Annotated in this window: 56 protein-coding genes, 1 pseudogene and 2 riboswitches (2 of these 59 cut by a window edge); of the genes and pseudogenes, 27 read left to right on the top strand and 30 right to left on the bottom strand. The window is 68.2% G+C overall.

Annotation, left to right across the window (positions count from 1 at the left end; genetic code table 11):
* Together AB8M85_RS10240 and AB8M85_RS10235 are read left to right on the top strand one after the other, a co-directional pair.
* On the top strand, window positions 1-412 hold the final stretch of the coding sequence (locus tag AB8M85_RS10240; RefSeq protein WP_372698712.1) for a M20/M25/M40 family metallo-hydrolase. The gene continues 1,136 nt to the left of window position 1, outside the view; the window shows 412 of its 1,548 coding nt (coding positions 1,137-1,548); the start codon falls outside the window, past its left edge; it ends in the stop codon at window positions 410-412.
* Between the two features lie 29 nt (window positions 413-441).
* A pseudogene (locus AB8M85_RS10235) lies at window positions 442-672 on the top strand (GNAT family N-acetyltransferase); the annotation flags it as partial.
* 32 nt (window positions 673-704) lie between these two features.
* Here the strand turns inward: AB8M85_RS10235 and AB8M85_RS10230 are convergent.
* From AB8M85_RS10230 to AB8M85_RS10205, 6 genes are all read right to left on the bottom strand, one after another.
* Window positions 705-1,025 carry a multidrug efflux SMR transporter gene (locus AB8M85_RS10230; protein WP_372698711.1) on the bottom strand — a complete coding sequence of 107 codons (321 nt, stop codon included), beginning with the start codon at window positions 1,023-1,025 and terminating at the stop codon, window positions 705-707.
* Window positions 1,025-1,372 (bottom strand): multidrug efflux SMR transporter, encoded by a 348-nt coding sequence (locus AB8M85_RS10225; protein ID WP_372698710.1) that lies wholly within the window; start codon window positions 1,370-1,372, stop codon window positions 1,025-1,027. The genes AB8M85_RS10230 and AB8M85_RS10225 overlap by 1 nt, the downstream gene beginning before the upstream one ends.
* 296 nt (window positions 1,373-1,668) lie before the next feature.
* Window positions 1,669-2,133 (bottom strand): SRPBCC family protein, encoded by a 465-nt coding sequence (locus tag AB8M85_RS10220; protein ID WP_372698709.1) that lies wholly within the window; start codon window positions 2,131-2,133, stop codon window positions 1,669-1,671.
* Window positions 2,134-2,257: 124 nt separating this feature from the next.
* Window positions 2,258-3,508, bottom strand: coding sequence for a phosphatidylserine/phosphatidylglycerophosphate/cardiolipin synthase family protein (locus AB8M85_RS10215; protein WP_372698708.1), 1,251 nt, complete (start codon window positions 3,506-3,508; stop codon window positions 2,258-2,260).
* A gap of 115 nt (window positions 3,509-3,623) precedes the next feature.
* The gene (locus AB8M85_RS10210; protein WP_372698707.1) at window positions 3,624-4,379 is read right to left on the bottom strand and encodes a glycosidase; all 756 of its coding nucleotides are present in this window, start codon (window positions 4,377-4,379) and stop codon (window positions 3,624-3,626) included.
* Between the two features lie 186 nt (window positions 4,380-4,565).
* Window positions 4,566-5,138 (bottom strand): NADPH-dependent F420 reductase, encoded by a 573-nt coding sequence (locus tag AB8M85_RS10205; RefSeq protein ID WP_372698706.1) that lies wholly within the window; start codon window positions 5,136-5,138, stop codon window positions 4,566-4,568.
* Between the two features lie 240 nt (window positions 5,139-5,378).
* Between AB8M85_RS10205 and AB8M85_RS10200 the strand changes: the two genes are divergently transcribed.
* Entirely contained in the window at window positions 5,379-6,188 is an 810-nt protein-coding gene (locus AB8M85_RS10200) for a DUF4352 domain-containing protein (protein WP_372698705.1), read from the top strand.
* Window positions 6,189-6,288: 100 nt separating this feature from the next.
* On the opposite strand, the gene AB8M85_RS10195 is transcribed toward AB8M85_RS10200, so the two are convergent.
* The 3 genes from AB8M85_RS10195 to AB8M85_RS10185 form a co-directional block, all read right to left on the bottom strand.
* On the bottom strand, window positions 6,289-7,512 hold the full coding sequence (locus tag AB8M85_RS10195) for an MFS transporter (protein WP_372699080.1): 1,224 nt from the start codon (window positions 7,510-7,512) through the stop codon (window positions 6,289-6,291).
* Between the two features lie 43 nt (window positions 7,513-7,555).
* Window positions 7,556-8,734: an acetylornithine deacetylase gene (argE, locus tag AB8M85_RS10190; protein WP_372698704.1), complete on the bottom strand. Its 1,179-nt coding sequence runs from the start codon at window positions 8,732-8,734 to the stop codon at window positions 7,556-7,558.
* Window positions 8,735-8,838: 104 nt separating this feature from the next.
* Window positions 8,839-9,531: a glycosidase gene (locus AB8M85_RS10185; protein WP_372698703.1), complete on the bottom strand. Its 693-nt coding sequence runs from the start codon at window positions 9,529-9,531 to the stop codon at window positions 8,839-8,841.
* A 342-nt stretch (window positions 9,532-9,873) separates the two neighbouring features.
* Between AB8M85_RS10185 and AB8M85_RS10180 the strand changes: the two genes are divergently transcribed.
* Window positions 9,874-10,320, top strand: a complete 447-nt coding sequence (locus AB8M85_RS10180; RefSeq protein WP_372698702.1) for a YdeI/OmpD-associated family protein — start codon at window positions 9,874-9,876, stop codon at window positions 10,318-10,320.
* A gap of 39 nt (window positions 10,321-10,359) precedes the next feature.
* Here AB8M85_RS10180 and AB8M85_RS10175 read toward each other — a convergent pair whose 3' ends face one another.
* Both AB8M85_RS10175 and AB8M85_RS10170 read right to left on the bottom strand, forming a co-directional pair.
* Window positions 10,360-10,920 carry a peroxidase-related enzyme gene (locus AB8M85_RS10175; RefSeq protein WP_372698701.1) on the bottom strand — a complete coding sequence of 187 codons (561 nt, stop codon included), beginning with the start codon at window positions 10,918-10,920 and terminating at the stop codon, window positions 10,360-10,362.
* Between the two features lie 207 nt (window positions 10,921-11,127).
* Window positions 11,128-11,538: a hypothetical protein gene (locus tag AB8M85_RS10170; protein WP_372698700.1), complete on the bottom strand. Its 411-nt coding sequence runs from the start codon at window positions 11,536-11,538 to the stop codon at window positions 11,128-11,130.
* Window positions 11,539-11,717: 179 nt separating this feature from the next.
* Here AB8M85_RS10170 and AB8M85_RS10165 point away from each other — a divergent pair, with 179 nt between their 5' ends.
* Window positions 11,718-12,203, top strand: coding sequence for a MarR family winged helix-turn-helix transcriptional regulator (locus AB8M85_RS10165; protein WP_372698699.1), 486 nt, complete (start codon window positions 11,718-11,720; stop codon window positions 12,201-12,203).
* A 95-nt stretch (window positions 12,204-12,298) separates the two neighbouring features.
* Here the strand turns inward: AB8M85_RS10165 and AB8M85_RS10160 are convergent, their stop codons facing one another.
* The 6 genes from AB8M85_RS10160 to AB8M85_RS10135 all read right to left on the bottom strand — a co-directional run bounded on the left by AB8M85_RS10160 (window position 12,299) and on the right by AB8M85_RS10135 (window position 18,135).
* A complete protein-coding gene (locus AB8M85_RS10160) occupies window positions 12,299-12,919 on the bottom strand; it encodes a hypothetical protein (RefSeq protein ID WP_372698698.1) in 621 nt (206 codons plus the stop codon).
* 44 nt (window positions 12,920-12,963) lie between these two features.
* Complete coding sequence (locus AB8M85_RS10155; protein ID WP_372698697.1) at window positions 12,964-13,785, bottom strand: alpha/beta fold hydrolase; 822 nt, start codon at window positions 13,783-13,785, stop codon at window positions 12,964-12,966.
* A gap of 276 nt (window positions 13,786-14,061) precedes the next feature.
* Window positions 14,062-15,291: an amidohydrolase gene (locus tag AB8M85_RS10150; protein ID WP_372698696.1), complete on the bottom strand. Its 1,230-nt coding sequence runs from the start codon at window positions 15,289-15,291 to the stop codon at window positions 14,062-14,064.
* A 30-nt stretch (window positions 15,292-15,321) separates the two neighbouring features.
* A complete protein-coding gene (locus AB8M85_RS10145) occupies window positions 15,322-16,104 on the bottom strand; it encodes a hypothetical protein (protein WP_372698695.1) in 783 nt (260 codons plus the stop codon).
* A 28-nt stretch (window positions 16,105-16,132) separates the two neighbouring features.
* On the bottom strand, window positions 16,133-16,882 hold the full coding sequence (locus tag AB8M85_RS10140) for a DUF5058 family protein (protein WP_372698694.1): 750 nt from the start codon (window positions 16,880-16,882) through the stop codon (window positions 16,133-16,135).
* A gap of 73 nt (window positions 16,883-16,955) precedes the next feature.
* Window positions 16,956-17,043: riboswitch (glycine riboswitch) on the bottom strand.
* Between the two features lie 3 nt (window positions 17,044-17,046).
* Window positions 17,047-17,139, bottom strand: a riboswitch (glycine riboswitch).
* A gap of 174 nt (window positions 17,140-17,313) precedes the next feature.
* The gene (locus AB8M85_RS10135; RefSeq protein ID WP_372698693.1) at window positions 17,314-18,135 is read right to left on the bottom strand and encodes an alpha/beta fold hydrolase; all 822 of its coding nucleotides are present in this window, start codon (window positions 18,133-18,135) and stop codon (window positions 17,314-17,316) included.
* Window positions 18,136-18,423: 288 nt separating this feature from the next.
* Between AB8M85_RS10135 and AB8M85_RS10130 the strand changes: the two genes are divergently transcribed.
* Window positions 18,424-19,533 (top strand): AI-2E family transporter, encoded by a 1,110-nt coding sequence (locus AB8M85_RS10130; protein WP_372698692.1) that lies wholly within the window; start codon window positions 18,424-18,426, stop codon window positions 19,531-19,533.
* 53 nt (window positions 19,534-19,586) lie between these two features.
* Here AB8M85_RS10130 and AB8M85_RS10125 read toward each other — a convergent pair whose 3' ends face one another.
* Window positions 19,587-20,225 (bottom strand): MBL fold metallo-hydrolase, encoded by a 639-nt coding sequence (locus AB8M85_RS10125; protein ID WP_372698691.1) that lies wholly within the window; start codon window positions 20,223-20,225, stop codon window positions 19,587-19,589.
* Between the two features lie 176 nt (window positions 20,226-20,401).
* On the opposite strand from AB8M85_RS10125, the gene AB8M85_RS10120 reads away from it, so the two are divergent.
* Together AB8M85_RS10120 and AB8M85_RS10115 are read left to right on the top strand one after the other, a co-directional pair.
* On the top strand, window positions 20,402-20,980 hold the full coding sequence (locus AB8M85_RS10120; protein ID WP_372698690.1) for a hypothetical protein: 579 nt from the start codon (window positions 20,402-20,404) through the stop codon (window positions 20,978-20,980).
* Window positions 20,977-22,593 (top strand): GMC family oxidoreductase, encoded by a 1,617-nt coding sequence (locus AB8M85_RS10115; RefSeq protein WP_372698689.1) that lies wholly within the window; start codon window positions 20,977-20,979, stop codon window positions 22,591-22,593. The genes AB8M85_RS10120 and AB8M85_RS10115 overlap by 4 nt, the downstream gene beginning before the upstream one ends.
* A 77-nt stretch (window positions 22,594-22,670) precedes the next feature.
* Here AB8M85_RS10115 and AB8M85_RS10110 read toward each other — a convergent pair whose 3' ends face one another.
* Window positions 22,671-23,459: an IclR family transcriptional regulator gene (locus tag AB8M85_RS10110; RefSeq protein ID WP_372698688.1), complete on the bottom strand. Its 789-nt coding sequence runs from the start codon at window positions 23,457-23,459 to the stop codon at window positions 22,671-22,673.
* Window positions 23,460-23,575: 116 nt separating this feature from the next.
* Entirely contained in the window at window positions 23,576-23,896 is a 321-nt protein-coding gene (locus AB8M85_RS10105) for a putative quinol monooxygenase (protein WP_372698687.1), read from the bottom strand.
* A gap of 209 nt (window positions 23,897-24,105) precedes the next feature.
* Between AB8M85_RS10105 and AB8M85_RS10100 the strand changes: the two genes are divergently transcribed.
* Window positions 24,106-26,928 (top strand): FAD-binding and (Fe-S)-binding domain-containing protein, encoded by a 2,823-nt coding sequence (locus AB8M85_RS10100; protein WP_372698686.1) that lies wholly within the window; start codon window positions 24,106-24,108, stop codon window positions 26,926-26,928.
* A gap of 370 nt (window positions 26,929-27,298) precedes the next feature.
* On the opposite strand, the gene AB8M85_RS10095 is transcribed toward AB8M85_RS10100, so the two are convergent.
* Both AB8M85_RS10095 and AB8M85_RS10090 read right to left on the bottom strand, forming a co-directional pair.
* Window positions 27,299-27,628: a hypothetical protein gene (locus AB8M85_RS10095; RefSeq protein WP_372698685.1), complete on the bottom strand. Its 330-nt coding sequence runs from the start codon at window positions 27,626-27,628 to the stop codon at window positions 27,299-27,301.
* 231 nt (window positions 27,629-27,859) lie between these two features.
* A complete protein-coding gene (locus tag AB8M85_RS10090) occupies window positions 27,860-29,065 on the bottom strand; it encodes a PucR family transcriptional regulator (RefSeq protein ID WP_372698684.1) in 1,206 nt (401 codons plus the stop codon).
* 399 nt (window positions 29,066-29,464) lie between these two features.
* On the opposite strand from AB8M85_RS10090, the gene AB8M85_RS10085 reads away from it, so the two are divergent.
* The 10 genes from AB8M85_RS10085 (at window position 29,465) to AB8M85_RS10040 (ending at window position 39,120) form a co-directional block, all read left to right on the top strand.
* The gene (locus AB8M85_RS10085; protein ID WP_372698683.1) at window positions 29,465-30,679 is read left to right on the top strand and encodes an acyl-CoA dehydrogenase family protein; all 1,215 of its coding nucleotides are present in this window, start codon (window positions 29,465-29,467) and stop codon (window positions 30,677-30,679) included.
* Window positions 30,680-30,711: 32 nt separating this feature from the next.
* Window positions 30,712-31,251, top strand: a complete 540-nt coding sequence (locus tag AB8M85_RS10080; RefSeq protein WP_372698682.1) for a flavin reductase family protein — start codon at window positions 30,712-30,714, stop codon at window positions 31,249-31,251.
* 6 nt (window positions 31,252-31,257) lie between these two features.
* Window positions 31,258-31,605, top strand: coding sequence for a Dabb family protein (locus AB8M85_RS10075; RefSeq protein ID WP_372698681.1), 348 nt, complete (start codon window positions 31,258-31,260; stop codon window positions 31,603-31,605).
* A complete protein-coding gene (locus AB8M85_RS10070) occupies window positions 31,602-32,435 on the top strand; it encodes a transketolase (RefSeq protein ID WP_372698680.1) in 834 nt (277 codons plus the stop codon). Before AB8M85_RS10075 ends, AB8M85_RS10070 begins: the two co-directional genes overlap by 4 nt.
* Window positions 32,432-33,466, top strand: a complete 1,035-nt coding sequence (locus tag AB8M85_RS10065) for a transketolase family protein (RefSeq protein ID WP_372698679.1) — start codon at window positions 32,432-32,434, stop codon at window positions 33,464-33,466. Before AB8M85_RS10070 ends, AB8M85_RS10065 begins: the two co-directional genes overlap by 4 nt.
* A 25-nt stretch (window positions 33,467-33,491) precedes the next feature.
* Entirely contained in the window at window positions 33,492-34,850 is a 1,359-nt protein-coding gene (locus AB8M85_RS10060) for a M24 family metallopeptidase (RefSeq protein WP_372698678.1), read from the top strand.
* Entirely contained in the window at window positions 34,847-35,746 is a 900-nt protein-coding gene (locus AB8M85_RS10055) for an NAD(P)-dependent oxidoreductase (RefSeq protein WP_372698677.1), read from the top strand. Before AB8M85_RS10060 ends, AB8M85_RS10055 begins: the two co-directional genes overlap by 4 nt.
* Window positions 35,733-36,446, top strand: a complete 714-nt coding sequence (locus AB8M85_RS10050) for an enoyl-CoA hydratase/isomerase family protein (RefSeq protein ID WP_372698676.1) — start codon at window positions 35,733-35,735, stop codon at window positions 36,444-36,446. The genes AB8M85_RS10055 and AB8M85_RS10050 overlap by 14 nt, the downstream gene beginning before the upstream one ends.
* Before the next feature lie 37 nt (window positions 36,447-36,483).
* Entirely contained in the window at window positions 36,484-37,854 is a 1,371-nt protein-coding gene (locus AB8M85_RS10045; RefSeq protein WP_372698675.1) for an MFS transporter, read from the top strand.
* Between the two features lie 120 nt (window positions 37,855-37,974).
* On the top strand, window positions 37,975-39,120 hold the full coding sequence (locus AB8M85_RS10040) for an MBL fold metallo-hydrolase (protein WP_372698674.1): 1,146 nt from the start codon (window positions 37,975-37,977) through the stop codon (window positions 39,118-39,120).
* Between the two features lie 182 nt (window positions 39,121-39,302).
* On the opposite strand, the gene AB8M85_RS10035 is transcribed toward AB8M85_RS10040, so the two are convergent.
* The 4 genes from AB8M85_RS10035 to AB8M85_RS10020 form a co-directional block, all read right to left on the bottom strand.
* The gene (locus tag AB8M85_RS10035; RefSeq protein ID WP_372698673.1) at window positions 39,303-40,826 is read right to left on the bottom strand and encodes an MDR family MFS transporter; all 1,524 of its coding nucleotides are present in this window, start codon (window positions 40,824-40,826) and stop codon (window positions 39,303-39,305) included.
* Between the two features lie 182 nt (window positions 40,827-41,008).
* A complete protein-coding gene (locus AB8M85_RS10030) occupies window positions 41,009-41,500 on the bottom strand; it encodes a MarR family winged helix-turn-helix transcriptional regulator (protein ID WP_372698672.1) in 492 nt (163 codons plus the stop codon).
* Between the two features lie 10 nt (window positions 41,501-41,510).
* Window positions 41,511-43,043, bottom strand: a complete 1,533-nt coding sequence (locus AB8M85_RS10025) for an FAD-dependent oxidoreductase (RefSeq protein WP_372698671.1) — start codon at window positions 43,041-43,043, stop codon at window positions 41,511-41,513.
* Entirely contained in the window at window positions 43,040-43,618 is a 579-nt protein-coding gene (locus tag AB8M85_RS10020; RefSeq protein WP_372698670.1) for a TetR/AcrR family transcriptional regulator, read from the bottom strand. Before AB8M85_RS10020 ends, AB8M85_RS10025 begins: the two co-directional genes overlap by 4 nt.
* A gap of 17 nt (window positions 43,619-43,635) precedes the next feature.
* Here AB8M85_RS10020 and AB8M85_RS10015 point away from each other — a divergent pair, with 17 nt between their 5' ends.
* Window positions 43,636-45,201 (top strand): FAD-binding oxidoreductase, encoded by a 1,566-nt coding sequence (locus tag AB8M85_RS10015; protein WP_372698669.1) that lies wholly within the window; start codon window positions 43,636-43,638, stop codon window positions 45,199-45,201.
* Window positions 45,198-46,091: a diacylglycerol kinase family protein gene (locus tag AB8M85_RS10010; protein WP_372698668.1), complete on the top strand. Its 894-nt coding sequence runs from the start codon at window positions 45,198-45,200 to the stop codon at window positions 46,089-46,091. The genes AB8M85_RS10015 and AB8M85_RS10010 overlap by 4 nt, the downstream gene beginning before the upstream one ends.
* Window positions 46,092-46,176: 85 nt before the next feature.
* Here the strand turns inward: AB8M85_RS10010 and AB8M85_RS10005 are convergent, their stop codons facing one another.
* Both AB8M85_RS10005 and AB8M85_RS10000 read right to left on the bottom strand, forming a co-directional pair.
* Window positions 46,177-47,517, bottom strand: a complete 1,341-nt coding sequence (locus AB8M85_RS10005) for an MFS transporter (RefSeq protein WP_372698667.1) — start codon at window positions 47,515-47,517, stop codon at window positions 46,177-46,179.
* A 128-nt stretch (window positions 47,518-47,645) separates the two neighbouring features.
* Window positions 47,646-48,146, bottom strand: a complete 501-nt coding sequence (locus tag AB8M85_RS10000) for a flavin reductase family protein (protein ID WP_372698666.1) — start codon at window positions 48,144-48,146, stop codon at window positions 47,646-47,648.
* A 215-nt stretch (window positions 48,147-48,361) separates the two neighbouring features.
* Between AB8M85_RS10000 and AB8M85_RS09995 the strand changes: the two genes are divergently transcribed.
* Genes AB8M85_RS09995 through AB8M85_RS09980 form a run of 4 tightly spaced genes read left to right on the top strand, consistent with a single transcriptional unit; the run spans window position 48,362 to window position 51,941 of the window.
* Window positions 48,362-48,889: a cupin domain-containing protein gene (locus tag AB8M85_RS09995; protein ID WP_372698665.1), complete on the top strand. Its 528-nt coding sequence runs from the start codon at window positions 48,362-48,364 to the stop codon at window positions 48,887-48,889.
* Window positions 48,886-49,365, top strand: coding sequence for a nuclear transport factor 2 family protein (locus AB8M85_RS09990; protein WP_372698664.1), 480 nt, complete (start codon window positions 48,886-48,888; stop codon window positions 49,363-49,365). Before AB8M85_RS09995 ends, AB8M85_RS09990 begins: the two co-directional genes overlap by 4 nt.
* Entirely contained in the window at window positions 49,362-50,585 is a 1,224-nt protein-coding gene (locus tag AB8M85_RS09985; RefSeq protein ID WP_372698663.1) for a hypothetical protein, read from the top strand. Before AB8M85_RS09990 ends, AB8M85_RS09985 begins: the two co-directional genes overlap by 4 nt.
* 30 nt (window positions 50,586-50,615) lie before the next feature.
* The gene (locus tag AB8M85_RS09980) at window positions 50,616-51,941 is read left to right on the top strand and encodes a carboxylesterase family protein (RefSeq protein ID WP_372698662.1); all 1,326 of its coding nucleotides are present in this window, start codon (window positions 50,616-50,618) and stop codon (window positions 51,939-51,941) included.
* Here AB8M85_RS09980 and AB8M85_RS09975 read toward each other — a convergent pair.
* On the bottom strand, window positions 51,938-52,825 hold the full coding sequence (locus AB8M85_RS09975; RefSeq protein ID WP_372698661.1) for a PaaX family transcriptional regulator C-terminal domain-containing protein: 888 nt from the start codon (window positions 52,823-52,825) through the stop codon (window positions 51,938-51,940). The genes AB8M85_RS09980 and AB8M85_RS09975 overlap by 4 nt on opposite strands.
* A gap of 149 nt (window positions 52,826-52,974) precedes the next feature.
* Here AB8M85_RS09975 and AB8M85_RS09970 point away from each other — a divergent pair, with 149 nt between their 5' ends.
* Complete coding sequence (locus tag AB8M85_RS09970) at window positions 52,975-53,397, top strand: acyl-CoA thioesterase (RefSeq protein WP_372698660.1); 423 nt, start codon at window positions 52,975-52,977, stop codon at window positions 53,395-53,397.
* The gene (locus AB8M85_RS09965; protein WP_372698659.1) at window positions 53,394-54,287 is read left to right on the top strand and encodes a PaaX family transcriptional regulator C-terminal domain-containing protein; all 894 of its coding nucleotides are present in this window, start codon (window positions 53,394-53,396) and stop codon (window positions 54,285-54,287) included. The genes AB8M85_RS09970 and AB8M85_RS09965 overlap by 4 nt, the downstream gene beginning before the upstream one ends.
* A 162-nt stretch (window positions 54,288-54,449) precedes the next feature.
* On the opposite strand, the gene AB8M85_RS09960 is transcribed toward AB8M85_RS09965, so the two are convergent.
* Window positions 54,450-54,851, bottom strand: the 3' portion of a protein-coding gene (locus AB8M85_RS09960) for a RidA family protein (protein WP_372698658.1). It continues 15 nt past the right edge of the window; 402 of the gene's 417 nt are visible here — the last part of the coding sequence; its start codon lies off the right edge, out of view; the stop codon is at window positions 54,450-54,452.

The following is a 54,851-nucleotide window of genomic DNA, read 5'->3' as shown; positions in this document are numbered from 1 at the left end:
CGGGCAGAAGCCTCGCGAATTCCTGGCCCAGGTGCGCAAGATGATGAAGCTGCGCGGCATCACCGTCGAGCTGGCCGTCTCCGAGGGGATGAGCGAGTCCGAGACGCTCGACGAGCTGGACACGACGTGGGCGACACCGCCGGCGGACATCGACACCGACCTCTTCAGGGCGCTCACCGCGTCCGCGTCGACAACCTACCCGGACGCCGCGTTCGCCCCAGCGCTGTTCGAGGCCGGGACCAGCCTGGCACCGTGGCGTGCGAAGGGGATCCCCGGGTACGGCGTCTACCCGTACGTGTTGGACAACGAGCAGCTCATCGCCATGCACGGGAACAACGAGCGGATCTATTTGGAGGCGCTGAAGCAGGGGAGTGACTTCATGTACGAGGTGTTCGACCGGTTCCGTAACTGACGCGGTTGGCCGCCGGTAGCGTGGGAGGCATGCCACCTGGTGAGACGACCCGACTGCGCTTCCGCGAGATGACCTTGGCCGATTTGGACCTGATGGCCGGACTGCTCGGCGATCCGGAGGTCATGCAGTTCTATCCTGCGCCCAAGTCTCGGGAGCAGGCTGCTGAATGGATCTCGTGGAACCAGGCCAACTACGCCGAACACGGGTATGGCCTGTGGATCATCGAGACGCGGGAGGGCGAATTCGTCGGCGACTGCGGTGCCCCGCCGTCGTACTTGGTGCCTGCGGGCCGCTAGTGTGTCGCGCCGGTCTCGACCAGCAGCACGCCGCCCATGATGAGTGCAATGCCGACGGCCATGATCCAGTTCAGCGCTTCGCCGAAGAGGACCCGACTCGCCACGGCTGTCAGCGCGACGCCCAGGGCGGCCCAGATGCCATAGGCGACACCGAGACCCATGCCCGCATCGAGGGTCAGCGCCAGGCACGTGAACGCGAGCAGGTATCCGGCGGCGACGGGAACGTACCAGCGCTTGCTGCCATGCGTGGCCATGCGCAGCGAGAGGGTGGCACCGACTTCGCTGACGATGGCGGCGAGGAGCAGGAGCCATGCCATCAGCCGGACACCCGGGACTTGTTGGCAGCGTGCTGGGAACCGAGCTCGACCGTGAGGACGCCGACGATGATCAGCGCGATCCCCGCCAGCATCGTGCCGGTGATCGGCTCGGCGAACACGACGGCGGATGCCGCGGCGGTGAGGGCGACTCCGGTCGCACCCCAGATCCCGTAGGCGACACCCAGCGGCATGCCGAGGCGCAGGACCTGCGACAGGCAGATGAACGCGACGACGAACCCGACGGCCGTCACCGCGTACCAGCCGGGATGGTCGATCGCGGCCTTCAGGGACATCGAACCGGTCACCTCGCTGAGGATGGCGCACGCCAGCATGATCCACTTGGTCATGCGTCCATTGTCCCAGTTCGGGGTTGTCCGCTCGATCGACCCCGGTCGCGTGCCGCTGTCGTCGATCCGCCATGACTGGCGCGGGGGGGCAGGCAGCCCGAGCCGCCTTGTCGTTGTCTTGGCAACGAAGAGGGCCCCAACCGTGAGGTTGGGGCCCTGCGTCATCACTCGCACCTTCATGAGGCATATCCCAGCCTAGACACGGCCACTGGGCACCTGCTGTGCAGAACGTGGGAGCTTGTCGGTGTCGCCGCCGGTTCGGGAGCTTGGCCCCACGCGCCGATGGCCTCGGCCAGCTACGCCTGCGAGACCGCGGACGCGAGATTTCCAAGGGATGCCTCGAGTGCCTCCTGGTCGACCGCAGGAAAGCTGACCTTCTTCAGGGTCTCCTTATCTGTGACCGCGCTCCAGTCATAGGTGATTGACACTTCAGTGGCGTCTGGGCCCTGGGGCTCGAGTTCCCAGACCCATTCCCATCCCTGGGGCTGCTCACCTTGAGGAGCGGTCTTCCACGCCAACAACTTGTTTTCGTCGAAACCGACGACATGGTTGTCGGTCTTGTAGTCGCCGCCCATCTTGTCCCAGGTCATGTTCATCGTGAAGACCTGTCCCACCGCGGTGATGCGGTCCGTCTTGTGATCGGATTGCACCATTCCGGAGCCATCGATTTGTGCGTGGTGCTCGGGGTTGGAGAGTACCTGGAAGATGGTGTCCGCTGAAGCGTCGATGGTCCTCGAAGCGGTGATTTTCGTTTCGGTCATGGCCTGCACCTTTCATTGGACTACATGGCATTCCGGCCAGGACGAGGGGCCCCGGCCGGAAGTCCCCACGATAGGCCCTGTGCTGGATGGGGTCCACGGAACGTGTGCGTTCGTCTCCTTCGACTCAGAGGAACGGGCGAAGCGGGATCAGGACCAATTCGCTGAATTTTGCAGCCGGATTCTGCCTCTTCCACTCGGCGAGCGTCAGTTGTCGGCAGTTGCCGCTGTCGACGTCGAAGATTTCCCGCATCCTGGTGGCGATGTCCTCGGAGTGGATTTCGAGGTTCGTCTCGTAGTTTCCCGTCAGGCTCAACCGGTCGATGTTGGCGGTGCCAATCGTGGACCATTGACCGTCGATGGTTGCGGTCTTGGCGTGGATCATGGCGTCGCGGTAGAGGAGCACGGTGATGCCCTCCTTGAGCATGGCGGTGAAGAAGCCGCGGGCGAGCCAGTCGGCCAGGACGTGGTTCGAATCCTCGGGAACGATCAACCGGACGTCGACGCCACGCCTGCTGGCCGCGAGGAGCGATTGGAGGATCTGGCGGTCCGGAATGAAGTAGGCAGTCGTGATGTAGATGTGGTCACTGGCCCGGTTGATGGCGTCGAGATATAGGCCACGGATCGGATACACCAGGTGGGAGGGCATGTTGTTGGCTGCGCGCAGGTGCGGATCCCAGGTGCGTGGCCGCTGGTACGGGATCTCCGGCCGACCGTAGGCGGTGTTCCAGACGTCCAGGAAGGCCTGGCGCAGTTCCCACGTCGCGGGACCCTGGACGCGGAGGTGGGTATCGCGCCATTCGGTCGCGTAGAGGTCCCCGATGTTGTAGCCCCCGGCGAAGCCGGTCTGGCCATCGACCACCAGCAGCTTGCGGTGGTCCAGCCCGGTGCTGCGCAGCGGGGTGAACAACCTGGACGGGCGCACGACCGGGAAACGGTAGACATGGATGTCCGGATCGAAGTCGTAGAAGGACGGCGGGACGACGAGGTTGGCGAAGCCGTCGTAGATGACGAACACGTCGACACCGCGCCGCGCGGCGGCGTTCAACGCCTCCTTGAACCGGCGACCCGTCGCATCGGATTTCCAGATGTACGTTTCCAGGAGGACCTGTTCCTCGGCACCGTCGATCGCGGCGATCATGTCGGCGTAGAGGTCCTCGCCGTAGGTGTAGATTTTGGCGTCGGAGTCCGCGACACGGGCGTCGAAGGTGCCCGGACGTGGGAACCCGGAGCGTTTGGTTCGCTGCAGGCGCTTCAGGGCATCAAAGACCACCAGTCCGGCGATGACGGTGGCCTGCAGGGCCGCGAAGGCCAGGGCCAACCGTGTGGTCGTCTTCTTCAACACGGCGGCGACGGGTTTAGGGATCAGTGACGGCATGTACCGACCTTATCCGCCGGGCCCGGGCCTGGCCCTCAAAAACCAGGCACGACGTCGGAACCCGGGTTCCGACGTCGTGCCTGGTGCGTTGGTGGACTGCTCGCGCCCGAGTCGATCAGGCGGAAGCGAGGAGCTCCTCGTCCTGGGCGAACCCGGCGCCTGCGGCGATGTCTCGGGTGGAGTGGTCGTAGGCGAAGACGATGGGTCCGCCGTCATGCCATACCTCGTGGTTGGCGCCGTCGCGGGGCCCGAACGCACCATGGTTTTCCGTCCAGGAGCGCTCCAGGGCGAACTTGAAGGCGTAGGTCCCGGCGGGCAGATCTGCCTCGAGTTTCCACACGCCGTCGGTTAGGTCAAAGGTCATCTGCGTCTGCTCGGCTTCCGGATCCCAGTCCCGGTCTGCCCCGAGGAGCATATTGAAGTCGCCAACGAGTGCAACGGCCGAGGGTTGGCCGAGGGCCGGTGCCGGAACGACCTGTTCAGGAACGACGGAGAGCTGCGGTGCGGCCTCGGACGACACCGGCACCGGGGACGCCTCGGGGAGGGGCGTTCCGCCGTCGAGGGCAAGGAGCAGCGCCTGCGGATCCGCCAGTGCCCGGGCCTCGTGCAGACCTTCTCCGGTGACGGCCCATCCGCCGCGTCCCTTGGTCATCCAGCCGGCCTTGACGAGCCGGGCGGTCGCGGTGGTGAGGTTCTTGAAGCCCCGCGGGACGCCGCCGCTGAGCAGATCCCGTTCGTGTGCCGTTGTCGGAACGCGGAGCAGTGCCTCGGTGATGACCTGCTTCGCGTCGGGCCGGGACCCGTCCCGGTGTGCTTCGGCCAGGATGTCGAGTACTGACTTCAGACGCAGGTTGGTCTCGGGCGTAGCCATGGCAATTCCTTCGGGTGCAGATGCGGGATGCGGAATATCCAGTGTCGGTGGCAACGGCCCTCCGACGGGGGAGCCGCGCATCCACCGAAGTCCACCGGAGTGTTGCCCTGGAGAAACGACGGAGGACGACGACGGTGCTGGTGCACCGGCGTCGTCCCCTGCGGAGTGGATGGAGCGGGGTAGCGCCTAGACGACGGCGAAGCCGCCTGTCCACTCGATCTTCTCGGCTGCGGCGAGGGTCAGCTGCAGGAAGCCCATGGCCTCGAGTTCACGGGCGCGGTCCAGGGCACCGGCGTCGAGCGCCTTCACGCCTCCTGCGGTGATGATCCCGGCCAGCTCGGCCTTGGCTGCGGCGTCGTCCCCGGCGATGAGCACGGTGGTGGTGTTCGAGCCCAGCGAATGGGAGGCCAGGGTGGCGGCGAAGGTGGTGTTGAAGGCCTTCAGTACCTTGGACTGCGGCAGGGCTGCGGCCAGCTCGGCGGCGGCGGAGGAATCGGCCGGGACGACCAGGGAGTCGAAGGTCTCGAAGTTCAGCGGATTGGTGATGTCCACGACGACCTTGCCGGCGAGCTGCTCACCGCGGGCCTCGACGATGGACTGCAGTGAAGGGTAGGGCACGGCGAGGACGACGATGTCGCCGGTGACTGCCTTGTCCGTGTCCTGGCTGTTCAGGAGCTCGACGTTGTTTCCGCCGGCGCTGACGATGGACGAGATGGCCTGGCCCATGTTGCCTGTTCCGATGATGCTGACGTTCGCCATGATGTGCTCCTCCGTGAGACTTTGGTTGATCCTTCAATTAATACTTTACGCCTCAATCATTTAACGGTCAAGCATTTGATTCAAATTCCGTGGGGGAGAGTGGACCGTTTTCCAAAATGTCGGGGGTGGCGCATACGGTAGTTTATGCATCAACCAATTGATGCAGGCCGGTCTGCCTGGGGGCATTCCGGTCGATCACTCGACCACGCAGCCTCCGCTGCTGAATTCCATGGGGGAATCATGTCTGTACAAAATCCCACTACACCTGCGCCCGGAGCGCCTGCACCGGCTCCGAAGACCACCGCCGGAAAAGGCCTGGGTATCGCCGCGTTGATTGTGGCCATCGTCGCCCTGTTGCTCTGCTGGGTTCCGATCATCAACAACTTCGCCGCCTTCCTCGGGTTCGTTTCGCTCGTGCTGGGCATCATCTCGCTGGTCATTGCCGCCAAGCGCCGCGGCAGCAAGGGCCTCGGCATTGCCGCGACGGTCATTTCCGTGGTCGCGATCGTCATGGTCTTCGTGACCCAGGCCGCCTATGTTGCTGCCATCGACAGCGTCAGCTCCGCCGTGGAAGATGCGGCGGACGGCGAGGTCGCTGCCCCGGCCAAGGTCGTCGAGCAGGCCGCGGACACCGCGAAGGTCCTGGAGCTCGGCAAGGCGGCCACCGTCGGCTCCTACACGGTGGCGGTGACGTCCGTTGATCTGAACGGCGCCAAGGCGGTCGAGGCTGCGAACGAGTTCAACGACAAGGCCAGGGGGCAGTACGTCCTGGCCGACCTGTCGGTGACCTACCAGGGCGACGAGGAAGGAACCGCTTGGATCGACCTGCAGCCCGAGCTCGTCGGCTCGGACTCCCGGATCTACGACACCTCGACCTGCATGGCCGTGACCGAGAAGCCGGCTGCTGAAACTCCGGGGCTGACCCGCGGCGGCAGCGCCTCCTACCAGGTCTGCTTCGACGTCCCGAAGGCAGCGCTCAAGGACGCCAAGCTGCGCGTCGGCGAGACCATCTCGTTCAACGACGATGCGGTCCTCTGGGCCACGAAGTAACCGGGCAGCGTCCGGGTCGAAAACGACCTGGTCACTGACAAAAGCAGTTCGACGGCGGAACCCGGGGTTCCGCCGTCGAACTGCTTTTCGTTTTACGTGGTCAGCGCTTGCCGAAGCTCCGGCGGGCAACCACCAGACCGGCCAGTGAGATCAGTCCGATCACGATGTAGTAGTAGCTCGGTGCCAACAGGGAGCCGGTGGAACTCACCAGCCAGGCCAGGATCAGCGGTGCGAAGCCGCCGAACAGCGTGACGCCCACGTTGTAGGAGATGGACATGCCGGTGGTCCTGATGTTCGTGGGGAACATGTCGGCCAGCAGGGCCGGCAGCGGTCCGAAGTAGGCGGCCATCAGGATTCCGAGCACCACCTGGACGATGGTCAGCACGGCGACGCTGGGGGAGGCCACCAAGACCAGGAAGAGCGGGAACGCGACGATCACGGCCACCACCGCGGCGCTCGACATGACCCGCACGCAGCCGACGCGGTCGGCCAGCTTCCCGGCCAGCGGTGCCCCGATAAGGGTGACGATCCCGGAGATGATGCCGCCCAGGTAGCCAGCATAGGAAGGCAGCTCGAGGTTCCGCACGGCGTAGGTGGGCATGAACAGGATCAGGTAGACCGAGACGCTGGCCAAGCCCACGATCGCCGCGGAGGCCAGCCACCGCGGTGCCGCGTGGATCAGCGTGGTGGCCAGCGGCGACTTGGCGAGGTTGCCGCGCTCCCGGGTGAAGTCGGGGGTCTCCTCCATCTTCAACCGGATGTAGAGGCCGACGGGGCCGATGAGCAGGCCGAAGAAGAACGGGATCCGCCAGCCCCAGCTGTAGAGCGCGTCGTGGTCCAGGAAGGTGAACAGGCCGAACCCGAAGGCCGAGGCCAGGAACATGGACACGCCCTGCGTGGCAACCTGCCAGCTGCCGTAGAACGCCCGCTTGTCCGGGGCGTTCTCGATCAGGAATGCGGTGGCGGTGCCGAATTCGCCCCCGGCGGAGAAACCCTGGATGAGCCGGGACAGCAGGATCACCAGCGCGGCCGCCGGGCCGATCATGGCCGTCGTGGGCGCACAGGCCATGATGAGGGTGCCGATCATCATCAGCATGATCGTCAAGGTCAGCGCGCCCTTGCGGCCGTGCCGGTCGGCAAAGGATCCGAGCACCATGGCGCCGATCGGCCGGACCAGGTAGGACACCGCGAACGTGCCGAAGGTCAGCAGGATGCCGGTGGCCTGGCCGCCCGCCTGGCCTGCGGGTTCGAAGAACAGGGCGGAGATGACGACGGCGAACGAGGAGTAGACGATGATGTCGAACCATTCCAGGGCATTGCCGATGGAGGAGGCGACGACGGCGCGGCGGGGCCGGCGGCTGGCCGGCTCATGCCCGGCCCTGCCCGAGCTTGACGATGAGGGCGTCGAGGAAGGCCCCGCACGCCTCGAGCTGTTCGAGTTCGACGTATTCGTTGGCCGCGTGGGCGACCGCGATTTCGCCGGGCCCGCAGACCACGGTTTCGATCCCCGCATTGTGGAATATGCCGGCCTCGGTGCCGTAGGTGACCTTCCCGTCGGTGCGGTGTCCGCCGCAGGCTTCGGCCAGGGCGGCGATCGCGGCGTCCGGATCGGTTTCCAGCCCCGGCCCCTGGGCCTTCACCACCAGGTCGAAGCCGGCGGACTCGTGCTCGGCCTGCATCTGCGGCTCCAGCTCCTCGAAGAGGAACGCGCGGATCCGCTCCACCACCGGCGCGGTGTCGACCGTGCCCAGGGCGCGGAACTCGAATTCGAGCTCGCAGGCATCCGGGACGGTGTTGCCGGCGATGCCGCCGGAGACCAGGTTGACCCCGCCCGTGGTGAAGGCCACGGGGTAGGCCTCGTCGAAGGGGCCGTCGCTGCGCCACTGTTCGGCCAGGCGCCGGTAGAAATCGATGAAGCGGCCCGCGTAGTGGATGGCGTTCACGCCCTGCGGGGTGAGCGAGGAGTGGGCGGCCACCCCGCGGAAGCGGACGCTGAAGAGGTTGATGGACTTGTGGCCGCGGACCACCCGCATGCCCGTGGGTTCCCCGACGATGCAGGAATCGGCCGTGATGCCGTGTTCGCCGAAGCCGTCGATCATGCGCTGGGCGCCCAGCAGGCCCACTTCCTCGTCGTAGGAGAAGGCCAGGTGCAGCGGATCGGCGAGGTCGGCGGCAGCGATGGCCTCCAGCCGCGACATGATGACGGCCAGGAAGCCCTTCATGTCCGCGGTGCCCCGACCGTAGAGCCGACCCGCGCTCTCGGTCACCGTGAAGGGATCGCTGTCCCAGTCCTGCCCCTCCACGGGGACGACGTCGGTGTGCCCGGAGAGCACGACGCCTCCCGTGGTCCGGCCGTCCCGGGCCGGGAAGGTGGCGAACAAGTTGGCCTTGCGGACGTCATTCGCCTGCTCGTGGGGGAAGAGCACGGGTTCGACCCCGTGCCTGCGCAGCTCGTCGGCCACGCAGTCGATCAGATCGAGGTTCGAGCGGTGCGACGTGGTGTCGAAGGCGACGAGTCGTGTGAGCCAGTCCACAGGTGGAGTCATGCAGGCACTCTACACTTGCCGCCGACGCCAGCGGCGGCGTGTTGAGGCACGTGAAGGGGGTGCGGGCGCCAACAGCCGCCGCACCCCCGCGCCGCCGGAAGCGATCAGGCGGAGACCGGCAGTTCCCGGGATTCGGGGACTCCGCTGTCGGCGGCGATGTCATGCGTGGCGTGGTCGTAGGCGAAGATGATTGGTCCGCCCCCGTGCCGGAGCTCGTGGTTGGCCCCGTCGCGGAGCCCGAACGCACCGTAGTTTTCCGTCCAGGCGCGGTCCAGGGCGAACTTGAAGGCGTACGTCCCGGCGGGCAGGTCGGCCTGGAGCTTCCACAGGCCGTCCGCGGGGTCGAAGGTCATCTGTGCCTGGTCTGCCTCAGGATCCCAGTCCCGGTCTGCCCCGAGCAGGACGTTGAACCCGGCGACGAGCGCGACGGCGGACGGCTGGCCGGCCGCGGCTTCGGGAACGACCTGCTCCGGCACGGCCTGCTCCGGCACGACGGAGAGCCGCGGTGCGGCCTCGGGTGCCTGGACCTGGCGCAGACCATCCGCGGTGATGGCCCACCCGCTGCGTGACTTGGTCATCCAGCCGGCCTTGACGAGCCCCGCGGTGGCGGCGGTGAGGCTCTTGGCGCCCCGGGGGACGCCGCCGCTGAGCAGCTCCTGCTCGTGGGCCGTCTGCGGCACGCGGACCAGGGCCTCGGCGATGACCTGCTGCCCGGTCGGCCGGGACCCGGCCCGGTGCGCTTCGGCCAGGATGTCGAGGACTGAGGTCAGGCGCAGGTTGGTCTCAGGTGTTGCCATGGGTTTCCTTCGCGTGCAGGTGCTGGAGAGCGGACGATCCAGTATCGGCCGCGCTCGTCCACGGAGCGGGGAACCACGCATTCGCCGTAGTCGAGCGGCGTGTTGCCCGTGGTGGTCCGTACCGGGCGCGGGACTCGGAGAAGATCGAGTACCGCACGGGCGTGCCCGTCGCCGCGGCCGCCGACGGGGCGGACAATACGTACGTGAACAGCGGGCTGGGCTGGTATCGCTGACCACGGGCCCGGGTGTCGACGGGCACGGGAAGCCTTGTGCACTCTGGATCCGGGCCGAAGGTGTAGTTACCGTGGAAACCAGCCGCATTCCAACAACCCCGGGAGCACCATGCCGACCTTCACCACGACCCTCGAAGCCGCCGGAGGGAACAATGCCGGCATCGTCGTGCCGGAAGACATCGTCGCCTCCTTCGGCCGCGGCAAGCGCGTGCCCGTCCTCGTCACCATCGACGGCGGCTACAGCTACCGCAACACCATCTCCTCGATGGGCGGGCGGTTCATGATCTCCTTCAACGCCGAAACCCGGAAGGCGACCGGGCGGGGTGCCGGCGACGAGGTCACGGTGCAGCTGGAGGCCGACGACGCGCCGCGGACGGTCGAGGTCCCCGAGGCGCTGGCCAGCGAACTCGCCGCGGACCCGGCCGCTGCGGCGGCCTGGGCCGCCTTGTCCTACAGCAAGCAGCGCGCCCACGCCGAACCGATCGCTGCGGCGAAAGGCGAGGCCACCCGGGCGCGGCGGGTCGAGAAGACGATGTCCGCACTGCGCGGCGACTAGCGGCAACCAGCTCCGCAGCGGGATCTGGCCGGCGTCCAGTCAGAGATCGTCCACCAGTGCATCGCGCAGGTCGTCGTCGAGCACCGCCGGCGTTTCCACGACCACGCCGAGCGCCTGGATGGCACGGCTGTAGTAGTTCCGGGCGGCGGCGGCCAGGGCGATGTCGACGATCTCCCGGTCGCTGAAGCCGGCCTCGCGCAGGACCAGGGCATCGCCGTCGTCCATCGTGGACGAGTCGGTGCTCACGCGGTAGGCGAAGTCCATCATGGCGACCTCCGCGTCGCTGAGCCCGGCCTGGTGGTAGTCCCGGGCGACGGCCCGCAATCCGTCCGCCCCGAGGATCGGCAGCGATTTAGCGCCGTGGGCCAGGCGGCAATGCCGGGAGCGGATGCCGGCGGCGGCCGCGAGGGTGACGAGTTCCCAGCGCCGGTGGCCGAGCGGGGTGGCGATCGCCTGCACCAGGGCCTCCCAGGCATCGTGCGCTTCGGGGTTCACGGCCATCACTCGCGTGTAGTCCGGCACGAAGCCCTGGTTGGCGCGGGTGCGTTCGTAGATCGCCTGCGTGGCCGGCGAATCCGTGGGCGACTCGATGATGCTCATGGCGGTGCTCCCTCTCGTGCCGCCAGTATGTGCTTCCCCTGGGCCGAGGTAAAGACCGCCGGCAGGGCAGATGGGCCGAGGCGGTCGGTCGCGGATCAACCGTCGGCCAGGACGTCGTCGCGCCCGCCAGGTCCGGGTCCATGTCACGGAAGCCCGAACCTCAGGTCCAGCGATGCGCCGGCGTCCGCCGTGGCCCGACCCCGCCGCTCATGAGGCGGTTTGGAGCTCCGCTGCGGTGTTCCGGGCGGCCGGCTCCTCAGAGGCCAGCGGTGGGACCACGGTCATCTCCGGCTGCCCGGCCGGGGCTGTGGCGACGGTGAAGTTGACGATGCGCTCAGCGAAAGGGATGGCCAGCAGGTTCTCAAGGTCCGCGAGGATCGTTTCCTCCACGTGCCGGGCGACCAGGGGCAGTTCTTCCTGGCTGCGGACCCGGCAGTCCACGGTCACCACGAGCGACCCCGGATCGCCGTGGATGGCGAACTCCGCGGCGGTGACCGCGGGAAGGACGAGTGCTGCATGGGCGGCGCTGCGGGCGAGCAGGCGGGTCCGCCGATCCCACAAGCCCTCGCCGCTGCGCTGGGCGTTGACGGACTGACGGGTCTCAACTGCGATGCTCATCTGTTGCTCCTGGTGGCCGGTGTCCGCGGGGGACGGTGGCGGGTCATGTGATGCCGGATGCTCGCTCTGCTGTCTAACTGTTAGTTACCCTATATAATCAAATCCGTGGCTGACAACTCATGGCGTCCGCGGCATGCGGCATGATGGAGGCAACCGCCAACTCGACGGAAAGGCAGGATATGGAAGGCGTTCCTGACGTGGGCGCGGGCTACTGGTACCCGGCATCCGGGAAGCGGCCCGAGCCCGTCGATGTCCTCAACCTGCTGCGGACCTACCGGGAGGCCGAGCGGCGCATGCGCGCCAGGACCCGCGATTCGATGGGCATGGGGGAATCGGATCTGGTCGCCCTGCGCTTCATCCTGCGGGCTGCCCGTGCCGGACGCGTCGTCCGGCAACGCGACGTGGCGCAGGCCCTCGAGATCACGAGCGCGTCCGCGTCCACGCTGGTCGACCGCCTGTGCCGGGACGGCTACGCGCGCCGGGTCCCTCACCCGGAGGACCGGCGCTCGGTGGGCATCGAGCCGACCGCGCACAGCGACGAGGAGGTGCGCCAGACGCTGGGAGAGATGCATCGCAAGATGCTCGCCGCCGCGGAGTCCCTGACGCCGGACGAATTGGCCGGCGCCGCCAAGTTCCTGGCTGCCCTGACCGAAAGCGTCAGCTAACAGGTCGAATACCCGCCCGCACCCACCACCTCACGGAGTGCGTGCGCGGCGGGGCAGGAGATCATGGTCGCGCTGCGCGATGCCCGCCGGCGGGCCTACGGGCAGGAGGCTCCAACGGGGATGTCCACGGTCGTGGTCTTCCCGCCGGACGTGAACTCCAGGCCGACGCAGGTGGGCTCGGCGGACCAGAACCCGCCGGGGTAGACGACCCACTCGTCGTCCGGGGCGTCTCCTGCGCACCCGTTGATCCGCAGGGCATCGGCCAGCACCCGGTGCGTGTTGGACCAGCCGATCTTCACCTGGCCCCGCAGGGAATCTGGGACGGCGAGCTCGAAACGGGCTCCAGTCCGCAGGGCCAGCCCGACCTTCTGGAAGTGCAGACCACCACCCCGCTCCTCGGTCCCGTCCTGCCACTGCAACGTCCCCCCGTCGAACGTGATGGCCATCAGGTCGGGCACGCCGAGGCCCCGTGTGGTGTCGGTCCCGCCGGAGCCCGACCAGATGGGATCCGTGCAGTCGAAGTCCTGCACCTCCGGCTGCCTTTCGGAAGGTGTCCCCGGGTGCGTTGCGGGATGCGCCTCCGGCGCCTGGGCGGTCGCAGTGGCTGCCGGCGTCGTCGGCTCGCCGGGCGAGGGGCTGTCGCAGGCCACCAGCAGCAGCGCGGCGGCCAGGGCCGCAGCGATCCCCGTGCCCCGCGGCATCCGACCAGTACCCACGTCTGCAGGCTACGCCGGGGCAGCCGGCGCGTCGAGACCCGGGACTACCGCCCCAGGAAGCCCAGCAGGGCGGCGTTGAACTGCTCGGCGTGGGAGACGTTCAGCCCGTGGGGCGCCCCCGGCACCACGACGAGTTCGCTGTCGGGGATGGCCGTGTGCGTGCGGCCCCCGGAGCCCTCGAGCGGGACGATGCCGTCCGCGTCGCCGTGGATGATGAGGGTCGGGACGGTGACCTGTGCGAGGTCCTCGCGGAAGTCGGTCGAGCCGAAGGAGGCCATGCACTCGAGCGCGGCGAGCTTGGTGGCCTGCCGGCAGAGCGCGATCGCCTCCTGGCGCTGCTCCTCGGAGACGCACAGGCTCCCGTTGGCGGAGAAGAACTGCGCCGTGAAGTCGTCGTAGAACGCGTCCTGGCTGGCGGTGAGCTTCGCCGCCATGGCCGCCGCCTCGGTCTTCTTCAGCGGTCCTTCCGGGTTGTCGGCGGTGTGCAGCATGTAGGGCGGCACCGCCGCGGCGAAGACCACCCCGCCCAGCCGGTCCTGGCCATGGCGGGAGATGTAGCGGGCCACCTCCCCGCCGCCCATGGAGAACCCGACCAGGACCGCGTCGTGCAGGTCCAGTGCCTCGAGCAGGGCGGCCAGGTCGTCGGCCAGCGCGTCGTAGCCATAGGGGTGCGAGGGTTCGGACTCGCCGAAACCGCGCCGGTCGTAGGTGATGACGCGGTGGCCCGCGGCGGCCAGCGGCCCCACCTGGTCCTTCCAGGCCTGGCCGTTCAGCGGCCACCCGTGGATCAGGACCACCGGCCGGCCGGTGCCCCCGGTGTCCTCGCAGTGCAGCACGTTCTCGTTGGCTCCGGTGATCTGCGGCATGGGATCTGGCCTTCCTGGTAGCTGGGTGGGAGCTGGCTGGTGGACGGTGGTTCGGAGCGGCGCGTCGTGGGGCTTGGAATGCGGTCCCGGCTCCGGCACGCGATGGCGTTCCGTGGTCCCACGGTAGGCAGGGAACTGCCGGTGCGTACAGGCCCGGCGTCGGGCGGGCCAACGCACCCGGCGCCACAGCACAAGGGAGGACGACGACGGGGCCTGGGCACCGCCGTCGTCCTCCTCACTATTTCTGGTTGGTCCTTGCTGCTACTTCCTCCCGACCTACTTCTTCCCGACCTTGGAGTACAGCGCCCGGGTCGCGGCCCGGACACCGGTGGTCAGCGTCGGCTGGGCCACGGGGGCGAAGAACGGCGAGTGGTTCGCCGGCGCCGGGCCCTCGGCGAGCCGCTCCTGGGCGAACCCGCCGAAGAACCAGAACACGCTCGGCACGTCGATGGCCGCGGCCAGGGCGCCGAAGTCCTCGCTGCCCATGACCGGGGTGCCGGCGATGACCTGGTCGGCACCGAGCTCGTCGCGGAACTCGGCGGCCAGTTCGTCGGCGGCGGCCGGGTCGTTGTAGAGCGGCGGGAAGTTGGAGATGTCCTCGATGACCGGCTCCGGGGCGCCCGAGGCCGTGGCCTCCGCGGCGATGATGCGCCGGATCGAGGTCAACACCGTCTCGCGGACCTCGGGGTCGAACGTGCGCACGTTGATCGTGAATACCGCGCGGTCGGGGATGACGTTTTCCTTCAGCCCGGCGTGGAAGGACCCCACGGTCACCACGGCGGCCGACTGCGGGGCGACCTGGCGCGAGACGATCGTCTGCAGCCGCACCACCATCGAGGCCGCCAGCACGATCGGGTCGATCGAGTGCTCGGGCATCGAGCCGTGCGAGCCCTGGCCCAGGACCGTGACCTTGAACGAATCCGCGGTGGTCATTGCGGCACCGGGCATCAGCGTCACGGTGCCGGTCGGCCCGCCCATGACGTGCTGGCCGAACATGATCTCCGGCTTCGGCGCCTTGTCCCACAGCCCGTCCTCGACCATGGCCTTCGCCCCGGCGGCGGTCTCCTCGCCGGGCTGGAGCACGAAGACGATCGTGCCCGCCCACGCCTCGGTGGCCCCCGCGTAGAGCTCGGCGGTCTTCAGCGCGGTCGCCATGTGGGTGTCGTGCCCGCAGGCATGCATGACCGGGACCTCGGTCCCGTCCTCCAACTGCCCGGTCGCCGTGCTGGCGTAGTCGAGGCCGGTGTCCTCCTGCACGGGCAGCCCGTCTGTGTCGGCCCGCAGCCCGACGACGGGCCCGTCACCATTGCGCAGGATGCCCACGACGCCGGTGCCCCCGCAGCGGAACACCTCCAGTCCCAGCCCCTCGAGCCGCTGGGCCAGGTAGTCGGCCGTGCGGTGCTCCTGCATCGACAGCTCGGGGTGCGAGTGCAGGTACTGGTAGGTCTCGACGAGCTCGGCTTCCGAGGTCTCGGTCATCCGCAGCGACTGCGGGACGGTGGTCATCTCTGTTCCTTCCATCGTGTGGCTCTTTTCCTAGTAGGTGGGTCCGGAGACGGTTTCGGGCGTCTCGCCGTCGGCCTCGCGCCGGTTGACGGCGTTCTCGGCATCGTCGCCCGCGGCGGGGATGGCCTTCTTGTCGCGTAGGAACCAGGCGAGCACCGCCGTCGAAATCACGGCCAGCGCGGTGGCGAACATGGCCAGGCCCGGGATCAGCGGCAGCAGGACGAAGTTCACGACCAGGGCGACCGCGACGGCGATGACCGCCGAGCGCGGGGCCTTCTGGCTGACGATCGCCTGGACCAGGACGGCGCCCATGACGGTCGGCAGGATGTAGACCTGTACCGTCTGGACGATGTCGGCCGGGATGATGCTGACCAGCCACGTGCCCAGCAGGCCGACGAAGATGAACAGGGAGGCCAGGTGGACGGTCGCGGCGCCGCAGATGGCGGCGACGGCGGACAGCTCACCCTTGCGGGTGCCGGGCTTGGCGCCGATGGTCGACTGGGCGATCATCGCCGAGGGCAGCAGCTTGTTGGAGATGTTGCCGATCATGAACGCCTGGTACATCGAGGAGGCGCCGAGGATCGGGTAGTAGGTCAGCGGTTCCACGATCCAGATGACGCCGAACACGGCGGCCAGGGCGGCGAACGCCCCGAGGATGCCGGAGACCTGGATGTCCAGGCCCGAGAAGAAGACGAGGTAGGCCGGGGCGGACAGGGAGAAGAACAGGCCGGCGATCATGGTGATCCGGCCCCATCGGGAGGTGGTGGTGTCGAAGGCGGACAGCGCCTGGTGCGCTTGGGTTGCAATGGGCATGGTGTGCTCCTGGAAGTCTGTTCGGCGCCTAGAGGCGGGTGGCGGCGTAGGTGATGGCCAGGCCGAGGATGATCGCGATGCCCAGCGCCCATTCCTTGATCCAGGGCTTGCCGACGCGTTTGGCGATCACCATCAGGATGGTCATGATCACCGCGGAGGACAGGAACGCGACGACGTGGATCCACGACTTGGGCAGTTCGGCGATCCCGAGCACGGAGAACGCGCCGACCATGGCGGCGCCGGGGACGATGAGCATGATCGCGGGGTTGACCTTGCGCAGCGCCGAATCGCCCCGCTTGAGCAGCGGGGTGAGGATGAGCGTGGCGATCATCCACATGGCGCCGCCCAGGCTCATCGCGGCCAGGGCGAGGCCGAAGACGGCCTGGGTGTAGGTGGGGCCGCCGAGTTCGGCGCCGGCGGTGTTGGCGGCGATGGCCGCGGCTGCGGTTTCGTAGGAGACGGAGCCGATCAGGCCGATGCGCACCAGCACAGCAGGCGTGCCGAAGACGGTCAGTAGGGCGACGGCGACCATGACGACGGCGAGCGAGGGCCCCAGCGCCGAGATGGCCCCGGCGCGGAAGCTCGTCTTGAGCTCCGACGAGGTCATCCCGATGGACGGGGCGGCGATGCGAGCGGCCTTCAGGTAGATGACGCTCTGGACGATGATGACGAGGAAGACGCCGATCGCGCAGGCCCAGAGGATGGGCGAGTTGGCGATGGCGAGGATGTCCGTGGAGTTGTTGTCGGCGGCAGCGGGCAGCGCGGTGGGCAGGTGCATGGGTCAACCATTCATCGAAGGGTGCAATAACGGCACGGCCGGAGGTTGGATGGCCCGGTGTGCTCGGTCCCCGCTCTGTCCTGAACCTGAAAGTTGGACCGGCGCGCTGGCGCCGGTGTGCCTCGTCGGTGGGCCGCCCGAGGGGCGGCCGCTCTCCAGAGTCTCCTCACGTGGCTGTACCTGGTACCTGAGAGATTGCGGGAGCTTGCCCCTTCGGTGCCCGAGTGTGGTGGTCGGGACTCTCCAGCCGCGTGTGATCGGAAGGTATTCAATTGACGGCGGCGAACGTGGCCGCGTCCTGCAAGGATCCCCGACGTGACTCGCGTCACCAAATACGCCGCGACATAGAGTGAAATATTTGTGAACTAATGTTCGGTCAGCGAACTTGTTCGTCGGTTTCCGCGGCAGGGCGGTCACCGACGCGGCTGCCGCTACCGGGCGAGGAACTCCAAGAGCGCCGCGTTGAATTCGTCGGGGTGCGAGGCGTTCAGGCCGTGCGGGCCACCGCGGATGATGACGAGTTCGCTGTCGACGACGGCTTCGTGCGTCCGCCGGCCCGACCCGTCGAGGGGGACGATCCCGTCGCTGTCCCCGTGGACCACCAGGGCGGGGACGGAGATGCCGGCCAGTTCGTCGCGGAAGTCCGTGAAGCCGAAGGCCTCCATGCAGCCGAGTACCGCATCGTGGTGGGCTTCGCGGGTCATCGCCAGGGCGGCCTCAAGCTCCTCGGCGCTGACCAGCAGGTGGCCCCACGCAGAGTAGAAGGTCCGCATGAACCCCTGGAGGAACCCCTCGCGGTCGGAGGCCAACTGCACCTGCATGTCCTGGGCGGCCGACTCCGTCAGCGGCCCCTGCGGGTTGGAGGCGGACCTGAGCAGGTACGGGGGGACCGCTGCGGCGAAGACGACGGAGCGCAGGCGGTCCTCGCCGTGCCGGGTGATGTAGCGGACCACCTCGCCGCCTCCCATGGAGAAGCCGACCAGGGTGGCGTCCTGCAGGTCCAGTGCCTCCAGCAGTGCGGCGAGGTCGGCTGCCAGGGCGTCGTAGTCGTACCGGTGCGAGGGTGCGGAGGATCCGAAGCCGCGGCGGTCGTAGGTGATGATCCGGTGGCCGGCCTCGACCAGCGGCGCGATCTGCTCCTGCCAGGACGCGGTGTTCAGCGGCCAGCCGTGGATCAGGACCACTGGACGTCCCGTGCCGCCCGTGTCCTCGTAGTTCAGCGCGTTGCCATCGGCTCCGGTGGTCTGCGGCATGGGACTCATTCCTTCGGGCGGGGTGGTTTGGGGGCAGGGCCAACGTAGGCACGATGCCGCACCGGTGTATAGAGGTGGCGCGACCGGGGCGGTGGCATGGCCGCTGCCTCCGCTCCTGCCGGGCAAGAACCTGCGCAGGCGGCTCCGCGAACCGGGGTTGCCCGACGTCCGACCCGGCGCCGTGCAAGACTGTGATGACGCCGGTTGGCGGGACGGGCGCTCGCCGGATGGACTGCGGCGCCGCACGGCAAACCGGCTGCATTCGTGACCCACTACAGGAGGCCACCCTTGGCTGGACGAGAACACGCCCTGGACGAGAGCGAACGCGTCCGCTGGACCCACAGCCTGAGCCGCACCGGCGAGCGGGCCCGCAGCGTTCTCTACATCGTGGCGCTCGCCGTCGTCGTCATCTTCGGGCTGCTGCAGGTCACCGTGGTGATCGTCCCCCTGCTGCTGGCCCTGATCCTCGCCGCCGCCATCTCACCGGTGGTCACTTGGTTGCGCCACCACGGCTGGCCGTCCGGTCTGGCGACGGGCGCCTCATTCATTGCCCTGGTCGCCGCCTTCGGGGGAGTGCTGGTCGCCGTCGTCCTGGCCATCCAGGCACAATGGGCCTCGCTGGTCGACCAGGCCGGCGAGCGTACCGGCGACTTGTGGTCCACCCTCAAGAGCAGTCCGCTGCCGATCACCGACCAGACGCTGGATAAGGCCCAGGAATCCCTGCGGGGGATGCTGGCCAGCGGGCAGACCGGGGACAAGGCCCTGGCCGGTGCCGCGATGGTCTCTGAGCTGACGACCGGGTTCATCCTGATGGCCGTCATCCTGTTCTTCTTCCTCAAGGACGGCCGCGCCATGTGGGCGTTCTGCATCCAGAAGCTGCGTGGCCGACAGCTCGCCAAGGTGCGTGTGGCCGGCATCCGGGCCATGGCCGTGCTGGGCGGATACGTGCGCGGAACGGCGATCGTGGCCACCATCGACGCCGTGCTCATCGGCGCCTGCCTGCTGATCCTGCAGGTCCCGCTGGCGCTGCCGCTGACGGTGCTGATCTTCCTCGGGGCCTTCGTACCGATCCTCGGGGCCACCGTCACCGGTGTGCTGGCCGCCGTCGTCGCCCTGCTAGGTGTCGGGCCGGTCGCAGCGGTCATCGTGGCGATCGTGGTCATCGTGGTCAACCAGCTGGAGGGCAACCTGCTCCAGCCGCTGGTCATGGGCCGGACCCTGCAGATCCATCCACTGGTGGTCCTGCTGGCGCTGGCCACCGGTGCGGTGATCGCCGGAATCCTCGGGGCGATCCTCGCGGTGCCGCTGACGGCCGCGGCGTGGGCCGCGCTCCAGGTCTGGGCCGGTGTTCCGGCATCGGATGCCGGGAAGTCCGGTTTGGTCGGCGGACGCGGCTAACACCCTTGCGGCCGCGGTCCAGCGGCACGACCCCTTGTCGGCGTGAGCAGGCGCTACCAGCCGCGTTCGCGCCACTCCTGCAGGTGCGGCCGTTCGGCGCCCAGCGTCGTGCCGTCCCCATGTCCCGGGTGGACGAGCGTGTCGTCCGGCAGGACGTCGAAGACCCGCTCGGTGATGTCGGCGATCAGCGAGGTGAAGTTTTCGGGATTGCCAAAGGTGTTGCCGACACCGCCGGGGAAGAGCGAGTCTCCGGTGAACAGGTGGGCCGGGCCGGACGGGTCGCGGTAGAGCAGGGCAACCGAGCCCGGGGTGTGGCCTCGAAGCTTGATGACCTCCAGTGACGGGACGCCGTCGATGTCCAGCGGGCCGGCCTCCAGGGGCAGGTCCGTCGGCACCTCGATGTCCGGGGTGTCCTCGGTCCCGGCCGCCGTGCGCGCCCCGGTCTCGCGGACGAGCTGGGCCAGTGCGCGGACGTGGTCCCAGTGTGAATGGGTGGTCACGATGCAGGCCAGGCGGGTTTGTTCGTCGGAGTCCGCGGCGGCCTCGCCGAGCATGTCCCGGATTGCCTCGACGTCGTCGGCGGCATCGATGAGTAGTTGGACGCCGGTGCCCTTGGCGGTGAGGAGGTAGACATTGTTGTCCATCTCGCTGACGGAGCGGCTGCGGATCGTGAGTTCGCCGAGATCGATCATGCCTTCAGGCTATGCCACGACCAGGGGCGGTGGCACGGGCATTCTCACCAGCCGATAACCCCCATTGGCGCACCTGTGACCCGGGGCACAGACTGCAGGCATGGCTTCCCCGGCCGCGATTCGCAGTCCCGCAGCCGGGAACCGCGACGTGACCGCTACCAACCGAGGTGACAACGATGGCGTTTCCCGCAAAATACCCGGAGCTCAATGCGCTGGAGCTCTCCGATGAGGCGCGCCGGATCCTGACCCGGATCATCCGGGTCGCGTTCCCGCACCCGCAGTTCCCCGACGGCCCCTACGAACGCATGACCGCGAAGATCATCGAGGCCTCCGAGGAGTCCCGCTGGTTCCGGATGGCGCTGACCCAGGGGTTGATGACCCTGGACACGCTCACCGAGGAGCACTTCCTGGACCTGCCCGAGGACCGGGCGCTCGCCGTGCTCAAGCGCATCGCCGACCTGGAGTTCTTCGGCTTCATCCGGCGCACCGTCGTGCTCAACCTCTACGACGACCCCGAGGTGTACGAGGCGCTGGGCTACGAGGGCGAATCGTTCTCGCAGGGCGGCTACCTCAACCGCGGGTTCAACGACCTGGCCTGGCTGCCGGACCCGCGGATCGAGGAGAGCACCGAGACGCTGACCGAGGTCGGTCCGCTCCCGTACCCGGTGGCGGCCTGTGCGCCGCAAGAAGGCATCGAACCCGTCGGGAACCTGTTCAAGGGCACCGGCACCGTCGAGGAAGGGACCACACGATGAGCACCGAGCAGACGAACGCCGAGCAGACGAACACCGAGCAGATCTCGGCACGCTTCGAGTACGACGACGATTCGGTGGTGGTCATCGTCGGCTCCGGCGCCGGCGGCGGCACCCTGGCCCACGAGCTCGTCGGCAAGGGCATCAAGGTCGTCCTGCTCGAGGCGGGCCCGTACCTGAAGAACGAGGACTACCACCAGGACGAATGGGCCGCGTTCAACCAGATGGCCTGGCTGGACCCGCGCACCACCTCAGGATCCTGGCGCATCGCCCGGGACTTCCCGAACCTGCCGGCCTGGATCGTCAAGGCCGTCGGCGGCACCACCACCCACTGGTCCGGGGCCACCCCGCGGTTCAAGGCCCACGAGTTCAAGGCCCGCACCACCTACGGGCGCATCGACGGCGCCAACCTGCTGGACTGGCCCATCACCCTGGCCGACCTGGAGCCGTACTACGACCGTGCGGAGCAGAAGATGGGCAGCACCCACCGGCACGGCCGCCCGCCGCTGCCGGCGAATAACAACTACAAGGTCCTGGCCAACGGTGCCCAACGTTTGGGCTACCGGCACTACTCCACCGGGCCCTACGCCACCAATGCCGAACCCTATGACGGCCGCCCCGCCTCCATTCAGGACGGCTTCAATTTCCAGGGCGACAAGAACAAGTCCAAGTGGTCCACGATGGTGTCGGAGATCCCGAAGTCGCTGGCCACGGGCCTGCTGGACCTGCGCCCGGAATCCCACGCCGTCCAGGTCACCCACACCGCCGAGGGCAAGGCGGACGGCGTCGTCTACATCGACGCCGACGGGAACGTGCAACGCCAGAAGGCCCGCATCGTCGCCGTCGCGGGCAACTCCATCGAGACCCCGCGCCTGCTGATGCTCTCCGCCTCCCCGCTGTTCCCCGATGGACTGGCCAACTCCTCGGGCCAGCTGGGCCGCAACTACATGCGCCACACCACCGGCTCGGTGTACGCCAAGTTCGACAAGCCCGTGAACATGTACCGGGGCGAGACCATGGCCGGGCTGATCGCCGACGAATCCCGCCACGACGTGGACCGCGGTTTCGCCGGTGGCTACTACCTGGAGACCATCTCGCTCGGCCCGGCGTTCCTGGCCAGCTTCGTGGACCCCGGCGCCTGGGGCCCCGACTTCACCGCCCTGCTGGATGACTACGTCAACACCGCTGGATTGTGGGTCATCGGCGAGGACATGCCGCAGGAGGCGAACCGGATCACGCTGAACACCACGGTGACCGACCGGCTCGGGCTGCCGGTGCCCAACGTGCACTTCGACGACCACGCCAACGACGTGGCGATGCGCGACCACGGCTACCAGCAGGCCTCGCTGCTCTACGACGCCGTGGGCGCCCGCTCCACGCACCGCACCCCGCCGTACCCCTCCACCCACAACCTGGGCACGGCGCGGATGAGCGAGCGGCCGGAGGACGGGGTCGTCAACGCCTACGGCCAGACCCACGACGTGCCGAACCTGTTCGTTTCCGACGGCTCGCAGTTCACCACCGGCGCCGCCGCGAACCCGACCCTGACGATCGTCGCCCTGGCCATCCGCCAGGCCGAGTACATCGCCGACCAGCTCGCCACCTCGGCGCTCTAGGTCCGGCGTTCACGAGAGGACCACCAGCGCACGACGACGGGGCCCGCCTCAGGCGGGCCCCGTCGTCGTGCGCCGTCCTACTGCCCCAGCAGCGAGGTCCCGCGTAATGCCTTGCTGACCCGGGAGGCGACATCGCGCAGCAGCACGGCGACCTGGGCGGAGCGGGCCGCGAAGTCGGCCGGGTCCATCGACACGGCAACGGATCCGACCGTCTGCCCCGCCGGGGTGGTGACCGGGGCTGCCAGGCAGGAGGCCCCGCGGATGAACTCCTCGCGTTCGATGGCGATGCCCGAGTCCCGGACCCCGGCCAGCTCGGTCGCGAAGACCGACGGGTCGGTGATCGTGGCCGCCGTCATCTCCGGCATCCCGTGCCGCGCCAAGTAGGCGCTGCAGCGTTCGGGCTCCAGGGCGGCCAGCAGGACCTTGCCGAAGGCGGTGGCGTGCGCGGCGTCGTTGAAGCCGAAGCCCATCGGCGTGATCCGCGGCCGGGTGGGGGAGTCGACGACGTGGGCGACGACGATGTCCTCGCCGCGGTGGACCGCATAGTAGGCGGCGGCGTCGGCGCGCACGTGCAGCTCGCGCACCAGCCGGGCGACCGAGGGCGGCGTGCCGACCTGCCGGCGCAACGAGGCATCCAGTGCGTGGAGCTTGTAGCCCAGGCCGTAGCGGCTCTCGTCCTTCAGGTGCACCAGGTGTTCGGAGGCAACCAGGGTCTTCAGCAGCCGGTAGACCGTCGGCAGCGGCATCTCGAGTTCGGCCGCGATGTCCTTGGCCGTCATGCCCCGGCTGTGGGAGGCGACCACGTCCAGCAGGGCGAAGGCCTTCTGGACCGAGGCCAAACCAGTCAGTGCGTCATTGCGTCCCATGCGCCCATCTTTGCCGTCGCCGCGTGCGGACAGCAACTTAAGACGGCCGGGCCGGGCCCGGGGTGGGGCCGGCCCGGCCGCCGCCTGCGGTGCCGGTGGGGTGCCTGCCGAACGGTTCAGCCGACCTGCAGCTCGCCCATCCGGTCCCAGGCATCGCCGTCGATCTGCCGGCTGATGATCCGGGGGGTCTCCGAGAGCGCGGGCAGCATGTCCCGCATGGCCTGTTGGAAATGCTCGCTTTTGACGTGGGCCTCGGCGCCGTCGTCGGCGAAGGCCTCGACGAGGACGTACTCGTGGGGGTCCTCGAGGCTGCGTGACCAGTCGAACCAGAGGTTCCCGGCTTCGGAGCGGGTGGCCTCGGTGAACGAGCGGGTCAGCTCGGGCCAGCGGTCTGCCCACTCGGGCTTGACGGGAAATTTGACGACGATGAAGATCATGGGTGGTCCTTCCGGTGGCGGATGCCCGGCGCCTGTGCGGCGTGGGGTGGCGGTGTGCTGTCCGCCCAGTCTCACCGGCGGGCACCCGCCCGGCCAACGGGCTTTATCGGTGGGCGAGAACGGGCCCGGACGACCGCCACCTCCGGGCCGTAGGGTGTAGTGGATCCCCACCCGCCGACGCAACCGGAAGAGCAGAGAGGCGACCGCACATGCTGAACACCCTGAGGTCCGCGGTGGCCGACCCCTCCCGCGTCTCCGACCGTGCCATCGACTTGCACGCCACCGCCCACGACGCCTCGCACTTCCTGCTCATCCCGCAGGCCGTCGTGACCGCCGCCAACGCGGCCGAGGTCGGCGCGCTCATGGCCGCCAGCGCCGCGCAGGGCGTCGCGCTGACCTTCCGCTCCGGCGGCACCAGCCTCAGCGGCCAGGCCGTCTCGGACTCCGTGCTGGTCGACGTGCGGCGGAACTTCCGCGATATCGAGGTGCTCGACGACGGGGCCCGGGTCCGGGTCCAACCCGGCACCACGGTGCGCGCCCTGAACGCCCGGCTGGCCCGCCACGGCCGCCGCTTCGGCCCCGACCCCGCCTCGGAGGCCGCCTGCACCATCGGCGGCGTGGTCGCCAACAACTCCTCCGGCATGAACTGCGGCACCACCGAGAACACCTACCGCACGCTCGAATCGATGACCCTCGTGCTGCCCTCCGGCACCGTCATCGACACCGCGGAGCACGACGCCGATGCCCGGCTCCGCGCGCTGGAACCGGACCTGCACGACGGGCTGGACCGGCTCGCCCGCCGGGTCCGCGGCAATCCGGCCTCGGTGGCGAGGATCCGCCACCAGTTCTCGATGAAGAACACCATGGGCTACGGTCTGAACTCGCTGCTGGACTTCGAGACGCCCGTGGACATGCTCGCCCACCTGGTCATCGGGTCCGAGGGCACGCTGGGTTTCGTGGCCGAAGCCGTGTTCCGCACCGTCGCCAAACCCACCCACACCGCCACCGGCCTTCTCGTCTTCCCCGACCTCGCGGCCGCGAACGCCGGACTCCCGGACCTGGTGGGCACCGGGGCGAATACCGTGGAACTGCTCGACGCCACGTCGCTGCGCGTCGGCCAGTCACTCAAGGGCACCCCCGCCGTCGTCGCCGGGCTGGACGTGCGCAACCACGCGGCGCTGCTCGTCGAATACTCCGCGGGCGAAGCAGCCGAGCTCGAGGAGCTCCGGCACCACGGCGCCGCCACCCTGGGGTCGCTGACGCTGGACTCCCCGGCCGAATTCACCACCGACGCAGCGGCCCGCGCCTCCCTGTGGCACCTGCGCAAGGGCCTCTACGCCTCGGTCGCCGGCGCCCGACCACAGGGCACGACGGCGCTGCTGGAGGACATCGTCGTCCCCGTCCCCGCCCTCGGGCGGACCTGCGAGGGCCTCATCGACCTGTTCGGGAAGTATGGCTACCAGGACAGCGTCATCTTCGGCCATGCCAAGGACGGCAACGTCCATTTCATGCTCACCGACGGCTTCGCCAGCGACACCGAGATCGAGCGCTATAGCGCGTTCACCGAGGACATGGTCGACCTGGTCCTCGGCGAGGACGGCTCGCTCAAGGCCGAACACGGCACCGGCCGCGTCATGGCCCCCTATGTCCGCCGGCAATACGGCGACGAGCTCTACGACGTCATGCGCCGCATCAAGACCCTTTGCGACCCGGCGGCCATCCTGAACCCCGGCGTCCTGCTCGACGACGACCCAAAGGCCCACCTGCGCCACATCAAGACCGCACCGCCCGTCGCCGAGGAGGTCGACCGCTGCGTCTCCTGCGGCTACTGCGAACCGGTCTGCCCCAGCAAGGACATCACGCTCACCCCGCGTCAGCGCATCGTGACCCTGCGCGCCATCGAGACCGCCCGCCGCGCCGGAGACACCGCACTGGTCGCCGAACTCGAACGCGACTACGACTACGAATCCGTCCAGACCTGCGCCGTCGACGGCATGTGCCAGACCGCCTGCCCGGTCGACATCAACACCGGCGACCTGGTCAGGAGGCTGCGCCAGAACGACGCCGGTGCGCTGGCAGGTGCCGGATGGAACCTCGCTGCCAAGAACTGGGGGCCGGTGACCCACGGCGCCTCCCTGGCCCTCACCGTGGCCCGGAAGGTTCCCGAGCCGGCCATCCGCCCGGTCAACCAGGCCGCCCGGTCCGTCCTGGGCGCCGACACCGTGCCGCTGCACTCCGCCGAACTCCCCGGCGGCGGAACCGCCCGGCGCCGGCCGGCCCCCGCGGGCCCTCCGGCTGCGGTCTACTTCCCGGCCTGCGTGGGCACCATGTTCGGCCCCGCAGGACGCGGGGACGACGGCGGCGCTCCCGGCCTCGGGGTCCAGGCCAGCTTCGAGGCGCTGGCCCGCCGCGCCGGGATCGAGTTGCTGGTCCCGCCGGCCATCGACGGGCTGTGCTGCGGCACCCCCTGGTCGTCCAAGGGCATGGCCGCCGGCAAGGAGACCATGCGCCGGCGCGCCGCATCCGTCCTGCGCGAGGCCACCCGCGGCGGGGAACTGCCCATCGTCTGCGACGCCTCGTCGTGCACCGAGGGCCTGATCCACGCGGTGGAAGCCGACCAGCCGGACCCGGGCGCGCTGCCGCTGCGCGTCATCGACGTCGTTGAATTCACCGCCGAGCACCTCCTGCCCGGGCTTCCCGAGGCCGCGAAGCTGCCGTCCCTCGCCCTGCACCCGACCTGCTCGTCGACCCGGCTGGGTCTGAACCCGGCCCTCACCGTAGTCGCCGAGGCCGTCGCCGAGCGCGTCGACGTGCCGGACAACTGGGGGTGCTGCGCGTTCGCGGGGGACCGCGGCATGCTCCACCCGGAGCTCACGGCGTCGGCAACGGAACGGCAGGCACGCGAGATCGCGGCCTTCGGCTCCGCGGCGCATGCCTCCTGCAACCGGACCTGCGAACTGGGCATGACCCGGGCGACCGGCGAGGACTACCGGCACGTGCTGGAGTTGCTGGACGAGGCGACCGCCGGCTGACATCCGGTTCGTGGACGACCAATCGCATGCTCTCGGCGGCCTGTGGATCCTCAGAGGCCGCCATCAGGAGCCGGTCCGTCCTTCACGCAGCCCGGTACTCCGTCAGCAGTTCGCCGGGCATTCGCTTGCCGGCGCTTCGCTCGCGGGTGGCCAGCGAGTCCATCAGGTCCAGAGCGATCACGGCCAGAGGCGTTACCCCGTCCTGGGGCACGTGATTGAGGTCCGCCTCCCCGAGCACGGTCTCCCCGGCAACAAGGCTTGTTCGAGGATCATCCGTCCATCTTTCCAGGAGCCCTGCGCGGCCGGTCGATCGCGGCCTGTTGGCGTACCCTCCTTGCCTCAAGATGTTCGCGAGGATTTTACGCGTTCCTCAACTATTCTGCTCGCGAAATCCCCGGAGCACCGCATTGGGGTTGTAGGTCGGCCCGGTGATCAGCTGACTCTGGATTGCGTTGATTTCCCGGGTGATTGCCGCAGGAGTGATGTCACGGTTGGTTAGGACGAGAAACCGGGCGTGGCTGTCCTCGAGGGCGTGGTAATCCAGCATCCGCTGGTAGACAGTGCGGGGTTCGTCGTAGGCCCTTCGCCTCCGACTGGCCCGGGTGGTCGTGTATTTGCTGGCGGCATCCACCCCTATTGCTGAAGCCTTGGCCGAGGCCGACGATGTGCCGAGGGTTCCGGTCCACAGTATCTTCGCCAAGGACCGCGGCATGCTCCACACGTTTCTCACGGCTTCCGCCACGGCGGGCGGACGAGGTCGCCGCCGTCGAATCTGCGGCGCGTGCCTCCTGCAACCGGACCTTCGAACTGGTCATGGCGTGGCCACCGAACAGGAAAACCACCGCGTTCTGGAGCTGCCGGGCGAGGCGACCGCGCCCTGGCGGCGTTACACATGCTGATGGAGGAAGCGCTGGGACATCAAATCCCCGGATCACGCCAGGGTCTTCAGGTCCTCCCTGAACCCGTTGGCGGCGTTTTGCGGGGCCGGGTCCAGGAGCACGACGTCGGGCACCACCTCAGCCAGTTCCAAGGCGCAGCGGAGCCGATATGACGGCACGGTCTGAGGCAAGGACTCGTTGATCTGCCGGATCCGATAGGCCACGGTGTTCCGGTGCGCATGTAGCACCTCTGCAGTCCGCATCAGGCTGCCCTGGTGATCGAGATACAGCATCATGGTGCGCCGCAGCTCGAGCGAGCGCTCGCTGTTTGTGGATAGGTCATGTCCGAGTGTGCGGTGAACGAACGCCGTCGCCCGCTCCGGGTCCTCCAGAAGCAGCGAAAGCAACTCGACGTCTTCGTATGCCGTGAGCAGGGCCCTTTGATAGGCGACCCGCGCGACACGCTCGCTGGCCAGGGCTTCCCGATGCGTCCTGCCGAATCCGCGGGGGCCCTTGCGGCGCGTGCCTGCGGCGATGCGCAGGTTCGGCGGCCACGCCCCGAATTGTTCCAGCGTGGTGAGGGCGAGGGGCCTTTGGGACCCCACCCAGAGCGCGACGTGGCGGATGCTCTCGTTGTGCACCAGCGAACCTCCCGTCGCGTGGGTGAGGCGCGCTACTTGCTCCGCCACCTTGCCGAAATCGAAGTGCCGGAACGTGTCCGGATCGGCTCCTTCCAGCCACAAGATGAAGCCGGTGTGCCATTGTTCCAAGTCGTAGTCGAGAGCACCGCGCACCGAGCTCGTCACCTCCGCTCCGGCGAGCACCAGGGCCAGCGCCTCGGAGACGCGTCCTGAGGTGCTGACTTGCCGTCGTTGGACCTCTTCGCTGTACCTCTTGGATACGGCCTGGACGAGGCCGGTCCAGGATTCGGAGACATCGCGGGTCAGGCTGCGCGCGGCGGATAGGCGTTCGTCACCGGGAACCGCGGCATCGACGGCCGATAGGAGCTCATCGGTGAGGAATCCCTGGCCGGCGTGGATGTTCCTCACGACCTGGTCGAGGGGAATGCCCCGTGACGCATAGAAGTCGGCGTTCTCCAACGGTTCGGTGGATCGGGCCAGCCACTCGTGGTCGTCGGTGAACAGGGCGGCCAGGGAGTCGACGCTGCTGGCCTCCGTCGCCCGCCGCAGGACGTCTATCTCCTCGTCGTCCCGTTCGCCCGACCAATCCGTTAGCTCAATCAGGATGCTCTCTGCCATCCGGTGCCCTGCCTGGACGGCCCACATGACAGCGGGACGGCCGAGCACCTTTTCGGCACGTCGCCGACACCCGATGGAACTGTAGAACTGTGCCGGCTCGGCGGCGGTCAGCAGTGTTACCCACGGGTGTTTCATCGATCCTCCGGAACTCGCAGCAGTGCGCTCCTAAGAGTGTGGGCCACATCGCATGAATCCATCAACCGACTTGTGCCGCCCTGCCAACCATGACTGTTGGCCTTGTGCTGGCAGCACGAACCACGGCCGTTGCAGCCCGCTCGGTGCCAGGCGCGCACAGTGACGGGCACAACGTTGACTCCTGGGCACGTAGTGGCCAGGAACCGCGGCGATCAGGCTGGAGAGACGCAAGACATTCAGGTTCCCCACCCATTAGGAGTTGTCATGACCACCACCGTCCCCCCGGTCCTCGAAGACCTGGTCAGCCCCACCGAACCGGCCACGGATCTCGTCGAGCGTGCCGCAGCCCTGCGCGACCTGCTGCGCAACCATGCTGCCGACGGGGACCAGGGCCAGGCCAACCCCGCCGTCGTCGAACAGCTCGCGTCCGAGGGGCTGCTCGAGCTCACCGTTCCGCGCCGCTACGGCGGCCATGAGGCCAACACCCGCACGCTCGTCGACGTCCTGGTCGAACTCGCCCGCGGCGACGGCTCCGCTGCGTGGTCAGCCATGCTGGTCAACATCGGCAACTGGTTCACCAGTACCTGGCCGGTGCGTGCCCAAGACGAGATCTGGGGCGCCGATCCGAAATCAAAGGTATGCGTCATCCTCAATCCCATGTCGACGGCGGAGCGCGTCGAGGGCGGATACAGGATGTCCGGAAAATGGGGCTTCGCCTCCGGTTCGTACATGACCACCCACGCCATGCTCGGATTCAATGCACCGCAGACCGACGGCAGCGTCCGCCACGCCCTGGGCATCGTGCAGCCGGGGGACTGGGCCATCGAACGCAGCTGGTACCCGATGGGACTCAAGGGCAGCGGCAGCGACACCGTCGTCGTTGAGGATGTGTTCATCCCCGAACACCGCATCCAGTACTTCGACGACATGGTCGAGGGCAACTACCTGTCGGAGCTGGCGGCCGGGGAACCCCAGACCCGTGCCTCGTTCCTGCCCAAGGGAACGATCATCTTCGGTGCCATCCAGATCGGGCTGGCCAAGGCCGCTGCCGATCTGGCCGTGGAGCGCCTGCGAAACAAGGGCGTCACCGGCACCGTCTACGCTCAGGCCCGCAACTCCCCGGTCCACCAATTGGCCGCAGCCGACGCGCTGACCAGGATCGACCTCGCCGAGCTCCTGGCACACCGCGCCTGCCAGAACATTGACGATGCTGCCCACGCCGGCGAGAACCTGCCCGAACTCGTCCGGGCGCGTGTCCGCAATGACACCGGAACGATCGTCACCCTGGTGGGCGAGGCGCTGGACCAGCTGCTCAAGGCGGCCGGTTCCGGCAGCTACCTGGCCACCAGCCCACTGCACCGCATCTACCAGGACGCGCTGACCGGTGGATCCCACGCCCACGCCACGCCCCAGGTCGGCAAGGAAGTCTACGGACGCCTGCTCCTCGGCGCGGACGGCGGCGTCACGGTTCACGTGTGAGCCAACCGAACAACCCACACCAGGAGGACAACATGACCACCCTGACCAACGAACACCCCACCCGCGTCGCCGACACCGTCGACATGGCCCAGGCAATGCGCAACGTGCTGGGCAACTTCTGCACCGGCGTCGCCGTCATCACCGCCAACACCCCCGACGGGCCCGTCGGCATGACCGTCCAGTCCCTGGTCAGCATCTCGCTTGACCCGCCACTGGTCCTCTTCAGCCCGCAGAAGACGTCCACCACGTGGCCGCAGATCCAGCGCGCCGGTAGCTTCTGCGCCAACATCCTGCCCACCGACCACCAGGACCTGGGGATGCGCTTCGCCCGGAGTTCGGCAGGAACCCGGTTCGACGGCGTCGGCTGGCAATCCGGTATGACGGGCGCACCCGTGCTCGATGGTGCATTGGCATTCATCGAATGCCACATCGACCAGGTCCACGAGGCCGGCGACCACTACATGGTCCTCGGCCGGGTCCAGGACCTCGGTGAGGTTACCGCGGGGGAGCCCCTGTTGTTCTTCAAGGGCGGGTTCGGTTCCTTCAACGGTGCCAACCGCACCGGGAAGTAGATGACCATGATCGAGCACTACGTCCTCTTCGCCGTCGCCGACGGGCGGACCATGGACCTCGAATGCGCTTTGGCCGAATTCAGCGAGGCCATGACCTACAACTGTCCCGCGCTTGTGCAGATCAGCTGGGGCCCCAACGACAACCCGTCGGGCCGGCAGCGCGGATTCACCCATGGCTGCTTCGCGCAGATCGACGACGACGGTTTTGACACCTACTGGCACCACCCCGCCCATCAGCGTCTGCTGGGCCAACTCGACGAGTTGTGCACCGAGCGCTTCGCCATGGACTACCGCAGCGGACCGGTCATGGCGCCAGCCATCGCCGGCACCCCACGAAACAGGAGCACCCGATGAACATCACAGCCGTCGGCAACACGAAACCAGCCACGGACATAGAACCCCGCCGCTTGGCGGCCCAGATCCGCCTGGAGGCCACCCGGATGATCGCCCCCCAGGGGTTCGGCTACCTCGGCCAGGCGCTCTCCAGCGCCGAACAGGTCGCTGCAGCCTTCGCAGTCCTCGACTGGGACAGGGACCGGTTCATCTGCTCGCCCGGACACTACATCATCGTCCCCTACGCAGCCGCCGCGGCCCTGGGAATGCTCTCCCGCGAGCAGCTGGACAGCTACGGAAAGAACGGCTCGACGCTGGAGGCCATTGGAACCGAAAGTTCGCCCATCGTCGACTACACCTGCGGATCCCTCGGCCAGGGTCTCTCAGCAGCTGCGGGTTTCGCCCTCGCCGACGACCTGCGGGGGGGCCCAAAGGGCCGTGTCTTCGCCCTCGTCAGCGACGGGGAACTCGAAGAGGGACAGACTTGGGAGGCGGCGCTCTTCGCCGCCCACCATGGCCTGGATCGGCTGACCGTTCTGCTGGATGCCAACGACTCCCAAGTCGACGGGCCGATTTCCGGCATCACCACCATCGAGCCCATTGCCCGGAAATGGGAGTCGTTCGGCTGGCATGTGGTCGACATCGACGGGCACGACGTCGACGCTGTGGCAGCCGCCCTGCGCGATGCCGATGCAGAGACCGGGAAGCCATCGGTCCTGGTCTGCCGCACGTCCACCGTCCACGGGCTGGACTGCCTGCCCGACGACGCCGATGGCCACTTCATCAAACTTCCGCCCGAACTGGCAGCGGCCGCCGAGGCCGAACTGACCCGGACCCTGGAGACGCTATGACCACCAATGCCCCGGAAACCACACGGTTCCGACCCGCCCCCTACCCGACGACGCTCAAGCCCTACGGCCAGGCGCTGGTCGAACTCGCAGCCGAACGCCCGGACGTGCTCTGCCTGACGGGCGACCTGACCCGGCAGTGCGAGATCGACCTGTTCCAGGACCGCTTCCCCGAACGCTTCATCCATTCCGGTATGGCCGAAGCGAACATGATGGGCATGGCGGCCAGCCTTGCGCGCAGCGGCTTCACCCCGTTCGTGCACACGTTCGGAGTCTTTGCCACACGTCGTCCCTACGACCAGATCGCCAACGCCATCGCCTACCCGAACCTTCCCGTGCGCATCATCGGCTTCATGCCCGGACTGTCGACCCCCGGTGGGCCCAGCCACCAGGCGATCGACGACGTCGCCCTGATGCGCGTCCTGCCGAACATGACGGTCATCGACGTTGCCGATGCCGTAGAGGTAGCCCAGGTGGTGCCGGCCATCGCCGACATCAACGGCCCCGTCTACGTGCGCCTGAAGCGCGGGGAAATCCCGGTGATCTTCCCCGAAGGCCACGAACTGTCTCTGACCCGCGCGCAGACGCTCACCGACGGCGAGGACGTGGCGATCTTCGCCAACGGCATGATGCTCGCCGCGGCACTGGCGGCCGCGGAAACGCTCGCCGGCGCCGGCATCACGGCCTCGGTGGTCAACGTCCCGGTCATCAAGCCGCTGGATCGACAGGGCATTGCCGCCGCCGCAGCGGGCGCCCGGGCCGTCGTCACCGCCGAAAACCACTCGATCATCGGCGGCCTCGGTTCCGCAGTCGCCGAGACGATCGCCGAAGCCGGCCTCGGACGACCGCTGCGCCGCGTGGGCGTCGCCGACACCTTCGCAGAGGGTTCGCTCAACGCCCCGTACCTCTTCGAGAAGTACGGACTCGGAACCCAATCGATCATCGACGCCGCCTGGTCCGCCCTTGCTCGCGACGACGCCCCACCCCAGGCGCCGGCCAGCGAATCGAACCCCGGCGAGTACTCGCCCGTCTAACCCCCACCACGCCAAGGAGAACACCATGTGCAACCCCAACGGACAGCGCCGCCCCCTGCCGAACTTCTACCAGGCCACCCAGGGTGGCAGCCCCATCGCCTCCCCGGGTGACGCCACCGCCGTCGACTGGGAGAACCGTGTCAACATGGATCGCCTGCGCACCGAACGCCTCGCGAAGGCCATGGAACAGCTCGAACGCTCCGAATTGGGCGCCCTGGTCCTGTTCGACATGAACAACATCCGCTACACCACAGCCACCCACATCGGGAACTGGGCACGGGACAAGTATTTCCGGTGCGCGCTGTTGATGCGAGGCCAGGACCCCATCCTGTGGGACATAGGCTCCGCAGCGAAGACGCACCAGAGCTTCGCGCCCTGGCTGCCCGAGGACAACTGGCGCGCCGGCGTCTCGACGTGGCGTGGAGCGATTCCGGCAGAGGTCGGCATCGAGGCGGCCAACGCCAAGCGCATCGCCGACATCCTGCGTGAGCACGGGCTCGCCAACGAGCCGGTCGGCGTCGACGTCGTCGAACTCCCGGTCCTGCGCGCCCTCGAGGCGGAGGGACTCTCGATCGTCGACGGCAACCACCTGATGCTCGAGGCCCGCACGATCAAGACCCCCGACGAGATCGCCCTGCTGAACCACTCTGCGGCCCTGGTCGACGGCGCCTACGACGAGCTCTACCGCTTCCTGCGCCCCGGGGTGAAGGAAAACGACGCAGTGGCCCTGGTGAACAAGTTCCTCTACGAGAACGGCTCCGAAGAGGTCGAGGCAGTCAACGCGATCTCCGGTGAACGCTGCAGCCCGCATCCACACGTGTTCTCCAACCGGTTCATCCGCCCGGGCGACACCGCCTACTTCGACATCATCCACTCCTACATGGGGTACCGCACCTGCTACTACCGCACCATGAACGTCGGCAGCGCCACCATGGCCCAGCGCGACGCCTACAAGCAGGCCCGCGAGTACATGGACAATGCCATCACCGAGGTCCGCGCCGGGGCCTCCAGCGCCGACATCGTCAAGCACTTCCCGGCCGCCCGCGAGTTCGGCTTCGACACCGAGGAACAGGCGTTTGGCCTGCAGTACTGCCACGGCATCGGCCTGGGCCTGTGGGAGCGTCCGCTGATGAGCCGCTACCACTCCCTGGACCACCCGATCGAACTGGAGGAGGGCATGGTCTTCGCCATGGAGACCTACTGGCCGACCCCCGACGGTTCGGCAGCGGCCCGCATCGAAGAGGAACTGGTCGTCACCAAGGACGGCTGCGAACTGCTCACCCGCTTCCCTGCAGACCAGCTCTACGTCGCCGGCACCCGCTACTACACCGGCGTGGAGATGCCGGCCGCTGCTCCTGCCGAAACGGCAGCGGTGACCGTATGAGCGGCGGCGTCGGCTGGCTGGGGACCGGGAAGATGGGCACCGCCCTGGCGGCCCGGCTCCTGGAGGCCGGACACCAGGTGTCCGTCTGGAACCGGACGGCTTCGAAAACCGGCCCACTGGTCCGCCGCGGTGCCGACGCCGTTACCCAACCGCGGGATCTGGCCACTTGCCGGATTGTCTTCACCACCGTTGGCGGTGACACCGACCTCGAACAGGTCGTCACCGGCCACAACGGGATCCTCGCCGGGGCCACGCGTCCGGCGATCATTGTGGACTGCTCCACGGTATCGGCCGAGGCCTCGGCCACGGTGCGGGCCGCCGCCGCCGAGGCGGGCGTCGCCTTTCTGGCCGCCCCGGTCAGCGGCAACCCGGGAGTCGTCACCTCCGGAGGCGCGTGCATCGTCGCCTCGGGGCCATCGGCCGCCTACGACGAGGCCAAACCACTGCTGGACTGCCTCGCCGGGACCGTCGTCCCGGCGGGGCCCGGGGAGGGGGCCCGCGTGGTGAAACTCGCCCACAACCTCTACCTGGGCGTGATGGCCCAGGCCCTGGCCGAGGTCACCAGCCTGGCCGAACACGCGGGTGTCCGCCGGGCCGACTTCCTGGAGTTCCTCGGCGGCACCGTGCTCGGATCCCGGTGGATCAGTGCCCGCGCCGGGGCCCTGGCGACCCGTGACTACACGCCGACCTTCACCCTCGACATGCTCCGCAAGGACCTGTCGCTGGGAACGAGCGCAGCAGGTGCCCTCGGCGTCCCGTTGCCGCTGGCCGCCGCCGTGGAGCAGCTGGCGGCGATGGCCAGCGGGCAAGGCCACGGGGACCAGGACCTCCTGGCCCTCGCCGAACTGCAACCAGCACCCCAAATAAGCGAAGGAGTACACCATGAACACCCCTGAAAGGACGGCCTCCGTCCGCATCCACCGCGAGGATGCTGTCGCGTACTTGACCCTTGAACGCGGGGACCGCAACCTGCTTGACGCCGATATGACGCGGGAACTGGCCTCCGCCCTGCGCTCCCTGGATGACGACGACGCGGTCGGCGCCGTCGTCCTGACCGGTGCGGGAGGCATCTTCTGCGGTGGTGCAGATGGCCCCCACATCCGCGCCAGCGGCACCGCCCGTGAGTTTGCCGACGCCGTCGTGGATCTCTTCGAGCTCTTCCCGACTCTGCGCACCCCGGTCATCGCCGCAGTCAACGGTGATGCGCTCGCCGGAGGTTTCGGACTGGTCTGCAGCGCCGACGTCGTCATCGTCGTGGACACCGCCCGGTTGGGCACCATCGAGGCCACCCTCGGAACCTGGCCGGCAGTGGCCCAGGCACCGGCGTTGCGCCGAGTCCCCGCCAAGGCTGCCATCACGAACATCCTCACCGGCGAACCATTCACCGCTGAACGCGCCGAACGCCTTGGAGTGGTCGACGAGGTGGTCCCCGCGGCGGAGCTGGACGAACGCGTCGCCCACTACGCCCGGGCCGTCCAGCTCTCCGGCGCCGCCGGGCGGCTCGGCCGGCCGCTGATGCATGCGGCCCTCGACCAGGACTACGGGCAGGCACTGCGCTCCGGAGCCGAAGGGTTCGTCGAACTCTTCCGGGCCTAAACGTCCCATCATCCACTCGCTGACAAGGACCACCACCATGAAGGAAATCCGCGAAAAGATCGAGTCCTCGGCCATGTCGCCGGTCCAATGGCTCGTCGTCGCACTCTGCGTCTTCCTCAACGCCCAGGACGGCTTCGACATCTCGGCGGTCGCCTACGCGTCCACGGGCATCACCAACGACTGGGGCCTGAGCGGCACCGAGCTGGGGGCGATCATCAGTTCCGGCCTGGTGGGCATCGTCGTGGGTGCGTTCGTGATGTCCCCGCTGGCCGATTGGATCGGCCGGCGCCCCTGCATCGTCATCTGCCTGGCACTGACGGCAGTCGGCATGTTCGCCGCATCGGCAGCCGCCGGCCCGGGCAGCCTGACCGCCTGGCGGTTCATCACGGGACTCGGGATCGGCGGTGTCACTGCCAGCATCAACGTCGTCGTCGCCGAATACACCAGCCCCAGGTGGCGCGGCATGAGCATCGGCATCTACACCGCGGGATTCGGCGTGGGCGCCACGCTCGGCGGACTCGCTGCGGCCACCCTGCTGGACACCCAGGGGTGGCGGTCGATCTTCGTCATCGGAGGGATCACCTCGGTGGTGGCCATCGTCCTCACGCTGCTCATCCTGCCCGAATCCATCGCCTTCCTGGCCCAACGCCGCGGCGCGGCAGCCCTGGACCAGGTGAACCGGATCCTGCACCGCATGCGCATCTCCCCGGTCCGGCAGATCACCCGCGAGGTCGTCCAGCGCGGGACGGAGAACCCGTTGGGCCAGATCGCCGCGCTGTTCGGCCGCCAGCTGCGCAGCCGCACCCTGCTGCTGTGGGCCGGCTTCTTCTGCTCGATGTTCGCCTTCTACTTCCTCTCCGGCTGGACACCGCGCCTCGTCGTACTCGGAGGACACGACGCGTCGACGGCGGCCCTGATCGGGTCGATCCTCGCGATCGGCGGTTCCATCGGTTCGGTGGCCTTCGGCCTGCTGTCCCACCGTGCCGGAACGATCCGCCTGCTCCTGATTTTCGCCGCGCTGGCCGCCCTGGTCTTCGTCGGCTTCGGGCTGTCGATGGACTCGGTGCCGGTCCTGCTCGTGCTGGGATTCAGTGCCGGCCTGCTGGCAAACGGCGTCTTTGTGGGCCTGTTCACCCTGGCACCGGAACTGTATTCGGCCCGGATCCGCGGCACCGGCGTCGGCTGGGCCAACGGGGTCGGGCGGTCCGGCTCCGTGCTGGCACCGATCGTCGTCGGCGTCCTGGTGGATCGTGGTCTCGGTGCACCGGTGCTCTACGGCCTCGCCGCGGGACTGCTGGTGCTGCTCATGGTCGCCGTCGCCGCCTTCAGGACCCTGGGGCTCCACCACCACTCCCACGCCGGGGAAACGGCCGTCGAAACCGAAACGGCCCAGGACGCCATGCCCTGACGTACCTGAACACCCAAACCCCCACGAAAACGACGACGGGGCTCCCGCGGGAGCCCCGTCGTCCAAATGGCCGGTGCGGCCGATGAATTCAAGCGAAACACACTGTGAAAGGAACCTCGGATGAGGCACGACGACGAACAAGGTCCCGGAACCTGGTTGCCGACAGAGCTGTCCCGACGGACAACTTTGACTGGACTGGGCGGAATGGCCGCAGCCGGACTGGCGATGGCGGCCGGCGGCGTCGCGGCCCATGCGGCATTTCCCGCCGATGGCCGCCGACACGGCAAACGCTCGCGGGCAGAACTGGTGCTGCTGGGCACCCAGGCCGGTCCACCACCCGTGGGGGACCGGGCCGGTATTTCATCAGCGTTGGTGGTGGAAGGGCGTACCTACGTCGTCGATTGTGGGCGTGCCGCGGTCAGCCAATACATGCGGGCCGGATTGTCGCTCGACTCGTTGGAGTCGATTTTCATCACCCATCTCCATGCGGACCATGTAGCGGATTACTACAATTTCCTGCTGCTCGGCGGCCACATTCCGAATCCCGAAGGAGACACGATCTCCGGGCCCATCAACATCTACGGTCCCGGCCCCGCCGGCGGACTGCCCGAAAAACATGGGGGTGGAACGGCACCCGTCATCAGCCCGGAGAGCCCAACTCCCGGCACCCGCGAACTCACGGAGCGCATGCACGAAGGCTTCGCCTACAGCCACAACATATTCCTGCGGGACATGAGCATCAGGGACGTTCGGGATCTGGCCCAGATCTCGGAAATAAAAGTTCCGGAACACTCAGCGAGTTACAGAAACACCGCCCCCGCCATGGAACCCTTTGTTGTCATGGAAGACGAGCGGGTTAAGGTAACAGCCGTCTTGGTACCCCACGGCCCGGTCTTCCCATCCTTCGCCTTTCGATTCGACACGGACTATGGGTCGGTCACCTTCTCCGGGGATACAGCGAAAAGCCATAACCTTGTTCGCCTCGCGCGAGGAACCGACATCCTGGTCCACGAAGCCGTCAGCGTCGAAAATGCTGACCTGCCGGAGGCCGATTTGGAGCACATGCTCCAGTCGCACGTCAGGGTGCAGGAAGTGGGAAGCGTCGCGGTCGCGGCCGGTGCCCGGCACCTGGTGTTGTCTCATATCTCGGATCTCGCGGAACACCCGATTGATGAGCGAAAGTGGTCGTCGTGGGCGAAACGGGGTTACCGCAGGAGAGTCACCATTGGTTCGGATCTACAGCGGTTCCCCTTGTCGCGACGTTGAAACACGCGGGTGCCCTGTCCATGTGTGGCAGGTAGTGAGTGGAGCGGATCAGGGCCCGGTGTGATGCTTCCGTTCGTCCGGCGTCCGACGGCGGGACAAGGGGCTCGACACGAATCGGCGAGACGCACCAACGACGACGGGGCTCCCGCAGGAGCCCCGTCGTCGTTCTCTTGTGCCCGGTGTCAGGCGTCGATGTCGGCGAGGCGCTTGGCCCCGGCTTCCGGTGCCGGTGCGGCAGCCGCTAGGTTCTTGACGAAGAACGAGCACACCACGGCCATCAGACCCAGGATGCCGCCGACGAAGAACGCCTTCTCCGTACCGGAGACCAGGCTCTCCACGGAGTCCAGGCCGGCGGCGGCGGCCAGGGTGGTGCCGACGGTCATCGTGGCGATGAGGATCGCGGTGCCGGCCGCGCCGCCGAGCTGCTGCAGCGTGTTCACGATGGCGCTGCCGTGGCCGTAGAGCTCGCGCGGCAGGGAGCTCAGCGCGGTGGTCATCAGCGGGGTCATCAGCATGCCGAAGCCGATGGAGAAGACCACGTGCATGGCCACGATCAGGCCCAGGGGGGTGTCCACCTGCACGGTGGACAGCCACCACTGGCCGGCGGCGAGCATGATCGCGCCCGGGATGACCACGGGGCGCGGGCCGACCTTGTCGTAGAGGCGGCCGATGACCGGGGAGATGATGCCCTGGACCAGTCCGCCGGGCAGCAGCAGCAGGCCGATGGTCAGCACGCTGACGCCCATGCCGTTCTGCAGGAAGATCGGGATGACCATGACGGTGCCCAGCAGGGTGCCCATCAGGAGCATGAGCATCGAGGCCGCGAGGCGGAAGTTGTGGATGGCGAAGGGCCGCAGGTCCAGCAGGACGGCGCCGCGGGAGCGCAGGGCCGATTGGCGGGAGATGAACACGGCCAGGGCGATGGCGCCGATGACCAGTGCCGCAATCGGGGCCCAGGCGCCGTGGATCAGTTCGCCGATCGAGGACAAGGCGTAGACGATGCCGCCGAAGGCCACGGCGGAGAGGACCACCGACAGGACATCCAGCGGGGCCTTGCGGACCTCGCCCGAGGTGCGGATGGCGATGATGCCCACGATGAAGACGATGACCGCCACGGGGACCATCAGCCCGAAGACCCACCGCCAGTTCAGCGCGTTCAGGACGAGGCCCGAAAGCGTCGGGCCGATGGCCGGGGCCACGGAGATGACGATCGCGTTCAATCCCATGATGGTGCCGCGGTAGGCCACGGGCACCGACGTCAGGGTGGTGGTCATCAGCAGCGGCAGGATGATCGCGGTGCCGCCGGCCTGGACGATGCGCGCCAGCAGCAGGACCGAGAAGGTCGGGGCGATCGTCGCCAGGACGGTTCCCAGGATGAACATCAGCAGGGCGACGGCAAACAGTCGGCGCGTGGTGAAACGCTGGAGCAGGAACCCGGTGGTCGGGATGACCACCGACATGGTCAGCAGGAATCCGGTGGTCAGCCACTGGGCCGTGGTGGCATCGACGTGGAAGTCGGCCATGAGGTTCGGCAGCGCCACGCTGAGCACTGTCTCATTGAGGATCATGATCATGGCCGAGAGCACCAGGGCGGTGATCGTGGCGGCGACGCCCTTCGTGGCGCGCTCGGGGTCGATGGCGCGTGCTCCTGCCGACGCCGTCTCGGTCTCGGGGGAGAGCCCCTCGGGGCGGGTGGAATGGGTCATGAATACCTCGGAATCGTGGTGGGCTTTGCAAGCAGCTCGGCCACGGGACCGGCCGGAAGCCACATCCTCGGAACGGCGGCCGGGATGCGTGGTCGCGCATCCGGGCAGCACCCTGCTCATAATTACTTATAAAAGTATAAGTGTCTATTCGTGAACGGGCAAAATACCCGGCCTCCGGGGATTCAGCGGGAGGTGAGTTGTGCGCTGAGCCGGTCGAGGATGCCGGCTGAGCGCCGCAGGTGTTCGCTCTCCGCCGGGGTCAAATGCGCCGCGGCGGCCGCGATCTCGCCGGCCCAGGAGCCCTCGAACAGCGCCTTGATGCGCTGGGCCTCGGCGGTCGCCGTCAGCGAGACGTAGCGGCGGTCGGAAGCGTCCCGGTTGCGGGTGACCAGCCCGCGGGCCACGAGGTCCTTGAGCTGGGTGCTGACGTTGCTGAACTGGCGGTCGAGCCGGGTCGCGAGATCGGCGACGGTGATCCCGGGGTGGGCTTCGATGGCGCGCAGGATGTCCAGCATGCCGTTCGGCAGCGGCCCGTAGCCGGTTCTCTGGTGCGAGGCGCGCCGGATGTGGTCGGAGATGTCGACGATGGCCGCCGCCAGCTGCACGTACTCGGTGGCGTGGGCGTTCTCCGGCCGCTTCTCGGTGTCCATCGAACCATCATAAAGTTGGGCCATGGAGTCGACGCTACCGCTGGCCCGCGCGATGGGCAGCCACCAGCTCCAGCGCCCGCTCGGCCGCCGGACGGGCGAGCTCGATGTCCTCGGGGATGAGGGCGATGCGGGTCCTGCGCTCGAGCAGGTCCTGCACGTCCAGGGCTCCCTCGTGGGTGATGCCGAAGACCAGCTCCGCGAGCGTGGCAGGAAGGTGCGGGGCAAGAGGAGCCAGCAGTTCGGCGTCGTGCAGGCCGGTGACGGCCCGCGCGTTCTCCAGCACCAGCTGCGCCTCGGTGCCGAAACGGCGCACGAGCCGCGGGTGGCCCTCGAACCGGGCCAGGGCGTCGCGCGAGGCGGCCCCGAGCAGGGGCAGGTTCCGTGTCCGGCACCTTCCGGGGGCCAGATGTGTGGCGTCGACCGCGTCCTCGGCCATGCGCCGGTAGGTGGTCAGCTTGCCGCCTACGATGGTGATGACCCCCGCGGCGGACGTGAGGACCGCGTGTTTGCGGGAGAGGTCCGCCGTCGACCCGTCGCTGTCCAGTAGGGGCCGCAGGCCGGCGAAGGCGCCGACCACGTCGGAGCGGCGCAGTGGCCGGTCGAAGGCCGCCGAGACGACGTCGAGCAGGTAGCCGATTTCCGCCTCGGTGGGTTGGGGGACGTCGGGGATCCCGCCGTCGACCTCCACATCGGTCAGCCCGACGTAGATGGTGCCGTCATGCTGCGGGAGCAGGAACATGAACCGGTTGGTGGTCCCCGGGATCGGCACCGTGATGGCGGTGTTCAGCCGCGGGAGCGTCTCGGCCCGCAGCACCACGTGGGTGCCCCGGCTGGGCTTGAGCCTGACATCGACCAGGTCCGCGGCCCACACGCCGGTGGCGTTGATGACCTTCCGGGCGGTGACCGTGCGGGTGTTGCCGGTGAGCTCGTCGCGCAGGTCGGCGCTGCCACCGTCCACCGAGAGCGCGCGGAGGCGGGTCCGCACGTCGGCCCCCTGGGCCACCGCGGTGCGCGCCAGGCCCAGGACCAGGCGGACGTCGTCCTCCAACTGGCCATCCCAAGAGAGCAATGCGCCACGCAATCCGGCACCGCGCAGGGGCGGTGCCATGGTCAGGGCCTCGGTGCGGGAGACGCGGCGGGGGTGGGGGAGTGTGTCCGCAGCGGTCCGGGCGGCCAGGCGCAGCACGTCACCGGCGATGAACCCCAGGCCGGCCAGTGCGGCCTGCCCGTGGCCGACGCTGGACATCAGGGGCAGCAGCATCGGCAACGCGCGGGTCAGATGCGGGGCGGTGCGCTCCATGAGGATGCCGCGCTCGACTGCGCTTTCGTGGGCCACGCCGAGCTGGCCCTTGGCCAGGTAGCGCAGGCCGCCGTGGACCAGCTTGCTGGAGAATCGCGAGGTCCCGAACGCGACGTCGTGGGCATCGACCGCCAGGACCGAGAGCCCGCGGGAGGCTGCGTCCAGGGCGACGCCCGCGCCGGTGACGCCGAGGCCGACGACGAGGACGTCGAGGTCCGTGGGCAGGTCCTCGAGGCCGTGGCCGATGGCCGTCGGGCGGGTGCTCATGCGCTCAACCCCCGGGTCAGCAGCGCTGCGAACGACGCGGCGAGTGCCTCCTCGTCGATCCCTCCAGGGTCGGTCATGGTCTGGGCCGAGATCGCCAGCCCGTGGGCTGCGAGAACGACGGTGCGGGCCAGCAGGACCGAGTCCCCGGGGCGGATGTTCCCTGCCTGTTGGCCGCCGGAAATCTGCTCGGCGAGGAAGGCCAGGATCGAATCCTGCGAGCGCCCGCGCCGATCCAGCAGGTAGGGCAGCAGCAATTCGGGGTCGACATCCAGGACCCTGCCGAACAGGGGGTTGGCTCGCAAGGCAGCCACGGCGGCGAGGGCGCCGTTGGCGACGTCCGCGGCGGTGGGGGCATCGCCGTCGTGCCCTGTCGGCAGGGTGGACATGATGGCCTGCCATTCCCGGGTCATCAGGTCACCGAGCAGCGACTCCATATCCGGCCAGGTGCGGTAGATGGTCATGCGCGAGACGCCGGCGCGCCGGGCGACGTTGGTGAGCGTGGTGCGCTTCCAGCCGACGTCGAGGAGGGATGCCCGGGCGGCATCCAGATAGGCATTGTGACGAACTGACATCATATGTCACACTGTAACGCATGTCACCAGAAATGCACCCCACCCGCTGGGGCAACCCGTCAGCTGCCACCGGGCTCTCCGCCGAGATGCGCGGATTGATCGACTTCGCGGTCGGCGCCACGCGCGACACCCCCGCGGTCACCGACGCCAGGCTGCCGGTCGGCACCCTGGCCCCGGAGCTCGTCGAGGGGCTGCGCCAGATCCTCGAAGGGGACCACGTAGACGTTGGCGATTCCGCCCGCCGCCTGCACACCCGCGGCAAGTCGACCCCCGACCTGCTCAAGGCCCGGGCGGGGGACCTGGACGATGCCCCGGACGCGGTGCTCCGCCCGGGGAGTGCGGCGGAGGTTGAGGCGCTCATGGCGTATGCCGTTGAGCACCACCTGGCGATCGTCCCCTTCGGCGGCGGCACCTCGGTCACCGGCGGGCTCGCGGTGGCCCGGGAAGGATACGCCGGAGTGGTCGCCGTGGACCTGGGCCGGATGAAGGCCGTGCGCGAGGTGGACACCGAGTCCATGACAGTGGTCCTGGAACCGGGCCTGCGCGGTCCCGAGGCCGAGGCGGAACTGGCAGGGCACGGGCTGACGCTGGGTCACTACCCACAGTCCTTCGAGTACGCCTCCATTGGCGGGTTTGCCGCCACCCGCTCCTCCGGCCAGTCCTCGGCCGGATACGGCCGCTTCGATTCGATGGTGGTCGGCCTCTCGGTCATCACCCCGCAGGGCCCGCTGGAACTGGGGACCGCGCCGGCCAGCGCCGCCGGCCCCGACCTGCGCCAACTGGTCCTGGGCTCCGAAGGGGCGTTCGGCATCATCACTGCAGTGCGCGTGCGGGTGCGGAAAATGCCCGCCGAAAAGGTGTACGAGGCCTGGCGGTTCGAGTCGTTCACCGCAGGGTCCGAGGCCATGCGCCACCTGGCCCAGAACGACCTGCTGCCCACCGTGCTGCGTCTCTCCGACGAGACCGAGACGATGATCAACCTCGCCTCGCAATCCGACGTCGGCGGGGAGGCCGAAGGCGGGTGCGTGATGATCGTCGGCTACGAAGGCGAATCCGTGGCCGGCCGGCGCGAGCAGGTCACCGCCGCGCTGGCCGAACTCGGCGGGACCGCCTTGGGGGAGGAGAGAGGTGCCGCCTGGGCGAAGGGCCGCTTCCACGCCCCCTACCTGCGTGATTCCCTGCTGGATGTCGGCGTGCTGGTCGAGACGCTGGAAACGGCCACCTTCTGGTCCAATCGGGAGAACGTGTACCAGGCGGTGAAGAAGACGCTGAAGTCTGAACTGGGGGAGCGGCGGATCGCGATGTGCCACATCTCCCACGTCTACGAGACAGGCTGCGCGCTCTACTTCACCGTGGCCGTCTCCGAAACCGAGGACCCGCTGGCCCAGTGGGCCGCGGCCAAGGAGAAGACCAGCCAGGCGATCATCGACGCCGGCGGCACCATCACGCACCACCACGCGGTGGGCACCGACCACAAGCCGTGGCTGGCCCAGGAGATCGGACCGGTGGGCGTGTCGATCCTGCGCGCCGTGAAGCGCGAGCTGGATCCCACCGGGGTGCTGAATCCCGGTGTGCTGATCCCGTGAACCGCGCCTACTCCTTCCTGGTGAACCGTTCCTCCGGCGGCGGTTCCGGGGTGGGGGCGGTGATTCCGGTGGCCCGGCTGCTGCGCGAGGCCGGCGCCACCGTGGAGGTCTCCTATTCGCCCGGCCCCCGGGCCACGCTGGAGGCGATCGGGGCAGCCGTGGAACGCGGGGCCGTGGTGGTCTCGGTGGGCGGGGACGGGATGCTCTCCTCCATCGCCGGGGAGGTGGCCCGGCTGGACGGGACGCTGGGGATCCTTCCGGCGGGCCGGGGCAACGACTTCGCCCGGATGATCGGGTTGGACCATGCCCCGGAGGCGATCGCCCGCACGCTGCTGGAGGCCGAGCCCGCGGCGACCGACCTGATTGCCGCCACGCTGCCCGATGGCGCCCGACGCTGCGTCGCCGGATCGGTGTATGCCGGGGTCGACGCGCAGACCGCCGACCTGGTCAACCGGGTCCGCCGGCTGCCCCGGAAACTGCAGTACCCCGCGGCGGCGGTGACCTCGCTGGCCCGGTTCGTGCCGTCGTCGTTCACCGTGACCGTCGACGGGAGCGAACACCGCTTCGAGGCGGCCTGCGTGGTGGTGGCGAATTCGGGCTATTACGGGTCGGGGATGCACATCGCCCCGTCCGCCGCGGTGGACGACGGCGAACTCGAGGTCGTCGTCATCACGGCGACCGGGCGGCTGGACATGATCCGCGCGTTCCCGAAGGTCTACGACGGTTCCCACATCGGCCTGGATCAGGTCCGGGTCCTGCGCGGGAAATCGATCTCCATCTCCGCCCGGCCCACCGTTTCGCTCGGTGGCGACGGCGAGCCACTCGGGAACCTGGGGGCCGACCCGTTGCGCATCGAGGTGGACCCGGGGGCCTTGCGGCTGTTGCGCTGACGCACGACGTCGGTGCCGTACCGGGTGCACTCGCGGGATGCGCCCGGCACGGCACCGACTGGGAGGGCCAAGGCCCATCGGCCTCCTAGTCGGCCAATTCCTTACCGCGAGTCTCCGGGGAAATGGCCGCGGCCAGGAGCACGAGGCCGCACAACACGATCAGGTAGACGTCGAAGATGCGTGGCGAACCCGAGGAATAGAGCCAGGCCTGCAGGTACGGGGCCGTGCCGCCGGTCAATGCCGCGGCCACGGAATAGGGGACGCCCATCCCCACGGCCCTGATGCGGGTGGGGAACTGCTCGGGGAAGTACGCCGGCATGATGGCGGTCGGGGCGGAAATCAGCAGCATGCCCACCCCCATGTAGACAGCCAGGCGCCAGATTTCGCCCTGCCCGCCGGTGAAGAGGATCGACAAGGGGATAATCGCCAACATCGAACCGACCGCGAAAAAGATCCAGTTGAAGCGGCGTCCGATGCGGTCCGAGAGCCAACCCCAGAACACCAGGCAGCCGACCAGGAATACATTGGCCGCCACGCTGACCCACATGACGTGGTCGGGGCGCATGCCGAGCTGCGACATGGCGAACGCCGGAGCCATGATGGCCCAGACGTAGTACATGACCGTTCCGCCACCGGCCAGCGCCATGATGCGTAGGCAGGCACGGCGGTGCAGCCAAAGGGCTGGCCATAGGCCCGACCGTGCTGCCTGCGCCTGCGGTGTGGAAGCCTGGGCCGCGTCGCGGGTGAACATGGGAGTCTCGTCCAGCCGGCGCCGCAACCGCAGCGCGTAGATGCCTAGGAGGCCTCCGAGCAGGAAAGGCACGCGCCAACCCCATTGCCCAACGGCATCGGTGCCCAGGGCGCTGGTCAGACCCGCGCCCAGCAGGGAGGCGGCGGTCACGCCGAGCGTCACGAAGACGAACACCGAGGAGGCCCAGATGCCGCGGCGGCGGGCAGGAGCCATTTCGGTGACGTAGGTGAACGAGGAGACGACTTCGCCACCGTGCCCGAAGCCCTGCAGCAGCCGACCGGCCAACAGGAAGGCCGCGGCTGCCGGGCCGATGACATCGTAGGTGGGGGAGACGCCGATGAACAGGCTGCCGCCGGCCGTGAGCAGCATCGAGATGGTCATGGCGCGGCGGCGACCTGTGCGGTCGGCGAGCCAGCCGAAAAACAGGCCGCCCAGCGGCCGCATCAAGAACCCTGCGGCGAATACCGCCAGGGTGCCCAACAAGGCGGCCAGCGGATCGGATCCCAAGAAGAATTGGCCGGCGAAGTAGGCCGCGAAAATCGAGTAGGCGGTCCAGTCGTACCATTCCAGGGCGTTACCGACGCCGACGCCGGTGATGATCCTGCGCCGTTCGGCACGGGTGATGGGCGGCGGCGCGACGGCAAGTGGCCGTTCGGCGGGTTCGATGCTTGTCATGGCAGTCCTTCGGTCGTTTCATCGGGTGGCTCGTTGCGACGTTTGGTCGCCGTGCACTGCACTTTGTCACAGTGGAGTGACGATAGTCACTAGATCGCTATATTACGATCGTGTAACGAACGTCAAGATTAGGCGAGATGCGTGAACCGCGAACCGTGGAAAACCAGGGGGGCGATCTGCTTGTCAACCTGCAGGTCGTGGATTCGGAAGACGATGACGTCATGGTCGCCGGCCTCGTGGGCCGCGTGGATGCTGCAGTCGTACCAGGCGGCGGCGCCACCGAGGCGCACGGCTCCGAGCTCGGTGGTTTCGGCGTCCACCCCCGTAAACCTGGAGGCCTTGTCGCGCCCCGCCAGCTGGCGGCAGGAGGCCTCGTGGCCCGCGCCGAGGATCGATACGCCGATGCGCTGGGCGGAGGCCAGATCGGGCCAGGTCGAGGACGACTTTTGAATCGAGAACATGGCGAGCGGCGGTTCGAGGGAGACTCCCACGGTGAAGGAGGAGGCGATGACGACGTGGCGCTCTCCGTCGACCTCGGCGGCGATGGCCGCGACCCCGGAGGGGAAGTGGCCGAAGGTTTCACGCAGGAGCTGGCTGTCGATGGAGGGGCGGGTGGCTGTGGCGGTCATAACGATGGTCCTTTCGGGGCGGGTGGGACGCCGTCGCGTCGTGGCAACCAGCATTGCAGAACTCGACTCCGTTGTATAGCAAGATTTTTGCGAACGTTTGATTCTTGACATATGACGCAAGTCACGCTTCACTGGATCCAGCATGACCCGCCGCCGAACCCGGATCCCGCGGGCACCTACTAGCCGCCGTGCCGCCCACAGCAAGGAGCACTCCCATGACGCCAACAGCTTCCCCCTCGACCCGCCGTCTGCAGATCGTGCGCTTTCAGGACCGGGAGAACCTCTGGTTCCTCGGTGACCTGATCCAGCCGATCATCACCACCGAAATGACCGACGGTCGGTTCATGATGGCGCTGACCCATTCCAAGGCCGGGTCGGAGCCGCCCTTGCACGAGCACGATGGAGAGGACGAGATCTTCTACATCCTCACCGGGACGATCGAGTTCTGGTCTGGCGACGGTCACGCCGTCCTCGGCCCCGGCGACTGCATCCTGATGCCCAAGGATGTGCCCCACATTTTCCGCGTCAGCCCAGATGCCGAGGCCACTTGGCTGGTCATGAGCGCACCCGGCGGGTTGGACGACTTCTTCCGCGCGGTGTCAGTTCCCGCCGGCTACCCAGGGCCGCAGCAGGACTGGCAGATGGACGAGGAAACCGAAGCACGTCTCGAGGCTGCGTGTCGACAGTTCGGCATCACGTTGATCGGCCCTCCCGGCACCCTCCCCGGCATGGCTGACCAGTGATTGTTCGTCAGTCGCCGGCCGTCGTGGTCAGTGCTTATTGGGCCGCCCGCGAACGGGGAGACGAGACGGCAGCCCGAGAACTGCTAGCCGAGGACCTGGAATGGACGGTTGTCGGACGCCACGCTGCAGTCGTCGGCACCTACCGTGGGCCCGACCAGTTTTTCAACCAGCTCGTCGCTGGCAACGCGGCTGTTTTCCAGCCCGGAACCGCACAGAGCCGGATCCTCGGCATTTTCGAGGACGCGCAGCAGAACACCGTGGTGACGCATACACGCAAGACGGCCCGCACGCGCACCGGCCTTCACTTCGACAACGAAATCGTCACCATTATGACCATCGCCCACGGCAGGATCCGGATCTGCCGCGAGTTCATGGACCTGGCCGAAGTCAACAGGACATTCGGCGCCAACCCCCCACTCGACCCGACGGCCACCGGTTCGCCGGGTGCGCCCGTTCCCGAAAGGAAAACCACATGACCGAGATCCTGACTCACGACAACCGCCAGCACGTCACCGTCGCCCCCACAGAGGAGGAGACGGACCGTATCGTCGAACGGATCAACGCCATCGGTCCCCTGCTGCGCGAGAACGCCGTGATCGCCGACCGGGACCGCGTCCTGCCCCAGGCCAGCGTCGAGGCGCTTGAAGAGGCCGGGGCACTGCGTATTGCCTGCTTAAAGCGTTACGGCGGGCATGAAGGCGGCGCCTCCATGCTGCTACGGGTCGCCCGGACAGTGGGCTACTACGACCCAGCCGCCGCCTGGTGCACCGTCATTTCCAACGGATCAGTGATGCTGGCCAACCGTTTCGACGACCAGTTGCTGGACGAGGTGTTCGCCGGAGGTCCCGTCCGCATGGCCTCGATCTTCGCCAGCCCCCAAGGCACCGCCGTACCGGAAAACGGAGGATGGAGGGTTACGGGCAAGTGGCCCTTTGCCTCGAACAGCTCCCATTCCGAATGGGCCATCGGCATCCTCTTCATCCACGACGAACACGGAGCCGAACGGGGCATCGGGTTCGCCATGATGCGCCGGGGCGAGTATTCGGTAGAGGACACGTGGTACACGATCGGCATGCGCGGATCCGGTTCGAATACCATGGCCACCGAGGACCTGTGGCTTCCGCCCAACCGAGTCATTACCTTCGACCAACTAATGGGCATGGGCCCCGAGACGGACCCGGAGGCGACATTCGGCAAGCGTCTAACGCCCCATCTGACCATGTCCACCACGATCCAGGCAGCATCCATGGGGGCGGCCACGGCGGCCCGCGATTTCGTGGCCGGCGTATCCGGCAAGCGCGGCATCACCTACACCCACTACAAACGGCAAAACGAGTCGGGTGCCTTCGTGCAGGGCCTGGGGGCCGCGAGCACCAAGATCGAGGGCGCACAGCTGCTGCTGGAGCGCTCGGCTGCCAGCATCGATGCCGCCGCCTCCGGCTGCCAACCGATTCCGTTGGAGGAACGCGCACGACACCGCGGCGGCATCGGCCATGCGGGCCACGAACTCGTCGACGCCGTGAACGAGCTATGTTGGCTGCACGGCACCGCGTCCTTCGGCGAAACCAGCCTGCTGGGGCGCATGTGGCGGGATGTCAACACGGGTACCCGGCACGCTTCGATCACCGCGCCGATGGGCTATGAGTTGCATGGCAACGCGCTCACGGGCACCGAGTACATCTCCAACAAACTCTAGGAGATAGCCGTGGAACTTCGACTGGGCAACATGCCTTCGGCCAGACAGGTCCTCGATGGTGCCGCCGTCCATGCCTGGTACGGCCTGCGCTTCGCCACCGCCCGGCGCTTTGGCCTGCCCGAATCCGCGGAGGGCAGGCTGGGCGCCCGTCGCTTGGTCGAGGTTCCCATCTTCCCCCAGCGGCCCAGCCGGCTCTCGATCGCCATGGGGCAAGGAGAGGTGAACCCGCAATCCGAGGACGCGTTCTTCGCCAACGTCTGGGCTCCCGAGTCGGCCGACGGCCTCCCGGTCATCCTGTTCCTACATGGCGGGGCCTGGATGACCGGAGGAGGGTCGATGCCATGGTACGACGGCGGGATGCTGGCTGCCCGTGGCGCGGTCGTGGTCACCGTGAACTACCGGTTGGGCCCGTTCGGGCACCTCGGGGCGTCCGCCGACCATGAATTTCCCCTGCCCGTCGCGGATCTGCTCCTGGCGCTGGACTGGACCGTGACCAACATCGCCGGCTATGGCGGTGACCCGCAGAGGATCACCGTTGCAGGGCAATCCGCCGGTGCGTGGTATGGTCACCTGCTCTCCCTCCTGCCGGACGCCCGCGGCAAGATCCACCGCCTCGCCCTGCTGAGCATGGGGACCAGGAAACCCTGGAGCCGACAGACCCGGTCCCGGGTCACGGCCTCTGCGGGCCGGATGGTCGAACCCGACAACCTCGGTACGGCACCGGTGGACGCCGTTCTCGGGGCCGGCCTACGGGCGTTACCCCCTCCGGACCCCAATCTCGGGATGGCCCCGGCGGCCTACCTCCCCATGGCAAGCACAGGCCTGCCATCGGCATTCCTCGACCCGGTAGGCGCCTCCACGGACACCTCGGTGGAAGCCACCTACTTGCGGTTCACGGCCCAGGAATCCGCCATCTTCTTCGTCGACTCCACCCGGCACCTTGAGGCCACGCAGGACCAGGTCGACGAGGCGCTTGGTCCATGGGACCCAGCGGATCTGCCGGCGGTGCTCAAACGGCGGGGGAATTACGCCGGCAGTTCCTCGGGCCTCAGCCCCTACCGGCAGCTGGTTGCCGCGTCTTCGTGGCGGCAATTCCAGCGATTCCCCGCCGAATTTGCAGAAGCCTTGCGTGCGGACGGTGCCAAGGCGCACCTCGACGTCTTCGAGGAACAAAGCCAACAGCCGGGCCTGCTGGCCGCCCACTGCTTCGACCTGCCGTTCCAGTTCGGCAACCGTTCGGCATGGCAGGACGCCCCGATGCTGGCGGGGTACGACGACGAGAAGTTTACTGAGGTCTCCGGGCAGCTGGTCCGGGACTTGGTTCACTTCGCCGCGGGTGCCGGCCCTTACGCCTAGGTCCTGCCCCGGGGATCGTCCGTCAGGACCTGAAGGGCATGCCGTTTGGCGAGCGGGGCTAGTACACGGTTGAGTTCGCTGAACACCCGACGGGCTGTCGTGCCGATCCAGTTGTCGGGCAGCAGCTCAGGGGGAAGCCCCGGGTCCTGGTACGGCAGTCGACGCCACTGGGTAATCATCGGAACGTAGGTCCGGAAGGCCGCACCCAGCACCGCCGCGGTGGGTGCCGACCTGCCGGGCAGCCGGTCCAGCTCGGGAGAATAGGTCGTCAGGAACTCGCCATAGAGACGCTCCAGCTCGTCCAAGTCCCACCACCGCGCCACCTTGTCCCGCAGATCCGAACCTCCGGCCGGCGACGAGACGAAGAACTCGATGTAATCAGATAGACCGTGTTTGTCCATGTATTCTTCGGCTTCGGCCTGCAGCCGGATCGGTGCAATGCTCAGACCCGATGCCACCGTGCCGAATCCAAGGCGGGCGAGGCCGGCCCGGATTTTGTGGCGGTTGCTGCGCTCCGACTCCGGGACGGAATAGGACGCCAGGAGCCACGGGTCACCAACGCTGGCGGTACGTGGTGCCAGAATGCGCTCGTCGCCGATCCTCATGTGGTCCTCGAGCTCCGGCGCCATCGCATAGGCATTGGCACCATGGATCTTGCCGCTGACGAGCACGCCCCTCTTCTTCAGCCTGGAGATCGACGAGCGGACGCTGGCCCCCTCGTATCCCAACTCCGTGAGCAGGCGAACCACGCCGGAGACAGGGAGGAAACGGCCGCAGGGGCGGCCGTAGAGGCCAAAGACCGTCACGACAAACCGATGGTGTGCTTGTTGACCGTGGCCGCCGGCCTCACGGCCTGCAATGATTTCGTCGAGGGCAATGGTCACCACAGCACCCTACCAAGCCCGGAGCGTTGCGGCTGCTGCGCTGACGTCGGCGACCTGTCACCGGGCATCGAGCAATTGTTACCGGGATCAGGAACCCGATAGATTGAAGTAGGGGCCGTCAATGGCCCCGGAGACCCGAAGGAGCACCCATGGCGCAGGACCGCGGACCGTCCACCTCCTTGGACCGGACGGTGGAGTGGGTCGACACCGACGCCGCGGGACACCAGCACAACTCGGCCATCCTGCGCTGGGTGGAGGCCGGGGAGGCCCAGCTGATGCGCGAACTGGGGCTGGTCGACTACTTCCCGTTGAGTCCGCGCGTGCAGCAGGTGGTGAACTTCCGAAACCGCCTGTGGTTCGGGCAACGGATCACGGCCACGGTGTGGATCGAACGCGTCGGCAACGCCTCCCTGGTGCTCGGCTTCGAGATCACCGGCCACCCATGCGACCGCTCCGCCGGCGGCCTGGCGGCCGACGGAACCGTCACCACCGTCCACGTCCCGCTCGGCGCCGAGGCCTCGGCGCCCTGGCACGCGGCCATGCGCTCCCGACTCGCGGGGGAGCGGCCATGACCACCAGGACCGTGGCGGATGCGACCGCCGGGGCCGGCATCCCAGCACCGGTGGTGCGGCACCAGCAACTCATCGTCACGCTGTTCGGCCTGTACTGCCGTGAGACCGGCACCGCCCTGCCGGTGGCCTCACTGGTGGCCCTGCTCGGCGACCTGGGCTACGACGCGCCGGGGGTGCGCTCTGCCGTCTCACGGCTCAAGGCCAAGGGCGTGTTGCGCAGCACGCGCAGCAACGGGGTCGCCGCCTACGAACTTTCCGAGTCGCTTCAAACCGTCTTCGCCGAGGGTGACCAGCGGATCTTCGCCGAACGACGTGACGACGGCGACAGGGCGTGGCTGCTGGCCCTCTTCTCCGTGCCCGAGGCCCAACGCCACCTGCGTCACCGGCTGCGCAGCGTCCTGTCAGGCCTGGGCTTCGGCACGGTATCCGCGGGTGTCTGGATCGCCTCCTCCGGCGTCGCGGACCGTGCCCGCGAACGCCTGGCGGCCCAGGGGCTGGACCACTTCGTGGAGTTCTTCCGCGGCGACTACCTCTTCGCCGGAGACGTCCGCGCCAAGGTCGCCACCTGGTGGGACCTGGAGGCCATCGATGAACTAATCGGCGACTTCCTGGACATCTACGCCGACGCCGACCAGGCCTGGCAACGGCGGCTCGGCACACACGCGACGGATGCTGCTGCGGCCGACGACGAGACCTGCCGTGATGCCTTCCGCTACTACATCCCACTGCTGACCCTGTGGCGCCAACTGCCCTACCGGGACCCGGACCTGCCATTGGTGTACCTGCCGGCGGGCTGGCGTGAACCCGCGGCCCGACGGGCCTTCACCGGGGCCCACCGGCTCATCGCCCCGCTGGCCGAGCGCCATGCCCGGCAGGTCATCGACGGGTGAACCGTCCGGGTGGGGACGCCATCGGCGACGCCGGATCGGGCGCGCTCCCTGGGGTGGCGGGCGGCCACAGCTGACGGACGACGGCGGGACGGAACCTGAGGTGCCTGGCACCTGGGGTTCCGCCCCGCCGTCGTTCTGGTGCCGGCGAGCGCCGGCGCAGCGTCAGGCCGCCGGGATGACCGCGACGCCCTGGATCTCGATGAGTGCCTCCTTTTGCCACAGGCGTGAGACGCCGATGCCGGCCATGGCCGGGTAGCCGGTGCCGGCCATGTCGCGCCAGATGCGCCCGATCTCCCGCCCGTTGGCCATGTAGTCGTCCACGTCCGTGAGGTAGATGGTCACGCTGACCAGGTCCTCCGGACGCCCGCCGGCCTCCTGGAGCGTGGCGAGCACGTTGGAGAAGGCCTGCCGGAACTGCTCGACGATGCCGCCCGGAACGATGTTCATGTCCTGATCCAGTGCGGTCTGCCCGCCGAGGTACACGGTGTTGCCGGCCAGGATCCCGTGGGCATATCCCGAGGGCTTGGGCAGCGATGCGGGGTTGATGGTCTGGTGGGCATTGGC

Origin of the sequence: Arthrobacter sp. JSM 101049, from assembly GCF_041679245.1 — a bacterium.
Classification (GTDB): domain Bacteria; phylum Actinomycetota; class Actinomycetes; order Actinomycetales; family Micrococcaceae; genus Arthrobacter_H.
The sequence above is the reverse complement of the archived record's forward strand: the minus strand, read 5'-3'. Positions and strand labels throughout refer to the sequence as shown.

Excerpts from the sequence above, each read along its gene's own strand:
- AB8M85_RS10220 (WP_372698709.1), bottom strand. The coding sequence starts at position 2,133 with ATGACCGAAACGAAAATCACCGCTTCGAGGACCATCGACGCTTCAGCG.
- AB8M85_RS10165 (WP_372698699.1), top strand. The coding sequence starts at position 11,718 with ATGGAAGGCGTTCCTGACGTGGGCGCGGGCTACTGGTACCCGGCATCC.
- AB8M85_RS10145 (WP_372698695.1), bottom strand. The coding sequence starts at position 16,104 with ATGCCCATTGCAACCCAAGCGCACCAGGCGCTGTCCGCCTTCGACACC.
- AB8M85_RS10055 (WP_372698677.1), top strand. The coding sequence starts at position 34,847 with ATGAGCGGCGGCGTCGGCTGGCTGGGGACCGGGAAGATGGGCACCGCC.
- AB8M85_RS10115 (WP_372698689.1), top strand. The coding sequence starts at position 20,977 with ATGAGCACCGAGCAGACGAACGCCGAGCAGACGAACACCGAGCAGATC.
- AB8M85_RS10045 (WP_372698675.1), top strand. The coding sequence starts at position 36,484 with ATGAAGGAAATCCGCGAAAAGATCGAGTCCTCGGCCATGTCGCCGGTC.
- AB8M85_RS10150 (WP_372698696.1), bottom strand. The coding sequence starts at position 15,291 with ATGACCACCGTCCCGCAGTCGCTGCGGATGACCGAGACCTCGGAAGCC.
- AB8M85_RS10080 (WP_372698682.1), top strand. The coding sequence starts at position 30,712 with ATGACCACCCTGACCAACGAACACCCCACCCGCGTCGCCGACACCGTC.
- AB8M85_RS10050 (WP_372698676.1), top strand. The coding sequence starts at position 35,733 with ATGAACACCCCTGAAAGGACGGCCTCCGTCCGCATCCACCGCGAGGAT.
- argE (WP_372698704.1), bottom strand. The coding sequence starts at position 8,734 with ATGACTCCACCTGTGGACTGGCTCACACGACTCGTCGCCTTCGACACC.
- AB8M85_RS10035 (WP_372698673.1), bottom strand. The coding sequence starts at position 40,826 with ATGACCCATTCCACCCGCCCCGAGGGGCTCTCCCCCGAGACCGAGACG.
- AB8M85_RS10090 (WP_372698684.1), bottom strand. The coding sequence starts at position 29,065 with ATGGCAGAGAGCATCCTGATTGAGCTAACGGATTGGTCGGGCGAACGG.
- AB8M85_RS10030 (WP_372698672.1), bottom strand. The coding sequence starts at position 41,500 with ATGGCCCAACTTTATGATGGTTCGATGGACACCGAGAAGCGGCCGGAG.
- AB8M85_RS10185 (WP_372698703.1), bottom strand. The coding sequence starts at position 9,531 with ATGGCAACACCTGAGACCAACCTGCGCCTGACCTCAGTCCTCGACATC.
- AB8M85_RS10110 (WP_372698688.1), bottom strand. The coding sequence starts at position 23,459 with ATGGGACGCAATGACGCACTGACTGGTTTGGCCTCGGTCCAGAAGGCC.
- AB8M85_RS10210 (WP_372698707.1), bottom strand. The coding sequence starts at position 4,379 with ATGGCTACGCCCGAGACCAACCTGCGTCTGAAGTCAGTACTCGACATC.
- AB8M85_RS10015 (WP_372698669.1), top strand. The coding sequence starts at position 43,636 with ATGTCACCAGAAATGCACCCCACCCGCTGGGGCAACCCGTCAGCTGCC.
- AB8M85_RS10120 (WP_372698690.1), top strand. The coding sequence starts at position 20,402 with ATGGCGTTTCCCGCAAAATACCCGGAGCTCAATGCGCTGGAGCTCTCC.
- AB8M85_RS09985 (WP_372698663.1), top strand. The coding sequence starts at position 49,362 with ATGACCGAGATCCTGACTCACGACAACCGCCAGCACGTCACCGTCGCC.
- AB8M85_RS10175 (WP_372698701.1), bottom strand. The coding sequence starts at position 10,920 with ATGAGCATCATCGAGTCGCCCACGGATTCGCCGGCCACGCAGGCGATC.
- AB8M85_RS10125 (WP_372698691.1), bottom strand. The coding sequence starts at position 20,225 with ATGATCGATCTCGGCGAACTCACGATCCGCAGCCGCTCCGTCAGCGAG.
- AB8M85_RS10040 (WP_372698674.1), top strand. The coding sequence starts at position 37,975 with ATGAGGCACGACGACGAACAAGGTCCCGGAACCTGGTTGCCGACAGAG.
- AB8M85_RS10025 (WP_372698671.1), bottom strand. The coding sequence starts at position 43,043 with ATGAGCACCCGCCCGACGGCCATCGGCCACGGCCTCGAGGACCTGCCC.
- AB8M85_RS09970 (WP_372698660.1), top strand. The coding sequence starts at position 52,975 with ATGGCGCAGGACCGCGGACCGTCCACCTCCTTGGACCGGACGGTGGAG.
- AB8M85_RS10230 (WP_372698711.1), bottom strand. The coding sequence starts at position 1,025 with ATGGCATGGCTCCTGCTCCTCGCCGCCATCGTCAGCGAAGTCGGTGCC.
- AB8M85_RS10155 (WP_372698697.1), bottom strand. The coding sequence starts at position 13,785 with ATGCCGCAGATCACCGGAGCCAACGAGAACGTGCTGCACTGCGAGGAC.
- AB8M85_RS10140 (WP_372698694.1), bottom strand. The coding sequence starts at position 16,882 with ATGCACCTGCCCACCGCGCTGCCCGCTGCCGCCGACAACAACTCCACG.
- AB8M85_RS10105 (WP_372698687.1), bottom strand. The coding sequence starts at position 23,896 with ATGATCTTCATCGTCGTCAAATTTCCCGTCAAGCCCGAGTGGGCAGAC.
- AB8M85_RS10180 (WP_372698702.1), top strand. The coding sequence starts at position 9,874 with ATGCCGACCTTCACCACGACCCTCGAAGCCGCCGGAGGGAACAATGCC.
- AB8M85_RS09980 (WP_372698662.1), top strand. The coding sequence starts at position 50,616 with ATGCCTTCGGCCAGACAGGTCCTCGATGGTGCCGCCGTCCATGCCTGG.
- AB8M85_RS10100 (WP_372698686.1), top strand. The coding sequence starts at position 24,106 with ATGCTGAACACCCTGAGGTCCGCGGTGGCCGACCCCTCCCGCGTCTCC.
- AB8M85_RS10000 (WP_372698666.1), bottom strand. The coding sequence starts at position 48,146 with ATGACCGCCACAGCCACCCGCCCCTCCATCGACAGCCAGCTCCTGCGT.
- AB8M85_RS10225 (WP_372698710.1), bottom strand. The coding sequence starts at position 1,372 with ATGACCAAGTGGATCATGCTGGCGTGCGCCATCCTCAGCGAGGTGACC.
- AB8M85_RS10135 (WP_372698693.1), bottom strand. The coding sequence starts at position 18,135 with ATGCCGCAGACCACCGGAGCCGATGGCAACGCGCTGAACTACGAGGAC.
- AB8M85_RS10170 (WP_372698700.1), bottom strand. The coding sequence starts at position 11,538 with ATGAGCATCGCAGTTGAGACCCGTCAGTCCGTCAACGCCCAGCGCAGC.
- AB8M85_RS10060 (WP_372698678.1), top strand. The coding sequence starts at position 33,492 with ATGTGCAACCCCAACGGACAGCGCCGCCCCCTGCCGAACTTCTACCAG.
- AB8M85_RS10200 (WP_372698705.1), top strand. The coding sequence starts at position 5,379 with ATGTCTGTACAAAATCCCACTACACCTGCGCCCGGAGCGCCTGCACCG.
- AB8M85_RS10075 (WP_372698681.1), top strand. The coding sequence starts at position 31,258 with ATGATCGAGCACTACGTCCTCTTCGCCGTCGCCGACGGGCGGACCATG.
- AB8M85_RS09965 (WP_372698659.1), top strand. The coding sequence starts at position 53,394 with ATGACCACCAGGACCGTGGCGGATGCGACCGCCGGGGCCGGCATCCCA.
- AB8M85_RS10065 (WP_372698679.1), top strand. The coding sequence starts at position 32,432 with ATGACCACCAATGCCCCGGAAACCACACGGTTCCGACCCGCCCCCTAC.
- AB8M85_RS10215 (WP_372698708.1), bottom strand. The coding sequence starts at position 3,508 with ATGCCGTCACTGATCCCTAAACCCGTCGCCGCCGTGTTGAAGAAGACG.
- AB8M85_RS10020 (WP_372698670.1), bottom strand. The coding sequence starts at position 43,618 with ATGATGTCAGTTCGTCACAATGCCTATCTGGATGCCGCCCGGGCATCC.
- AB8M85_RS10070 (WP_372698680.1), top strand. The coding sequence starts at position 31,602 with ATGAACATCACAGCCGTCGGCAACACGAAACCAGCCACGGACATAGAA.
- AB8M85_RS10085 (WP_372698683.1), top strand. The coding sequence starts at position 29,465 with ATGACCACCACCGTCCCCCCGGTCCTCGAAGACCTGGTCAGCCCCACC.
- AB8M85_RS09995 (WP_372698665.1), top strand. The coding sequence starts at position 48,362 with ATGACGCCAACAGCTTCCCCCTCGACCCGCCGTCTGCAGATCGTGCGC.
- AB8M85_RS10205 (WP_372698706.1), bottom strand. The coding sequence starts at position 5,138 with ATGGCGAACGTCAGCATCATCGGAACAGGCAACATGGGCCAGGCCATC.
- AB8M85_RS10005 (WP_372698667.1), bottom strand. The coding sequence starts at position 47,517 with ATGACAAGCATCGAACCCGCCGAACGGCCACTTGCCGTCGCGCCGCCG.